53 protein-coding genes, 2 tRNA genes and 2 pseudogenes (1 of these 57 running past the window's edge) are annotated in these 56,702 nt (G+C 64.9%); 24 read left to right on the top strand and 33 right to left on the bottom strand.

The window, feature by feature from the left end; genetic code table 11:
- From JC616_RS03170 to JC616_RS03095, 16 genes are all read right to left on the bottom strand, one after another.
- On the bottom strand, positions 1-397 hold the 5' portion of the coding sequence (locus JC616_RS03170) for a DegT/DnrJ/EryC1/StrS family aminotransferase (protein ID WP_227106665.1). Its footprint begins 767 nt before the window's first position; 397 of the gene's 1,164 nt are visible here — the first part of the coding sequence; the start codon lies at positions 395-397; the stop codon falls past the left edge of the window.
- 76 nt (positions 398-473) lie between these two features.
- Positions 474-1,283, bottom strand: a complete 810-nt coding sequence (locus JC616_RS03165) for a lysozyme inhibitor LprI family protein (protein ID WP_227106663.1) — start codon at positions 1,281-1,283, stop codon at positions 474-476.
- Positions 1,284-1,353: 70 nt separating this feature from the next.
- Positions 1,354-2,583 (bottom strand): glycosyltransferase family 4 protein, encoded by a 1,230-nt coding sequence (locus JC616_RS03160; RefSeq protein WP_227106662.1) that lies wholly within the window; start codon positions 2,581-2,583, stop codon positions 1,354-1,356.
- A gap of 3 nt (positions 2,584-2,586) precedes the next feature.
- The gene (locus JC616_RS03155) at positions 2,587-3,681 is read right to left on the bottom strand and encodes a glycosyltransferase family 4 protein (RefSeq protein ID WP_107797997.1); all 1,095 of its coding nucleotides are present in this window, start codon (positions 3,679-3,681) and stop codon (positions 2,587-2,589) included.
- Between the two features lie 148 nt (positions 3,682-3,829).
- Positions 3,830-4,912 carry a glycosyltransferase family 4 protein gene (locus tag JC616_RS03150; protein WP_227106660.1) on the bottom strand — a complete coding sequence of 361 codons (1,083 nt, stop codon included), beginning with the start codon at positions 4,910-4,912 and terminating at the stop codon, positions 3,830-3,832.
- Complete coding sequence (locus JC616_RS03145) at positions 4,905-5,486, bottom strand: acyltransferase (RefSeq protein ID WP_107797995.1); 582 nt, start codon at positions 5,484-5,486, stop codon at positions 4,905-4,907. The genes JC616_RS03150 and JC616_RS03145 overlap by 8 nt, the downstream gene beginning before the upstream one ends.
- Entirely contained in the window at positions 5,483-6,751 is a 1,269-nt protein-coding gene (locus tag JC616_RS03140; protein WP_227106658.1) for a lipopolysaccharide biosynthesis protein, read from the bottom strand. Before JC616_RS03140 ends, JC616_RS03145 begins: the two co-directional genes overlap by 4 nt.
- A gap of 4 nt (positions 6,752-6,755) precedes the next feature.
- Complete coding sequence (locus tag JC616_RS03135) at positions 6,756-7,853, bottom strand: DegT/DnrJ/EryC1/StrS family aminotransferase (RefSeq protein WP_227106656.1); 1,098 nt, start codon at positions 7,851-7,853, stop codon at positions 6,756-6,758.
- A gap of 102 nt (positions 7,854-7,955) precedes the next feature.
- A complete protein-coding gene (locus JC616_RS03130; RefSeq protein WP_227106655.1) occupies positions 7,956-8,534 on the bottom strand; it encodes an acyltransferase in 579 nt (192 codons plus the stop codon).
- Positions 8,531-8,797, bottom strand: coding sequence for a hypothetical protein (locus JC616_RS03125; RefSeq protein ID WP_227106654.1), 267 nt, complete (start codon positions 8,795-8,797; stop codon positions 8,531-8,533). The genes JC616_RS03130 and JC616_RS03125 overlap by 4 nt, the downstream gene beginning before the upstream one ends.
- Before the next feature lie 9 nt (positions 8,798-8,806).
- Positions 8,807-9,871: a Gfo/Idh/MocA family protein gene (locus JC616_RS03120; RefSeq protein ID WP_305883561.1), complete on the bottom strand. Its 1,065-nt coding sequence runs from the start codon at positions 9,869-9,871 to the stop codon at positions 8,807-8,809.
- Positions 9,872-10,005: 134 nt separating this feature from the next.
- On the bottom strand, positions 10,006-11,310 hold the full coding sequence (locus tag JC616_RS03115; protein WP_227108522.1) for a nucleotide sugar dehydrogenase: 1,305 nt from the start codon (positions 11,308-11,310) through the stop codon (positions 10,006-10,008).
- 313 nt (positions 11,311-11,623) lie between these two features.
- Complete coding sequence (locus JC616_RS03110) at positions 11,624-12,367, bottom strand: polyamine aminopropyltransferase (RefSeq protein WP_233246777.1); 744 nt, start codon at positions 12,365-12,367, stop codon at positions 11,624-11,626.
- Positions 12,368-12,413: 46 nt separating this feature from the next.
- The gene (gene ttcA / locus JC616_RS03105; RefSeq protein ID WP_227106653.1) at positions 12,414-13,391 is read right to left on the bottom strand and encodes a tRNA 2-thiocytidine(32) synthetase TtcA; all 978 of its coding nucleotides are present in this window, start codon (positions 13,389-13,391) and stop codon (positions 12,414-12,416) included.
- Between the two features lie 102 nt (positions 13,392-13,493).
- Positions 13,494-14,255 carry a pteridine reductase gene (locus JC616_RS03100; protein WP_227106652.1) on the bottom strand — a complete coding sequence of 254 codons (762 nt, stop codon included), beginning with the start codon at positions 14,253-14,255 and terminating at the stop codon, positions 13,494-13,496.
- A 78-nt stretch (positions 14,256-14,333) separates the two neighbouring features.
- Positions 14,334-14,882, bottom strand: a complete 549-nt coding sequence (locus JC616_RS03095; RefSeq protein WP_227106651.1) for a hypothetical protein — start codon at positions 14,880-14,882, stop codon at positions 14,334-14,336.
- Positions 14,883-14,943: 61 nt separating this feature from the next.
- Between JC616_RS03095 and JC616_RS03090 the strand changes: the two genes are divergently transcribed.
- The 3 genes from JC616_RS03090 (at position 14,944) to JC616_RS03080 (ending at position 16,369) form a co-directional block, all read left to right on the top strand.
- Positions 14,944-16,095 (top strand): class I SAM-dependent methyltransferase, encoded by a 1,152-nt coding sequence (locus JC616_RS03090; RefSeq protein WP_227106650.1) that lies wholly within the window; start codon positions 14,944-14,946, stop codon positions 16,093-16,095.
- Between the two features lie 85 nt (positions 16,096-16,180).
- Positions 16,181-16,257, top strand: a tRNA-Met gene (locus JC616_RS03085).
- Positions 16,258-16,292: 35 nt separating this feature from the next.
- Positions 16,293-16,369: transfer RNA gene (locus JC616_RS03080), tRNA-Met, on the top strand.
- Positions 16,370-16,605: 236 nt separating this feature from the next.
- Here JC616_RS03080 and JC616_RS03075 read toward each other — a convergent pair.
- Positions 16,606-17,103, bottom strand: a complete 498-nt coding sequence (locus JC616_RS03075; protein WP_227106649.1) for a hypothetical protein — start codon at positions 17,101-17,103, stop codon at positions 16,606-16,608.
- A gap of 442 nt (positions 17,104-17,545) precedes the next feature.
- On the opposite strand from JC616_RS03075, the gene JC616_RS03070 reads away from it, so the two are divergent.
- Positions 17,546-18,367 carry a substrate-binding periplasmic protein gene (locus JC616_RS03070; protein ID WP_227106647.1) on the top strand — a complete coding sequence of 274 codons (822 nt, stop codon included), beginning with the start codon at positions 17,546-17,548 and terminating at the stop codon, positions 18,365-18,367.
- 16 nt (positions 18,368-18,383) lie between these two features.
- On the opposite strand, the gene recC is transcribed toward JC616_RS03070, so the two are convergent.
- Positions 18,384-21,593 carry an exodeoxyribonuclease V subunit gamma gene (recC, locus tag JC616_RS03065; protein WP_227106646.1) on the bottom strand — a complete coding sequence of 1,070 codons (3,210 nt, stop codon included), beginning with the start codon at positions 21,591-21,593 and terminating at the stop codon, positions 18,384-18,386.
- Positions 21,594-21,805: 212 nt separating this feature from the next.
- On the opposite strand from recC, the gene JC616_RS03060 reads away from it, so the two are divergent.
- The 10 genes from JC616_RS03060 to JC616_RS03015 all read left to right on the top strand — a co-directional run bounded on the left by JC616_RS03060 (position 21,806) and on the right by JC616_RS03015 (position 29,794).
- Positions 21,806-22,237 (top strand): type IV pilin protein, encoded by a 432-nt coding sequence (locus JC616_RS03060; protein ID WP_227106644.1) that lies wholly within the window; start codon positions 21,806-21,808, stop codon positions 22,235-22,237.
- Positions 22,231-22,734 carry a prepilin-type N-terminal cleavage/methylation domain-containing protein gene (locus JC616_RS03055; RefSeq protein WP_227106642.1) on the top strand — a complete coding sequence of 168 codons (504 nt, stop codon included), beginning with the start codon at positions 22,231-22,233 and terminating at the stop codon, positions 22,732-22,734. The genes JC616_RS03060 and JC616_RS03055 overlap by 7 nt, the downstream gene beginning before the upstream one ends.
- Positions 22,724-23,113 carry a hypothetical protein gene (locus JC616_RS03050; RefSeq protein ID WP_227106640.1) on the top strand — a complete coding sequence of 130 codons (390 nt, stop codon included), beginning with the start codon at positions 22,724-22,726 and terminating at the stop codon, positions 23,111-23,113. Before JC616_RS03055 ends, JC616_RS03050 begins: the two co-directional genes overlap by 11 nt.
- Entirely contained in the window at positions 23,106-23,801 is a 696-nt protein-coding gene (locus JC616_RS03045) for a hypothetical protein (protein WP_227106638.1), read from the top strand. The genes JC616_RS03050 and JC616_RS03045 overlap by 8 nt, the downstream gene beginning before the upstream one ends.
- Complete coding sequence (locus tag JC616_RS03040) at positions 23,798-25,801, top strand: hypothetical protein (RefSeq protein WP_227106636.1); 2,004 nt, start codon at positions 23,798-23,800, stop codon at positions 25,799-25,801. Before JC616_RS03045 ends, JC616_RS03040 begins: the two co-directional genes overlap by 4 nt.
- A gap of 81 nt (positions 25,802-25,882) precedes the next feature.
- Positions 25,883-26,269, top strand: coding sequence for a SirB2 family protein (locus JC616_RS03035; protein WP_107797977.1), 387 nt, complete (start codon positions 25,883-25,885; stop codon positions 26,267-26,269).
- 85 nt (positions 26,270-26,354) lie between these two features.
- Positions 26,355-27,371, top strand: coding sequence for a ubiquinone anaerobic biosynthesis protein UbiU (gene ubiU, locus JC616_RS03030; protein ID WP_227106634.1), 1,017 nt, complete (start codon positions 26,355-26,357; stop codon positions 27,369-27,371).
- Between the two features lie 25 nt (positions 27,372-27,396).
- Positions 27,397-28,326 (top strand): U32 family peptidase, encoded by a 930-nt coding sequence (locus JC616_RS03025; protein ID WP_227106633.1) that lies wholly within the window; start codon positions 27,397-27,399, stop codon positions 28,324-28,326.
- Positions 28,313-28,747: a ubiquinone anaerobic biosynthesis accessory factor UbiT gene (gene ubiT, locus JC616_RS03020; RefSeq protein ID WP_227106632.1), complete on the top strand. Its 435-nt coding sequence runs from the start codon at positions 28,313-28,315 to the stop codon at positions 28,745-28,747. The genes JC616_RS03025 and ubiT overlap by 14 nt, the downstream gene beginning before the upstream one ends.
- Positions 28,748-29,020: 273 nt before the next feature.
- Positions 29,021-29,794, top strand: coding sequence for a GGDEF domain-containing protein (locus JC616_RS03015; RefSeq protein WP_227106631.1), 774 nt, complete (start codon positions 29,021-29,023; stop codon positions 29,792-29,794).
- 1 nt (position 29,795) lies between these two features.
- Here the strand turns inward: JC616_RS03015 and JC616_RS03010 are convergent, their stop codons facing one another.
- Both JC616_RS03010 and JC616_RS03005 read right to left on the bottom strand, forming a co-directional pair.
- Positions 29,796-31,088 carry an NAD(P)/FAD-dependent oxidoreductase gene (locus tag JC616_RS03010; protein WP_227106630.1) on the bottom strand — a complete coding sequence of 431 codons (1,293 nt, stop codon included), beginning with the start codon at positions 31,086-31,088 and terminating at the stop codon, positions 29,796-29,798.
- A 174-nt stretch (positions 31,089-31,262) separates the two neighbouring features.
- Positions 31,263-32,228 (bottom strand): LysR family transcriptional regulator, encoded by a 966-nt coding sequence (locus JC616_RS03005; protein WP_048413744.1) that lies wholly within the window; start codon positions 32,226-32,228, stop codon positions 31,263-31,265.
- Positions 32,229-32,844: 616 nt separating this feature from the next.
- Here JC616_RS03005 and JC616_RS03000 point away from each other — a divergent pair.
- The 4 genes and pseudogenes from JC616_RS03000 to JC616_RS02990 all read left to right on the top strand — a co-directional run bounded on the left by JC616_RS03000 (position 32,845) and on the right by JC616_RS02990 (position 36,521).
- Positions 32,845-34,557 carry a ribonucleoside triphosphate reductase gene (locus JC616_RS03000; RefSeq protein WP_107797971.1) on the top strand — a complete coding sequence of 571 codons (1,713 nt, stop codon included), beginning with the start codon at positions 32,845-32,847 and terminating at the stop codon, positions 34,555-34,557.
- Between the two features lie 92 nt (positions 34,558-34,649).
- Positions 34,650-34,757, top strand: a pseudogene (gene nrdD, locus JC616_RS24495) (anaerobic ribonucleoside-triphosphate reductase); the annotation flags it as partial.
- Positions 34,738-35,445, top strand: coding sequence for an anaerobic ribonucleoside-triphosphate reductase activating protein (locus JC616_RS02995; RefSeq protein WP_227106629.1), 708 nt, complete (start codon positions 34,738-34,740; stop codon positions 35,443-35,445). The pseudogene nrdD and the gene JC616_RS02995, both read left to right, overlap by 20 nt.
- 278 nt (positions 35,446-35,723) lie before the next feature.
- On the top strand, positions 35,724-36,521 hold the full coding sequence (locus tag JC616_RS02990) for a LuxR family transcriptional regulator (RefSeq protein WP_107797968.1): 798 nt from the start codon (positions 35,724-35,726) through the stop codon (positions 36,519-36,521).
- 16 nt (positions 36,522-36,537) lie between these two features.
- Here JC616_RS02990 and JC616_RS02985 read toward each other — a convergent pair whose 3' ends face one another.
- Positions 36,538-37,203, bottom strand: coding sequence for an acyl-homoserine-lactone synthase (locus JC616_RS02985; RefSeq protein WP_227106627.1), 666 nt, complete (start codon positions 37,201-37,203; stop codon positions 36,538-36,540).
- Between the two features lie 411 nt (positions 37,204-37,614).
- Here JC616_RS02985 and JC616_RS02980 point away from each other — a divergent pair, with 411 nt between their 5' ends.
- A complete protein-coding gene (locus JC616_RS02980) occupies positions 37,615-38,796 on the top strand; it encodes an NAD(P)H-dependent flavin oxidoreductase (RefSeq protein WP_107797966.1) in 1,182 nt (393 codons plus the stop codon).
- 93 nt (positions 38,797-38,889) lie between these two features.
- Here the strand turns inward: JC616_RS02980 and JC616_RS02975 are convergent, their stop codons facing one another.
- The 4 genes and pseudogenes from JC616_RS02975 to JC616_RS02965 form a co-directional block, all read right to left on the bottom strand.
- On the bottom strand, positions 38,890-39,684 hold the full coding sequence (locus JC616_RS02975) for a MetQ/NlpA family ABC transporter substrate-binding protein (protein WP_227106625.1): 795 nt from the start codon (positions 39,682-39,684) through the stop codon (positions 38,890-38,892).
- Between the two features lie 218 nt (positions 39,685-39,902).
- Entirely contained in the window at positions 39,903-40,580 is a 678-nt protein-coding gene (locus JC616_RS02970; RefSeq protein WP_107797964.1) for a methionine ABC transporter permease, read from the bottom strand.
- Complete coding sequence (locus JC616_RS24620) at positions 40,580-40,813, bottom strand: NIL domain-containing protein (RefSeq protein ID WP_449727710.1); 234 nt, start codon at positions 40,811-40,813, stop codon at positions 40,580-40,582. The genes JC616_RS02970 and JC616_RS24620 overlap by 1 nt, the downstream gene beginning before the upstream one ends.
- Before the next feature lie 45 nt (positions 40,814-40,858).
- A pseudogene (locus tag JC616_RS02965) lies at positions 40,859-41,590 on the bottom strand (methionine ABC transporter ATP-binding protein); the annotation flags it as partial.
- A gap of 218 nt (positions 41,591-41,808) precedes the next feature.
- Here JC616_RS02965 and JC616_RS02960 point away from each other — a divergent pair.
- Positions 41,809-43,164: an aldehyde dehydrogenase family protein gene (locus JC616_RS02960; RefSeq protein ID WP_227106623.1), complete on the top strand. Its 1,356-nt coding sequence runs from the start codon at positions 41,809-41,811 to the stop codon at positions 43,162-43,164.
- 23 nt (positions 43,165-43,187) lie between these two features.
- Here JC616_RS02960 and JC616_RS02955 read toward each other — a convergent pair whose 3' ends face one another.
- Positions 43,188-45,494 carry an N-6 DNA methylase gene (locus tag JC616_RS02955; protein ID WP_227106621.1) on the bottom strand — a complete coding sequence of 769 codons (2,307 nt, stop codon included), beginning with the start codon at positions 45,492-45,494 and terminating at the stop codon, positions 43,188-43,190.
- A gap of 180 nt (positions 45,495-45,674) precedes the next feature.
- Between JC616_RS02955 and JC616_RS02950 the strand changes: the two genes are divergently transcribed.
- Positions 45,675-47,318 carry a methyl-accepting chemotaxis protein gene (locus JC616_RS02950; protein WP_227106619.1) on the top strand — a complete coding sequence of 548 codons (1,644 nt, stop codon included), beginning with the start codon at positions 45,675-45,677 and terminating at the stop codon, positions 47,316-47,318.
- Positions 47,319-47,862: 544 nt separating this feature from the next.
- The gene (locus JC616_RS02945; protein WP_227106617.1) at positions 47,863-49,500 is read left to right on the top strand and encodes an APC family permease; all 1,638 of its coding nucleotides are present in this window, start codon (positions 47,863-47,865) and stop codon (positions 49,498-49,500) included.
- A 61-nt stretch (positions 49,501-49,561) separates the two neighbouring features.
- Here JC616_RS02945 and cynR read toward each other — a convergent pair whose 3' ends face one another.
- The gene (cynR, locus tag JC616_RS02940) at positions 49,562-50,464 is read right to left on the bottom strand and encodes a transcriptional regulator CynR (protein ID WP_227106615.1); all 903 of its coding nucleotides are present in this window, start codon (positions 50,462-50,464) and stop codon (positions 49,562-49,564) included.
- Positions 50,465-50,573: 109 nt separating this feature from the next.
- On the opposite strand from cynR, the gene JC616_RS02935 reads away from it, so the two are divergent.
- Positions 50,574-51,209, top strand: coding sequence for a carbonic anhydrase (locus JC616_RS02935; protein WP_107801599.1), 636 nt, complete (start codon positions 50,574-50,576; stop codon positions 51,207-51,209).
- A 39-nt stretch (positions 51,210-51,248) separates the two neighbouring features.
- Positions 51,249-51,719: a cyanase gene (gene cynS / locus JC616_RS02930; protein ID WP_107797958.1), complete on the top strand. Its 471-nt coding sequence runs from the start codon at positions 51,249-51,251 to the stop codon at positions 51,717-51,719.
- 140 nt (positions 51,720-51,859) lie between these two features.
- On the opposite strand, the gene JC616_RS02925 is transcribed toward cynS, so the two are convergent.
- The 6 genes from JC616_RS02925 to JC616_RS02900 form a co-directional block, all read right to left on the bottom strand.
- Positions 51,860-52,249, bottom strand: a complete 390-nt coding sequence (locus JC616_RS02925) for a hypothetical protein (RefSeq protein WP_227106613.1) — start codon at positions 52,247-52,249, stop codon at positions 51,860-51,862.
- A gap of 24 nt (positions 52,250-52,273) precedes the next feature.
- Positions 52,274-52,654 (bottom strand): hypothetical protein, encoded by a 381-nt coding sequence (locus JC616_RS02920; RefSeq protein ID WP_227106611.1) that lies wholly within the window; start codon positions 52,652-52,654, stop codon positions 52,274-52,276.
- Between the two features lie 323 nt (positions 52,655-52,977).
- Positions 52,978-53,706: a substrate-binding periplasmic protein gene (locus JC616_RS02915; RefSeq protein WP_227106609.1), complete on the bottom strand. Its 729-nt coding sequence runs from the start codon at positions 53,704-53,706 to the stop codon at positions 52,978-52,980.
- Positions 53,707-53,974: 268 nt separating this feature from the next.
- A complete protein-coding gene (tpx, locus tag JC616_RS02910; RefSeq protein ID WP_043594076.1) occupies positions 53,975-54,472 on the bottom strand; it encodes a thiol peroxidase in 498 nt (165 codons plus the stop codon).
- A 98-nt stretch (positions 54,473-54,570) separates the two neighbouring features.
- On the bottom strand, positions 54,571-55,398 hold the full coding sequence (locus tag JC616_RS02905) for an ABC transporter permease (RefSeq protein WP_227106607.1): 828 nt from the start codon (positions 55,396-55,398) through the stop codon (positions 54,571-54,573).
- A 40-nt stretch (positions 55,399-55,438) separates the two neighbouring features.
- Entirely contained in the window at positions 55,439-56,698 is a 1,260-nt protein-coding gene (locus tag JC616_RS02900) for an ABC transporter permease (protein ID WP_107797953.1), read from the bottom strand.
- Positions 56,699-56,702 lie beyond the last annotated feature (4 nt).

Genomic DNA, 56,702 nt, shown 5'->3' with positions numbered 1-56,702 from the left:
AATGCACCGGCATGATCGCCTTGGTCTTGGCGGTGATCGCCGCGCGGATCGCGTCCGGGCTGATGTTGAAGGTGGCCGCGTCCATATCCACGCATACCGGGTCTGCGCCCAGGTAGCGCACCACTTCGGCGGTGGCGGTGAAGGTGTAGCTGGGCACGATGACTTCGTCGCCGGGGCCGATGCCTATCGCTTCCAGCGCCAGGTGCAAGCCGGCGGTGGCGGAGTTGACCGCGATCGCCTCAACGCCGTCGCCGATGAACTGCGCGAAGTCGGCCTCGAACTGCTTGGTCTTGGGACCGGTGGTGACCCAGCCGGAGCGCAGCGCGTCGACCACTTCGTTGATTTCGTCCTCGCCGATGTCCGGCAGGGCGAAGGGCAGGAATTTTGTTTCGCTCATATCATTCTTTCCGCTATCGTAAGCACGGCGGGCCTCGCCTGCCGTCATATGAAATCTTTTAGCCCCGCCCGGCGCCTTAGCGTCGGCAATCTCCAGAATCGCCGTCATACGGCAACACTCGCGGAGCCCCCAAGCGCACGACTTTCAACAAACGCGCCGTGTCGTTCACGTCGCTAGGCGTCAAGTCGGCGATATAACGATCCACCTGCACCGTCGCTTTGCCCCTCAGTTCGCAGGTCTGTTTCAGCTTCAGCAAGGGTAAGACATTAAACATGCGTTTGGCCTGGGCGGTATTCTCAAAACAGAACCAACGACTTCTATCATCGCCTCGCTCTCGCGGAATCCGCTTCGCGGACGATTTCGTCGGCGTGAAACAGAATTGATCGCCCACCATGTCCATATCGCTTGCGCCACGGGCGTAAGCGTATTCCCCCTCCAGCTGCACCGAGCCGGAATAGAAATATTGGCTACCTTCTACTTTCTGTTTCACCAGACCACCGGCGCAAGCCGGAGTCACGCATGCGGCGACCAGCAAGCCTAGATCCTTTTCCACCTTGCCAAAGTACTGCAGCCGCTTCTTGTAGGCGTCGCGTACGCACAAGGCATCCTCGCACTTGTTGCGCACCTGCTTCAGCCAGTACGCTTGCTCTTTGCCGTAAGGATCAAGCCGTTTGCCGGTATCGCCGTCTATGCCTTGAGTCTCGCCCTGAATCACGGTGAAGCGCTTGGCCAGTTCCGAATCCAGCGACGACAGCTCTGCGTCGGCACAGATCATTTTCTCCACCTCCAGCTTGGCGTAAGCGCAGTTGAAGCCGGCGGACTGGGCAGGCAGCGTAACCAAGCCTATGCAGACGGTCACCCCTGCCATCCAGACTTTCTTCATCATATTGTTCTCTTTCTTCTTATCGCCACATCTAGCGGAACGCCCGAACACAGGCCTCCTGGCTACAGTTCGGTTACCGCGTCACCGTCGCTAGGAAGCGCCGCGCCAGCACCGCGTAATCATGGTGCTCCTGCACATAGGCCTGACCCGCCGCGCCCATGCGCGCGCGTTCCTCGGCCGGCGTCGCCGCCATCCGCCGCGCCGCGTCGGCAATCGCGGCCGGGTCCTCGGCGCCCACGCTGATGCCGGCGCCGGCGTCTTTCACCATATCGTTGCCGGCCTCCACCGAATGGATCACAGGCTTGGCGGCCATCAGGTAGTCGAACAGTTTATTGGGGTTGATGCCAAAGCGATAGATAGGCAGCTTGCGCCAGCCTATGTAGAGCGCGTCGCACTCGGCCAGGAAGCCCGGCACCGCGCGTTTGGCGATGGATGGCAGGAAGATGACGTTATCCAGCCCTAGCTCGGCCGCGCGCGCCGCCAAGGCCTCCTTGTCCGGACCGTCGCCGACCAGAACGAAAGTCACCGGCGCGTCCCGCATCAGCGCCGCCGCCTCCAGCAGGTAATCCAGCGCATTGGCCAGGCCGTGCCCGCCGGCGTAACCGATCAGGAAGCGCCCCTGCGCTTTCAGCTCCGCCAGCCGCATCCGGTGCTCGGCCGGCAGGGCCTCGGCCTCGCCGCGCCATTCGGCGACGTCGATGCCGTTGGGGATCACCGCGTACTTGGCCGGATCCATGCCGTGCGCCACCATATAGTCCTTGGCGCAGGGCAACATGGACACCACGGTGTCGGCCTTGCGGTAGCCGAAATCCTCGGCCCATTGCAGCAGGCGGATGAAGGGATGTTTGGGCGACATGCCGCCCACCTCCACCGGCGTCAGCGGCCACAGATCATGCACCTCGTACACCAGCCGCGCGCCGGTCTTGGCGGCGATCCAGGCCGCCGGCACGGTGTCCAGCGGATAGGTGGACGAGGCGATCACCACGTCCGGCTTCCACTGCTTCAGATAGCGGCCGGACAAGCCCATCACCCGGGCCAGAAAGCTGAAGATATTGAGCACGCGGCCGATGCCGTTGCCCTCGTAAGGGCGGGTCTTGCACCAGGTGTAGCGGATGCTGTCTATGTCTTCGTCCCGGTATTTGCCGTCCACTTGCGGATGGGTCTGGCGCAGATGGGAGACATCGGCGGCCAGCATATTGACTTCATGGCCGGCCTGCGCCCATTCCCGCGCCAGATAGTAGGGACGGAATTCCATGCCGTGCCGGGGACTGCCGGCATAGTGGTTGATGTAAAGAATTTTCATGGTTTACAAGGTTGCGTACAGCTTGACCAGCTTGTCGGCCTCGGCCGCCCAGCTGTATTTGTTCAATACCGCCTGCTTGCCGGACTCGCCCAGCGCCCGCATGCGCGGCTCGTCGGCCATCAGTTCGTTGACGGCGGCGGCAATGGCGGCCGGGTCCTGCGGGTCCACCAGCAGGCCGCAGCCGGCGTCGTCCACGATCTCGCGCCACACCGGAAAGTCCGACGCGATCACTGGCATGCCGGCGGCCATGTATTCGAACAGCTTGATCGGCAAGGCGTCGACGTAGTTCGGCGTAGGGAACAAGGTCACCAGGCCGATCTTGCTCTTGGCCAGCACCTCGGCCACGCCCTTGCGGTCCAGCACGCCCAGGTCGTTGACCCTCGCCCAACCCGGCCGCGCCGACACGCGGGCCTTCAGATCGCTCTCGCTCCACGGCCCGGCCAGGTTCAGCCGCGTCGCGGTGTCCGGCAAGGACTCGACAATGGGTTCGATGCCGCGGATGCGCGAGATGCCGCCGATATAGCACAGCTCGTTGCGGCGCTGCTCCCACGGCGTGTCGCGCACCAGTTCTTCCAGGATGGGGAAGTTGCACACGTCCAAGGCGCGCGCGCCCAGCTTCTCGAAGCGCTTGCGGATGTGCGGCGTCGAGGTCACCACCGCGTCGAAGCGGCGCGCCGCCCAATCTTCCAGCGTCTCGAAGCCGCTGGACACCAGGGGGCGCACCGCGCCGGGTATCCAGTGCTTGGCCAGGATCTGGCGCGGCACGTCTTCATGCACGTCGTACACCACCTTAATGCCGGCCTGTTTCAGGCGCAGCGCGGCGGGAATCAGTTCCGGGTCGTGGAAGTGGACCACGTCAGGGCGCAGCTTCAGCGCCGCCTGATACACGCGCTTGACCGTGCCGGTCATCCGCGCCAGACGGCCGCCGGTTTTGGGGCCGACGTCGTGGAAACGCACGCCGCGGTTGATCTCCTCGCCCTGGCCGTCGGCCACGATCAGCGTCACCTCATGCCCGGCGGCGGCCAGGCTCGCGCACTCCTTGACGAAGATGCGGATGTCGTGACGCGGATGGGCGGAAGTGAGATGGGCAATTTTCATGGGTAAACCTTGTTTACGCCACGCAAACACACAGAAGGGACTTCGGCTTTACATCGCATCCTGCCTGCGGCAAGGCCAGCATGGCCTGGAGATGGCGATGCCGTTTGGTCCCTGTCTTTCCGTGTGCTTCCGCGGCTAAATTCATTCCTTAAATCAGCTCCCGGTACAACTGGGCGAAGCCGGCCATATTCGGCTGATGCAAACCCTTGTCCGCCACCAGCCGGCGATTGAGCACGGCGATTTCGTCCAGCCGCGCATCCTCGCCGGCCAGTTCCATCGCGCGCAGCAGTCCCTCGCCCAAACGCCCGACGTCCTCGGCGATCACGCCGTTGAGGCCGTCGATCACCCATTCGCCGTTGGCCGGCAGATTGGACAATAAGGGCAGGCAGCCATGGCCCATCGCTTCCAGCAGGCTGACGCTGGTGGCGTCCGAACGCGGCACGCTGACGAAGACCCGGGATTCGGCGTACATCCGCCCCAGGGTCGCGCTGTCAACGAAGCCGGCGAAGTCCACGCGGCTCAGGCCCAGCTCGGCGGCCAGGCGCTTCAGGGCCTCGGTCTCGCTGCCGCTGGCGGCCACGGTCAAGCGCCAATCGCCGAAACGCTCGCACAGCTCCACGCTCTGCCAGGCGCGCAGAATGGCGTCGATGCGATAGAGCGGCTTGTGCAGCCGGCAGGACAGCACCCTCTTGCCCTTGTCCGCGCTGGCCGCCGGCTCCGGCATGGCGTCCATGCCGTAATTGAGCAGACGGATGCGGCAGCCCTCGCCGGCCAGCTCGCGGATTTTCGCCGCCATGTGCAGCGAATCCGAGGTGATCGCGTCGGCGGCGGCCAGATTGGCGCGCACCATCGCCCGCATCAGCCGGCTGCGCTCCGGCAGCAAAAGCACGTCGGAGCCCCAGGCGGTCAGCGCCATGGGCAAGTCCAGGCTGACCGCGGCGCGGCTGCCGTGCCAGGCCACGCTATTGGCCTGATGGATGTGCAGCAGCTGCGGCCGCGTTTCGCGCAGCCAGGCGCGCAGACGCGACACCGTGCCCAGCGCCGCCAGACGGAAATCCACGCGCAGGCTGCCGGCCAGCAAGGGGGCCACGTCGGCCGGAACCTCGCCGTTGCAGGCCAAGTAGAGCTGGTCCACATGCGGCGCGATGCCGCGCAGGAAACGCCAGGTGTGCACCGAGGCGGAAGCCAGCACCGCGACGCTGGCAATCTTGTCCCTCACCGGCTCAGTCATGCGCCCAGGCCTCGTACAAGGCCAGTAGCTCGGGATGTTCGTCCAGCCACTTGGCGTCCATCTCCCGGGTATCGCCCACTACCCGCGCCGGATTACCGGACAGGATGGCGAAATCGGGATACACGCCGGCCGGCACATAGCTGTAAGCCGACACCATGCTGCCCTTGCCCAGTTCCACGCCCGGCATCAGCACCGAGTGCGGGCCGACGAAGCTGTACGGGCCCAGCTTGGTGGGTTTTTTCAGATAGCCGACGTGATTGTTGCTCTCCAGATAGCGGTCGCCGTACAGGCGAATGGCCACATGGCTGGAGTGGGTCAACAGCGACACGTAGTTGGTGATCTGACACCCTTCGCCGATGTAAAGCCCGCCGGAGGCGTCGATCAGATTGAAATGGCCGATGTAGACGTTGTCGTCCACCATCAGCTTGCCGACATGTTCGATTCGGGTCATGTTGGACACCCGGGTGCGTTTGAGGAACACCCCGTCGCCGCGGGTGAATCCATACACCATTCTGGGCTGCACCCACGCCGACAGGCGGAAACGGATGCGGCTGAATAGAGCGTGCCAATTCATCGGGCTGCCTTGTAAAGCCATGCAAAATAAGCCAGGAAATAAGCGGCCATCACCACCGACACCAGTTGGAAGGTGGGCACCGCGTCGTTCCACAGCGAAAAACCCGCCCACATCGTGCCCAGGAACAACAGGGCCTGCAGCAAGGACCACAGGAAGGCCTGACGCTGGCGGTTGATCACCGGCGGCACCATGCCCAACGGCGAGGCGACGAAGTGGAACAGGATGTAGAGCGACATCGCCTCCGCGTAGCGGCCGGCGGTGGCCCAGTTCTGGCCGAACACCAGCGAGAACAGGGGTTCTCCGGCCAGTTGTATCACCAGGAAGGGCAGCAAGGCCATGCCGCTCAAAGTCAGCATCATCTTGCGCAAAATCGGGCGCAGCGGCTGCCCTTGATTGCGGGCGTCGGCCAGCTCGCGGTAGGCCACTTGCGCCACCGCCTGGCCGATCAGGGCCGCCGGCAGCTTCAGCACCCGCATCATCAGGCCGTAAAAGCCCACCGAGGCGGTGCCGGCCAGCATGGTCAGCGCCACCAGCGTCGCCGAATCCAGCAAGGCGGTGCTCAAGGCGTGCGGCGCGTTGATCTTGGGAAACTCGATATAGGCGCGCGCCACCTCGCGCATGCCGGCGCGGCTGAGTTCGTGACGCCAGGCGAAGCGGGCCTTGAGGTCCTGCCAGGTTTGCGCCAGCAAAGAGCCGAACTGGCCGGCCAGCTGGCCCAGGATCAGGCCGGCGGCGCCCGCCCCGGCCCAGCCCAAGCCGACCTGGGTGGCCGCCATGCTCAGCGACTGCAGCATGCGGCCGTTGGCGTTGGCCTGGTAGCGGCGGAGGCGGTTGTTCCAGTTGGTCCAGGCTTGCATCAAGCCCGCCAGCGCGACGGACAGCGGCAGCAGCAGCAGCCAGGGCTCCAGCTCCGGCGCGCCCAGATGGCGGGCGATATGGGCATGGCCGTCGAAGGCCACCGCCACGCCCACCAACAAGGACAAGGCCAGCGCGCAGGCGATGGACAGGCCCATCAGATTGCTGGCCCGCCTCTCCTCGGCCGGCAACACGATGGCCATCTCGTAACGGGCAGTGGCCAGCACCGCCAGCGTGGACAGCCAGGAGACATAGACCGCCTGCACCCCCACCTCGTGCGGGTTGTACAGGCGGGTGATCAAGGGCGACACCAGCAGCGGAATCACCTGCGCCACCGCCGCCCCGGTAATCAGGGTGACGATGTGGCGGATGAAGCCGCTCTTGGGCAGGCGGGACAACAACAGGCCCATGCGCTCAGGCCAGAGCCTGCTTGACCGCGGCGACAATGGCGTCTTGCGTCGCCTCGTCCAGGAAGGGGTGCATGGGCAGGCTCATCACGCGGCGGCCGGCGGCCTCGGACAGCGGGAAACTGCCCTCGGGCAGGTTCAGATGGGCGAAGGCCGGCTGCAGATGCAGCGGAATCGGGTAATGCACCGCGGTGGGCACGCCCAGTTCTTTCAGCTTGGCCTGCACCGCCTCGCGATCGTCCACCTCGATGGTGTACTGCGCGTAGACATGGCTGTTGCCCTCGGCGATCACCGGCACCCGCGCCACCTCGCGCAGCAGCGCGCTGTAGCGCGCGCCGATGCGTTCGCGCGCCGCCACTTCGTCGGCGAAGCTCGGCAGCTTGGCCAGCAACACCGCCGCCTGTATCGTATCCAGCCGGCCGTTGAGGCCGATGATGGGATGGTGATAGCGGCGATCCTGGCCGTGCACGCGGATCTCGCGCATTTTCTTGGCCAGCGCGTCGTCGTTGGTGAAGCAGGCGCCGCCGTCGCCGTAGCAACCCAGGGGCTTGCTCGGGAAGAAGCTGGTGCAGCCTATGGTGGACAGATTGCCGGACTTCTTGCCGCGCTGGCCGGCGCCGAAGCTCTGCGCGCCGTCCTCGATCACCGCGATGCCGTGCTTGGCGGCGATGGCGTTGATGGCGTCGAAATCGGCGCACTGGCCGTACAGGCTCACCGGCATGATGGCGCGGGTGCGCGGCGTGATCGCCGCTTCCAGCAGCGCCGGGTCCAGGTTGTAGCTGATCGGGTCGATGTCGACGAACACCGGCTTGGCCCCCAGCAGCGCGATCATCTCGCCGGTGGCGATGAAGGTGAACGGGGTGGTGATCACCTCGTCGCCGGGGCCGATGTCCAGAGCCATCATCGCGATCAGCAGCGCCTTGGTGCCGTCGCAAACGCCGATGGCGTGCTTGGCGCCGGTGTATTCCGCCAGCCCCTGCTCCGCCTCCTTCACTTCCGGCCCCATGATGTACTGGCCATGGTCCAGCACCGCGTGGATGCGGGCGTCGATATCGGCTTTCAGATGCTGGTATTGCGCTTTCAGATCAATGAACTGGATGGACATAAGAGGATCAACCCCAAATCAATTTTTGAAAGATATCGCCCATATAGCGACACGCGGAACGACGGAGAAGCGCCCTGAAGCCAGGCCGCATCAGGGGACTTGTCAGTCGTTCTTGAGCGGCGAGCAGTGATTGCCGCCCACCTCGTAATGCTTGGCGCAGGCCGGGCAGCTATGGGTGCCGATATCGTTGGCCAGCCGTTCGCCGCAGGAACACATCCAGCCAATGCGCTTGGCCGGCGTGCCCACCATCAGCGCGTAGGCCGGCACGTCGCGGGTCACCACGGCGCCGGCGCCGATAAACGCGTACTCGCCTATGGTGTGGCCGCACACCACGGTGGCGTTGGCCCCGATGGACGCGCCTTTTTTCACCAGGGTGCGGCGGTATTCATGCTTGCGCGCAACGTGGCTGCGCGGATTGTTGACATTGGTGAACACCATGGACGGGCCGCAGAACACGTCGTCCTCCAGCGTCACCGCGTCGTAGATGGACACATTGTTCTGCACCTTGACGTTGTCGCCTATCAGCACGTCGTTGCCGACGAACACGTTCTGGCCGAAGGAACAGCCGGCGCCGATCTGCGCGCCGCCGCAAATATGAACCCAGTGCCAGACGCGGGTGTTCTCGCCGATCTGCGCGCCGTCGTCGACGATGGCGCTGGGGTGGATGTGAACCTGGCTCATTTTTGCCGCTCCCATTTGTCCAAAATCTTATCCAGGCGGATTAGTTGTTGCTCGGAGCGCGCCATGGACTGCTCCTGGCGCTCCAATAATTTCTCGCTGCGCGACCATTGATCTTCCACGCCGCCGGATTGAACCGCGCGGGCGTCGGACTGGCGTCCTGCCTGCTGATGGCTGTTGAAGGCCGAGAACATCAGCATCAAACCGCCGCCGACCAGCCAGAACCCCAAGCCCCACAGCGCACCGTCCAGAATCTTCCGCATCATGCCTAGGCCTCAGTAATCCAAAGGCAGGCTGACGCGGCGGCCGTCGCGGGCGGACAGATACATCGCGATCAGCAACTCCAGCGACTTCAGTCCTTCGCGGCCGTCGGTCTCCGGCTCGGCTTCGCCGCGCATGGTCTTGATCACATTGTCGTAGTACAGCGGATGACCGAAGCCGTAAACGCTGGTGGTGGCGTAGCTGGCCTGCTTGATGTCCTCGTCCATCGCGTGCGGCTCGGAAAACTCCCAGTGCTGGATTTCGTTGACGGCCATGCCGCCGACGCGCACCGAGCCCTTCTCGCCCAGGATGGTGATGCTGCCTTCCAGGTTCTTCGGGTAAGTCAGCATGGTCACGTTCATGCTGCCCAGCGCGCCGCTGCGCCATTTGACGCTGACGGTGCCGGTGTCCTCCACCTCGATATTGCGCGCCAACGTCGCGGTGTAGGCCTGCACGCTTTCCACCGGGCCGATCAGCCAGTCCAGCAGATCCACGTAATGGCTGGCTTGGTTCATGAAGGCGCCGCCGTCGAACTCCCAGGTGCCGCGCCAGCCGGCCGCGTCGTAATACTCCTGCGGACGGGTCCAGAACACATTGACGTTGACCATGTAGACGCGGCCGAAGCGCTTCTCTTGCATTGCCCGCTTCAAGAGCTGCAAGGTGGCGTTGCGGCGGTTTTGCTTGACCACGAACAGATGCTTGTTGGCGCGGTCGGCGGCTTTGACCATTTCCAGGCCGTCTTCCCAGCGGGTGGCCATCGGCTTTTCCGTCATCACGTGGAAACCGGCTTCCGAGCAGGCGATGCTCTGGCTGGGATGCAGGCCGGACGGCGTGGTCAGGATCACGATGTCGGCGTCGGTCTTGGCCAGCATGTCGGCCAGATTGGCGTGGCCGCGCGCGCCGGTGCGTTCCTCCGCCGCCTTCAAGGCGGCCGGGTCGATGTCGCAGACATCCACCAGCTCGGCGCGGTCGGCGTGCTTTTCCAGCGCGCCGAAGTGGTTCTGGGCGATGCGGCCGCAGCCCACCAGCGCAAAGCGGATCTTGCGGTCGGTAATCGGAGGAAGATGCAGAGTGTGCATGAGTTTAAACCCTAAATTCAGTGAGCCACGGAACAACACGGAAGCCCCCAAATACCCAAGATACGAGAGAGCCCTCAAGTCATCTTGACCTGCGGGCTCCGGCTTTGTCCGTGTCTTTCCGTGGCTAAAAACAATCAGGCCTTGACGATATTGTCCGCCGGCTCCAGATACTTGCCGCGGCTGTCCACCACCAGCTGCGCGTGCGCCTTGATCTGCGCGTAGTCGAACTTGTCGTGGTCGGTGGCCAGCAGCACGCAGTCGTAGCCGGCGATGGCTTCATTGCTCAGCGCCACGCTGGACAGCTCGAAACGGTGCTCGCGCATCTTGGGGAACACCGGCACGTGCGGATCGCTGTAAGCCACTTCCGCGCCCAGATCGCGCAGCTTTTCCATCAGGAACACCGACGGGCTTTCGCGCATATCGTCGACGTTCTTCTTGTAGGCGATGCCCAGCACCAGCACGCGGCTGCCGTTGATCGCCTTCTTGCGCAGGTTCAGCGCGGCGGCCACTTTGGACACCACGTAGTCCGGCATATTGCTGTTCACTTCGCCGGCCAGCTCGATGAAGCGGGTGTTGACCCCGTATTCGCGCGCCTTCCAGGTCAGGTAGAACGGGTCGATCGGGATGCAATGGCCGCCCAGGCCCGGGCCCGGATAATAGGGCACGAAGCCGAAAGGCTTGGTGGCGGCGGCGCGGATCACTTCGTGGATGTCGATGCCCATCTTGTCGGCGACGATCTTCATCTCATTGACCAGGCCGATGTTCACCGCGCGGTGGATGTTCTCCAGCAGCTTGGTCATTTCCGCGGCGCGGGTGGAGGACACCGGCACCACCTTGTCGATCACCGCGCTGTACAACGCCACGCCGATTTCCTGGCAGGCCGGGGTCACGCCGCCGCACACCTTGGGAATGGTGCGGGTGGTGAAGTTGGGGTTGCCCGGATCTTCGCGCTCCGGCGAGAACACCAGGAAGGCGTTGTCGCCCACCTTCAGGCCGCGCGACTCCATGCGCGGCAGCAGTTCTTCATCGGTGGTGCCCGGATAGGTAGTGGACTCCAGCGACACCAGATGGCCTTCGCGCAGATAGGGCACCAGGCTGTCCATGGTGTTGAGCACGAAGGACAGGTCCGGCTCGCGGTATTTGTTCAGCGGCGTCGGCACGCACAGAATCAGGGTATCGGCTTCCGGCACGCGGCTGAAGTCGGTGGTGGCCTCGAAGCCGCGCTCCAGCGCGGTGGCGATGCTGTCGGCGGAGATATGTTCGATATAGCTCTGGCCGGCCATCAGGGCGTCCACCTTGCCCTGGTCGATGTCGAAGCCCAGCACTTTGTAGCCGACTTCAGCGAAACGCAGCATCAGCGGCAGGCCGACATAGCCCAGGCCCACGATGCCGATGACGGCGGATTTGTCTGCAATCCGATTGAGCAGTTGCTGCTTGATCACGGTGTAAGTCCCAACAGTATGTAAATACGATAGCGGCGGACCGGACATTCAGGACGAGCGGCGCGGAAGCGAAATCGCCCGCGCCGCGCCTGTCCTAAACTGTCCGGTCCACCGCCATAAAGTTCATTCAACGGCAAGCCAGCTTGCCGTTTTCCGTTTCTGTCCGTACTGATCTGCCTCAGAGCTCTCTGCATCCGAACTCGTTTCGCGCAGCGCGCCATCCGTCCCAAGCCGGCGTGGCCGTAATGCCGGCATTATACGCCTCTTCCCGCGCGTCATTGGGTAAGCAAATGTACGCAGACGCCCCGCTTCAGACCAGTAAATGCCCCGCCGTGTGCTGATTGGTCATTTTCAAACGGCTGACGAAATCGACGAACTCCAGACCGAAGCGCCCCTCCAGTTCGTCGGCCCGTTTTTTCAAGGCCTCCCACTGCGTCAGCGTCGGGCTCTGGCGGAAAGCCATCACCGCCACATTGCCGTGGCTGGCCGCCGGCAGTTCCAGCACCCGGCCCTCGAACACGTTCAACAGGCGCTCGATGAAGGACTGATAACGCTTGTCCCCGCTCCACCAATTGGTGACGAACACGCCCTTGGGGCTGAGCGCGCGCTTGCAGTCCTCGAAGAAGTCCTCGGTGGTCAGCGCGTCGACGATCTGCAGGCCGTCGAAGCCGTCCACCAGGATGGCGTCGGTGGAGCCGCGGAAGATCTTCACGTAATCGGCGCCGTCGGCCTCGACGATCTCGAAGAAATCGCCCTCCTCCGGCAGCTGGAAAAAGGCGCGCGCCACCGCGATCACCTGCGGATTGATGTCCACCGCCACACTGACCGCGTCCGGCAGGTATTCATCGATGAAGCGGGCGAAGGAGCCGCCGCCCAGGCCGATCTGCAAGATGTGCTGCGGCGCGTCGTTCCACAGCAGAAAACCCATCATCGCCCGGCTGTAACTGAGCACCAGGTCGGCCGGATCGTCCAGATCCATGGAACTCTGTATCGTTTCCGAACCCAGGTGCAAAGAACGGATATTGTCCGCCTCCGAGATCTCCACCTCCGGCATTTCCTCCACCGCGGGGCGCACGCGGCGGCGGAACGGATGCAAGGCCCTACGCGCCACAGCCCGAGTCCTCTCCCGCCGGTTTGCGCGAATCCAGAATGCTGATGGTGCGTTTCTTCGGCGCCGCATCGGCCTCGTCGTCCTGCGGCGGCGGCGGGTCGCGGAATTCTTCCTTGTCGAAAGCGGTGTCGCCGTCCTCGAACGGCGCGTCGCCGGTCTTCAGGCCGGCGAAGTCGAACAGGCCGGTGTCGGCCAGATGGGACGGCACCACGTTCTGCAGCGCGCGGAACATGCTCTCCAAACGGCCGGGGAAGCGGCGGTCCCAGTCATTGACCATGTCCTTGACCACCTGGCGCTGCAAATTGGGTTGCGAGCCGCACAGATTGCAAGGAATGATGGGGAATTCGCGCAGCGCGGCGTAGCGCTCGATATCCTTTTCGCGGCAGTAAGCCAGCGGGCGTATCACCATGTGGCGGCCGTCGTCGGACACCAGCTTGGGCGGCATGGACTTCAGCTTGCCGCCGTAGAACATATTCAGGAACAGGGTGTGCAGAATGTCGTCGCGGTGGTGGCCCAGCGCGATCTTGGTCGCGCCCAGTTCGTCGGCCACGCGGTAGAGAATGCCGCGGCGCAGCCGCGAACACAGGCTGCAAGTGGTCTTGCCTTCCGGCACCAGGCGCTTGACGATGGAATAGGTGTCTTCTTCGACGATGCGGTATTCGACGCCGATGGAATCCAGGTATTCCGGCAGCACGTGCTCGGGGAAGCCCGGCTGTTTCTGGTCCAGATTGACCGCCACGATGGAGAAATCGATAGGCGCGGACTTCTGCAAGCCGCGCAGAATGTCCAGCAAGGTGTAGCTGTCCTTGCCGCCGGACAGGCAGACCATCACGCGGTCGCCCTCTTCTATCATATTGAAGTCATTGATGGCGTCACCCACATGGTGGCGCAGGCGCTTGGCCAGTTTATTGCCTTCAAACACGGCCTTTTTGGCCTTGTCGTCGAGGACGCTGCTTGCTTCGGACATGGAGTACGGCTAAGAAATTGAAAAACAGGCGATTTTACTTTTTTTCCGCGGCGAAATCCACGACGGCGAACAAGGCGCGCGCGCGGCCCGCCCGCGCAGCGGCTACAACACCACGCTGCGGCCGCCGTCCACCGCCAGAATCTGACCGGTGACGTAGCCGGCGTCCAGCAGCAGAAAGGCCACCGCCCGGGCGATGTCTTCCGGCACTCCGGTGCGGCGCAAGGGAATGCTGGCCTCGATCGCCGCGCGCTCCGCCGCGTCGAAGGACGCGTCGTCCTCCGGCCACAGATTCACTCCGGGCGAGACCCCGTTGACCCGCACCGCCGGCGCCAGCTCTATCGCCAGGCTGCGGATCAGCTGCGCGTGGCCGGCCTTGGCCAGGTTGTACACCACATGGCGGGCCATCGGCCGCTCCACGTGGATGTCGGCGATGCCGACAATGGCGCCGCGACGCTTGGCCAGCTCAGGCGCCAGCGCCTGGGACAGGAATAGCGGCGCCTTCAGATTGCTGCCCATCAGATCGTGCCAGGCCGCCTCGTCGATCCGGCCCACCTCGGTGGGGAAGAAGCTGGACGCGTTGTTGACCAGGCCGTCCAGCCGGCCGAACGCCGCCACCGCCCGCGCCGCCAGCGCCGGCAACGCCGCCGTGTCCAGCAAATCGCCCTGCAGCAAGCGCGCGGAATCCGGCCGCGCCGCGTTCAGTTCCGCCGCCAAGGCCTCCGCCTCGCCGCGCGAACCGCGATAGTGCAACACCACCCGCAGGCCCCGCGCGTGCAAATGCCGGGCGATGCCCGCGCCCACGCGCCGCGCCGCGCCGCTGATCAGCGCCACCCGCTGCTCTCCTGTCGTCCCCTGATCCGCCATTTCCGCTCCTCTGAATCTTCGCCCGCCGCCGCAGGCTCCCACACGCGCCTTACGCCGCGATGACGCCGGCCGCGCGCTCTATTTCTTGCCCATGCACGGCTGGGCCGCCGCCAAGGCCGCCTGGCTGGACGGCGGCAAGACGAAACGCGCCACCAGCTTGCCGTGCTTGCGGCTGGCGCCGTCTATCGTCACCAGCAGTTCCTTGTGCGCGGCGGACTGCCAGGCGAAGAACTCGCCCCGCGACGGCCACTCGAACACGAAGCGGCCGCTCTCCTCGTACCAGCCGGCGAAATGACTGTCCACGCCGCGGCGCAAACCGGCCAGGTTCAGCTTGAGCTTGCGCCGCTCGCCCAGGCCGCCCGGCCCCTCGTACGGACGCACGTCCCAGCCGCCCAATTGATCCGACACGTGCAAGGACAGCCGCAAGGGCGGGCTGTCCGCGCGGCAAGCCACGTCCAAACGCGCCGGAAAGCGGCTGCGTCCCACCGTCGCCTCGCCGTCCAGGCTGGCCACTTGCAAAGGATTGTCCGGATACGGCTTCGACACCGCCCACTGCGGCGCCGCCAGCGCCGGCCCCAGCAACAGGCCGCCCGCGCAGCCGGCCATCCAACGGTAAAATCCGCTCACCCTCTTCTCCTGTCCCTCAGTTTCCACCACAATCGCGGCACATTGTAGCAGGATGACCGCCATGACCACCTTACCCGCCGCCAGCGCCGACGCGCTGGCCACCAGCCAAAGCCTTGTCCACGCCATTCAGGCGGAAATCCGCCAGCAGGGCGGCTGGATGCCGTTCTCCCGCTACATGGAGCTGGCGCTGTACGCGCCCGGCCTGGGCTATTACGCCGCCGGCAGCCGCAAACTGGGCGCGGCCGGCGACTTCACCACCGCGCCGGAAATGAGCGCCTTGTTCGGCCGCGCGCTGGCGCGCCAGTTGGCGGAACTGCTGCCGCAAACCGCCAATGTGGTCTATGAGTTCGGCGCCGGCACCGGTAAGCTGGCCATCGACATTCTCAGCGAACTGCAAGCGCTGGACGCGCTGCCGGAACGCTATTGCATCGTCGATCTGTCGCCAGACCTGATCGAACGCCAGCAAAGCAATATCCGCCAGGCGCTGCCGCAACTGGCCGAGCGCGTGCAGTGGCTGAGCCAGCTGCCGGAGCGGCTGGACGGCGTGATCATCGGCAACGAAGTGCTGGACGCCATGCCCTGCGAGCTGATCCACTGGACCCCCGAAGTCCAACGGCGCGGCGTGGCGCTGGACGGCGAGCGCTTCGTCTGGGAAGACCGCGCCATTCAGGACCCGCGGCTGCTGCAACTGGCCCAAGCCATCCAGCCGCGGCACGACGACTATGTTTCCGAAATCAGCCCGGCCAATATCGGCTTCCTCCACACCCTGGCGCAAAAACTGGATCGCGGCGCCGTGCTGCTGCTGGACTACGGCTTCCCCGCCGCCGAGTACTATCACCCGCAGCGCCATATGGGCACGCTGATAGGCCATTACCGCCACCACACCGTGGACGATCCCTTCTTCCTGCCCGGCCTGATGGACTTGACCTGCCACGTCGATTTCAGCGCGGTGGCCCAGGCCGGCATAGACTCCGGCCTGGACCTGATCGGCTACACCACCCAGGCTCAATTCCTGATCAACGCCGGCATCACCCAGTTGCTGGAGCAGCTGGACCCGGCCGACGCCGCCGGCTATCTGCCGCAGGCCGCCGCGGTGCAGAAGCTGCTGTCGCCGTCGGAAATGGGCGAGTTGTTCAAGGCCATAGGCTTCGGCAAGGGGGTAAGCATAGACTGGAGCGGTTTCCTGCGCGGCGACCGCTGCTACACCCTGTAAGCCGGCGGCCGCGAGAATCTTGTTGACAGCCGGCTTTCGGCTGCGTATATTTCGCGTCTCGGTGCACTCGTGCATCGAAAAACGTGGCGAATTAGCTCAGTCGGTTAGAGCGACGGAATCATAATCCGCAGGTCCGGGGTTCGAGTCCCTGATTCGCCACCACAGTTTGCGAAGAGTTGTTTTCGACAAGTCTTCACGGCGAATTAGCTCAGTCGGTTAGAGCGACGGAATCATAATCCGCAGGTCCGGGGTTCGAGTCCCTGATTCGCCACCAAAATGAAAAGGGTCAGCGCAAGCTGACCCTTTTTCACTTCTTACAACAACATCTGCATGCCCAAGCTAGACACTCTGGTTGCCCAATGCCTGCATCCGGCAACAGATTCAATCCCTGCCTCTCCCCTTGTTACCAGCAATATCACAGCCCCCTGCCAAACAATGGCAAAATATAATTAGCCAATTGTTAATCACTCAATCAAAAAATGCCATCAGCATCAGAAGATGCAAATACATTCATCTAATTTCTGAAATTGGTTCACACCAAGATTCAGAATCAAAAAATGGCTTAAGGGGCACCCGAGCAATCACACCTTTGGCAGAATGCCAGCCGACTTTAGAATCATATGAATCAATTTTGGTATAAACCACATCACCCTTATAACTGACATTAACTCGCATTTCTTTTGAGTCAAATGGAACGGTATAAATACCACCGCCATATTTAAACTCAGGGAAGCCAGGAGTTTGTACATAAACACTAAATGTTATAAATTTACCTGCAGGCACATAAACAGTTTCATCAAATCCAGGAAGAAAAAAAGCTAGACGCTGTATGCCATTACATTCGTATGAATCCGAGAACAAGGACACACTTGTGAATGCTCCACTTTGGGCGGAAAATTGTATCTTACCTGGCTTAGAGACATCCTCATATTTCGAGTAGTATGTAATTGGAGCCGCACATCCACCCAATATAAATGAGCAGGTCGCAGCTGCCATAAATTTTTGCATTATGTATAATTTCATTATCTTTTATTTTGGAATTTTGCGTTCATTAAATAACATTCTAAAAATAAAACATTATATCTATCAAGCAGCATTAGATTACCCAGGCTATAATTTCCCCTAAAAATCACCTAGCAAACCCAATATAGTGGGCCCCTTTAAAGCCCCAAAAAGCATACAGAAAAAACGTATTTTACCCTAATGCACACATTACCCGTTATAGCAATCATGAACTGTTCCTGCCCTTACCAAAAAATCATAATCCGCAGGTCCGGGGTTCGAGTCCCTGATTCGCCACCAAAATGAAAAGGGTCAGCGCAAGCTGACCCTTTTCGCATTCCCGCCGCCTTCGGCCCCTTCCCGTTTATCCACAGATCCGCACGGCTACGCGAAGTTATCCCCAGCCTCCGCCCGGCTATAGTAAAGCATCCCCCGCCGGAGCCTCGCCATGCGCCGACTTTTCCGCCTCGCCGTCCACGGCCTGGCCTCTGCCGCGGCGCTATGCGCCGGACCGGTCCTGGCCGCGCCTCAGCCGGCCGTCAGCGCCTGCGTCCGGGAATTAAGCGTCGGCTGGGACAGTTGGCCTCCTTACCACTATCTATCCGCGCGCCAGCAACTGGACGGCTACGCCGTCGCCGTGCTCAACGAAGCCGCGCGCCGGACCGGCTGCCGGCTCCACTACCAGCAAATGCCCTGGCCGCGGACCTTGCTGAGCCTGAAAAACGGTCTGGTGGACGTGGCGATGGAGGCGCTGAAAACGCCGGAACGCGAACCCTTCGCCCACTTCGTCTGGGCCTACAGCCCCACCACCGTGCGCTTGTGGAGCTTGCGCGGCCGCGCGGCGCAATGGCCGACGCACCGGCTGGAAGATTTGGGCAAGCACGGCAAGCTCATCCTGGGCGTCACCCGCGGCGACAGCTACGGGGCCAGCCTGGACGCCTGGCTGAAACTCCCGCCGCCAAGCGTCGCCGTGGACATCGGGCCGACGCTGGACATCAATATCCAAAAGCTGCGAGCCAGGAGGCTGGACCTGGTGCTGGCCAACAGCGCGACCCTGCGCGCGGCGCTGCAGGCCCAACCGACGGGAGCGGAGATCGTGCCGCTCGCGCCGGTCTGGAATATCGGCGGCGCGTATTTCATCTTCAGCAAAAGCAGCGTGCCGCAGCCGGTGGCGGACGCTTTCCGGCAGGCCCTGACCGGCATGCGGCGCGACGGCTCGATTCAGACCTTGTATCAGCGCTACTTCGAAGCGCCGTATCCGGAGGAATGAGCCGGCGCCGGCCGCCTCACTCCGCGCCGCCGCCCTGCAGCCGCTCCGCCAGCGGCGACAGCAGGGTTTCCGCCAGTTGCGCGAACAGAGGATCGTCCAGGGGCTGTTGATTGCGGAAGGCCAGCGCGATCGCCGCCTCGTCCTTTTGCGCCATGCCGCCTTCGCGGACAAAGCCGGGGTCCCATTTTTCCAGCGCTTTCCGCATCGCCTTGTCGCGCCGCTCCGGCTCCGCCGCCAAAGCTTCGGCATACGCCCAGCTGGTGCGGCCGAACCAGGGCAAGGCTTGGTCCTGGCCCTGACGCCAGCGCGCCAGCCACGGCTCCAGCAAGGCCAAGGCCTCCGGCTCGTCCTCCAGCAGCAGGCTGCCAGTATCGTCGTAGCAGGCGGTGCGGCAGACCACGCCCGGCGGCCGCGCCGCGCACAGAATCAGATGGCTCAGCCACAGGGCCACGCGCTGGGCGGCGTTGATCTTGCCGACGACGAAATCCAGCTGACCTTCGGGGCGCAGCCCGGTGAGCTCGCCCACCAGGGTGAGGCCGGCCGCATGCAGATGGACCGGCTGCGGCGGCAGAACGTCCCGGCTCAGCGCGGCCGGCAGCCGCGCCGCCAGCTTGACGCTGGAACGCGCCTCCTCCACCAGCCAGGCCCGGCCCAGCGCAGCCGGCGGCAGCAGACCGGCGGCGGCGACGCGCTCGCGCACCGGCGCTTGCGGACGGCGATGCAACATGGCGTCCACCAACTGCCTGCGCACCGCCTGGCTGGCGTCGCCGTCCACGGCGAAAGGCTCGCGCACCGGCAGCTCCTCGTCGCCGCCGAACAGGCGGATGGCGAGCCGGTCCGCCAGCCAGGCGCGCACCGGATTGCGCCAGAAACGGATGAAGTCGTGCAGATTGACCACGCCGCTGAGCGCCGCCGGCGGCAAGGCTTCGGCGAACGGCCGCGGCGCGGCCTCCGGCTGCGACAGGGCGGCGGCGAAAGTGGGCTCGAAGCTGGCCAGCCGCGGGTCCGCGCCGTCGTAGGCGGCGGGCGAGAACGGCTGCAGCGGGTGGCGCACCGTCAGCGCCCGGCCAAGATCCTGGCCGCACATGGCGGAGAAGCAATCCAGCAATTCGGCGATCAGCGGCGAGGGCGGCAGGGTTTCGCCGCTGCGGGCGGACTGGCCCACATAGGACAGATAGAGCTTTTCCCGCGCGGAGAGAATGGCCTCCAGGAAGAGGTAGCGGTCGTCGAAACGGCGCGAGCGGTCGCCGCGGCGCGGATGGCGCGCCACCAGGTCGAAGCTGACCGGGCGTTCGTCGCGCGGATAAGCGCCGTCGTTCATGCCGATCAGGCACAACACGCGGAAGGGAATGGAGCGCATCGGCACCATCGCGCAGAAGGTGACGCCGCCGGACAGAAAGCCCAACGGCGAGGCCAGGGTCAGTTTGCGTTTGAGCCAATCCCGCACCGCCGGCAGGCCCACCTCTTGCTCGAAGCCGGCCAGCTCGGCGTCCTCCGCCAGTTCCGCCAACGCGGCGCGCAATACCTCCAGCGCTTTCTCGTCGTCGGCGTCCGCGTCGAACAGCCGCTCGCAAGCCTGTTGCAAGCGCTCCGCCCACCGAGCCGGAGCGGCCGGACGCGCCCACTCCTCCGCCACGCGCTCCAGTTCGCGATAGCAGGCGGAAAAGCGCCCCAACGCTTCCGCCAACTGGCCCTGAGCGCTGCTGTGCGGCAGCAGGCCGGCGTACAGGCCGCTGTCGTCGCCGGCCAAGGCCGGCGGCAGCACCGCGCCCAGCAACAGCCGGTCCAGGCCCCAACGCCAGGTGAACAGCGGGTCCGCCGGCAAACCCAGCGCCGCCTTGTGCGCGGCGTCCCGTCCCCAGCGGATGCCGGCCTCGCGCACCCATTGCTGCACAAAGGGCACGTCGGCGTCGTCCAGGCCGAAGCGGCGCAACAAGGCCGGCGCGTCCAGCAAGGCCAGCACCTGATCGGCGGCGAAGCGGGAGTCGGCCAGGTCCAGCAAGGCCGCGTAGCTGGCCAGCAGCGGTTCTTCGCGCGCGATGCGGCGGTCGGCGATGCTATAGGGAATGTCCGGCGCCGCGTCCTCCTGCGGACGAGCGCCGAACACCGCGTCGATATAAGGCGCGTAGCTGTTGATGTCCGGGGTCAGCACGGCCACGTCGGCGGGATTGAGCCCGGGGTCCTCGCGGAACATCGTCAGCAAACGGTCTTTCAATACTTCCAGTTCGCGCATCGGCCCGTGGGCGGCGTGGATCTGCACCGAATCGTCGTCCGCCGCCAGCGGACGCGGCGCGTCCTTGGGATCGTTCAATTGCAGGATGTCGCGCTGCAAGCGCGCCAGCAGCGCGTCGCTGCGGGGAATGTCGAATAGGGGCCGCGCGTCCAGCTCGCTGTCTTCGGCGATCAGTTCGAAGAAATCGCGGCCCTGCTTGCCCAGCGAGGCCAACAAGGGATGGCCCTCGGTGGCGAACAAATCCCCCTTCTGCTGCAGCTTGAGCTTGCGGCGGGCGTCGACGATGTCGCCCCAGTAAGCTTCGCAGGGATTGAGGGTGAACAGGCAGACGTCGGTAAGCTGGGACAGGCGCTTGACCAGGGCCAGATACATCGGCGCCAGGCTGGCGATGCCGAACAGCGTCACCCGCTCCGGCAGATGCTCGGCCCTGAGTTCGGCGAAGAACTCGTCCAACATGCGCACGCGGTGGCGGCTGGAATCGCTGTCGGCCAGCCGCCGCCACAAGGCGGCCTGCCAGGCCTCGTCGTCGCCCAGGCCCAGCAACTGGCCGGTCTCCCAGGCGCGGATCCAATCCGGCCGGAACACCAGATATTGGTCGAAGATGTCGGCCACCTTGCCGGCCAGCTCGAAACAGGCGGCCTCGCCGCCCTCCAGATAGCGCGACAAAGCGAGAAAAGGCTCGCCCTCCAGCGTGGGCAGCAGCTCCATCAGCCGCCAGCTCAGCACTTCCGGCGCGAACGAGGACTTGCGCGGCAGATCCGGCATCACCCGCTGCATCAGCCGCCAGGCGAAGGCAGCCGGCAGCACGAAGTCCAGATTGGCGGCCACACCGTTGCTGCGGGCCAGGTCCAGCGTGATCCAGCGCCCCATGCCGCGGCTCTGCACGATCACGGTTTCCGGCGCGAACGAGTCGGACAGCGGCAGGCTCTGGCTCATGCCGCAAAACAGCTGACCCAATTGCTCCAAGCGGTTGGACTGGTAAAGAAGCAGCATGCGGGGATAGGCGGTAGGTGAGATCAGCCCAAGTGTAGCATCCGCGGCCCGGATCGGCCGCATGCGCCGCGCGCGGCAGATTATGCCGCTAGGCGGCGCTCAGACAGCGGCTTGCTTCTCGCCAAGATATTTACAAAGCATATTGATGCCAATCAATACCAATGTGAGTCCAATAACGCTAAAATATGACGTTTATTTAGCAAGGCGATGTCGTGAGCGCATCCGTCCGGCCGCAAGGCCATTCCGGCTTCACCCTGATCGAGATGATGGTAGTGGCCGCCATCGTCGGCATCCTGCTCTTGGTGGCGGTGCCGTCTTATCAGCGCCATGTGCAGGCGGCCAAGGCCAATACCGCCAAGAGCGATCTGATGGCCCTGAGCCTGGCGCTGGAAAACCACAAACTGCTGCACCTGGCCTATCCCGCCGCCAGCGCGGACAACGCCAGCGCCATCCGCGCCGCTTTGGGCAATAACAGCTGGCAGCCGGCACAGCCTGAATTCAACTATCGCTACCAGCCGCAAGGCGGCAGCTTCCTGCTCACCGCCAGCGGCGTCAGCCCGCAGCTGTCCGGCTGCGTGCTGAAGCTCGACGGCGCGGATCAAAGCGCCAACACCAGCAGCGCCGACTGCCGGACCCAATGGTGACCCCGCCCCGCCGCCAGCGCGGCCTGACCCTGATGGAGCTGTTCGCGACGCTGGCACTGATCGGCCTGTTGGCGCTGCTCAGCGTGCCGCTGGCGCAAGGCTGGAGCGACGCCCACAAACTGGCGCTGGGCCGCAGCCAACTGGCGCGGGCCTACGCCCAAACCCAGGCCGCGGCGCTGAGCAATCCGCTGGCGGCCGCGCCGGACCAGCCCGCCGCGGTGCTGATGTCCAGCGCAGAAGGCCAGCTGTGCGTCTTCGCCGGCGCGCCGGCCAGCGGCACCCAGGGCGAGCGTTGCCACGGCGCGGCGCTGTGGCGCGCCGCCGCGCCGCGCCCGGTGAGCCTGGGAAAAAGCTGCCTGGCGACCCCGGCCGCGCAATGCCTGGCCCTGAACAACCAGGGCCAGCCGCTGGCGGCGCAGGCGGCCGGCGTCGCCTGCGGCACGCGGCCGGCCTACTGCATCCGCGGCGCGCAGCAGGAGCTCAGCGGTGATTTGTAAAACGCAAAGCGGCGTCAGCCTGCTGGAAAGCCTGATCGCCATGTTGCTGCTGATGCTGACCGGCCTGGGCATTGTTTTCGTCAACGCGCGCAGCCTGGGCAGCCAACAGCAGCTGCAACAGCACGCGCTGGCCCTGAGCAAGGCGCGGGAACAACTGCAACAGGGCGGCCTGCCCTGCGACAGCGCCAACGACTGGCCGCTGGCCAGCGGCGTCAGCGCCACCGCGCGGCTGAGCTGCAGTTCCGCGCCCGCGGTGACCCTGCGCGGACAGCCGCAGAACGGCGGCGCGGACATCAGCGCCAAGGCCGCGCTGAGCGGCCGGACCTTGCAGCTGCGGGACGCGGCCTCCTCCACCCTCAGTCTGAGCAATCATGAATAAGCGCGCCGCCGGCTTCAGTCTGCTGGAGCTCTTGATCGGCATGCTGCTGGCGCTGATCACCACGCTGGCGATGCTGACCCTGTACCGCCAGACCGCGCGCAGCGTGTTCGATCCGGACCAGGGCAGCGCCAAGCTGGCGCAGCGGGACGGCCAATTGATGGCGGCGCTGCTCAGCGTGCAGCAGCAGGCGCAGGAAGCCGGTTTCGGCGCCGCCGGCGGCCGCGAACAAAACCTGCAACTGCTGTCGATAAGCGATTTGAGCGTCGACGCCGACGGCGCCGTCTCCGCGCTTAGCGCCGCGCCGGCGGCTTCCGGCGCCGCCAACGCGGCGGTCTGGCGTTACCGTCCGCAATTGGACGCCGGCGCTTACGCCTGCCGCGGCGTGGCCAGCGTGGACGGCGCCGGCCAGAGCAGCGTGTTGTACCAGTTGCAGGCGGACGACTGCGCGGCCATCGCCGACGCGCTGACCCAGCCCTCGCAATGGCGGGCGCGGGCGCTGACCGGCCCGCTGCCGCCACGGCACAAGCTCGGCATGGCCTTGCGGCTGGAACAAGCCTGCTGGCCCTACGCCGCCGCCGCGGCGGCGAGCCAGACCTTTCCGCAGCTGCTGCTCAACTACGACAACACGCTGCAAGGCGAGAGCCGCAGCTTCGCCAGCTGTCTGACCAATCTGGCGGTCCCCGCATGACGGCCCGTTCCCTCCCGCCGCGCCGGCAGCGCGGCGTCGCCGCGGTGCTGATGGTGCTGCTCACCGGCATGGCCCTGACCGCGCTGGCGCTAGGCGGCATGCATCATCTGCGCGGCCAGCAGGAACTGACCCGCTCGCTGCGCGGCAATAGCGAGGCGCAATGGCGCGCCTGGACCGGCGCGGAACTGGCGCGGCAATACCTGTCGGCGCTGACACCGGCGCAAATCAAGGCGCTGGAGCTGGACGGCGCGGCGCTGAATCTGGAGCGCGCCAGCTTGCCGCCGGAAAGCCAGGCGCTGGCCGACGCCCTCCAGATCAAGCTGCTGCCGGCGCCGCGCGCCGCCGGCGCCGTGATCGAGGACGACAAGGTCGCCGCCTGGATCACCGCCCGCAGCGGCGACGCCACGGTGACGCTGGAGGTGGTCTACCAATTGAACGGCGCGCCGACGCCGCCGGCCGCCAACGCCGCGGCGCAAATCCGCGGCGGCCTGTCCACCAGCGGCAATATTGTGGTCACCGGCGCCAAGGACGCGCTCTTGCAAGTGGAAGGCGCGGTGGACACCAGCGGCAGCCTGAGCGGCGTCAGCGCGATCCAGGCCACCGGTGACATCCTGTTCCAGGGCAATCCGGCCCGCGGCGACGGCCAGGCTCCGCTCAGCCTGTGGAGCAACGGCGACATCCGCGTCAACAGCGGCCAGTTCCTGACGCTGAAAGCGCGCGGCAACATCGTCATGGGCAGCGGCAGCGACGTGGAGACCGCCGCCGCCAACGGCTCGGTCGGCAGCAGCGGCGAACGAGTGGGCCGGCTGTCCGCCATCGGCGACGTGACCCTGGCCGGCAACGTCGCCGTTTCCGCGCAATTGCTGAGCCAGGGCGATGTGCGCACCAGCAGCAGCAACCGGCTGAACGCCTTGCGCGCCCAGGGCCTGCTGGACAGCCGCGGCAACGCCAATATCGACGACGGCCTCATCGGCGGCGCCTTCACCCACAACGGCGCGCAGATCTTCGACGCCGCCGGCCAAGCGCGCCAGCCGCCGCCGAACACCGTGCGGGTGCGCCATCAGGCCGGACTGAAAGTGCCGCTGGAGCCGGTGCCGGAGTTCCGCCTGGGCGCGACCCGCGTCAACGCCAACGATTACCGCGACGCCGCCAACCTCATCGTCTACTGGGATGCGGCGGACCGTTCCGCCGACGCGCTGCAGCGCATCCGCGTCCGGCTGCAACATGTGGCCGGCGTGCCGGACGGCGCGGTCTACCGGCTGGGCCGGCAGCGGGCCGACGACTGGCAGCGCAACGATCTGTGCCCGGCCTTGCAGGCCGACGGCAGGCGCTGCGCCCCGGTGGCCGGCCAGCCGGCCTTGCGGCTGTGCGAGAGCGACGCGGAGAGCTGCTTGTCCGGCAGCACCGCGCAGCAATGGCTGCTGCGCCTCAAGCCGCCGCAAGGCATGCTGCCCGGCGTGGCGCTGTTCGAAGGCAATCTGTCGCTGTACGGCCGGCTGGACAACGCCATTCTCGCCACCGGCCACATCGAAACCAGCAGCAATGTGGAACTGTGGAGCCTGCGCCAGGCCGGCGCGGCGCGCGTGTGCCGCAGCCCGGACTTCCCGGACGTCTATCCGCTGAACCACTGCGCCGCGGACCGGAACTCGCTGCGCGAATCCCCGCTGCTCGGCATCGCCCTGCTGGCCGGCGGCTACGACGCCACCCAGGCCTTCGGCGGCGGCAAGATCCGGCTGGGCGCCAGCAACCGCATCCACGGCGCGGTGCTGGCCGGCGACACCCTGGACACCGCCGGCAGCACCCATATCTTCGGCCCGGTCAGCGCGGGGCTGCAAAGCCGCCCGCCCGGCGCGCCGCCGCCCTCCCGGCCGCTGAACAGCCTGGGCGCGGAAACCGTGATCGACATCAGTGGTCAGAACGGATTGCCGGGCGAAGGCGGCGGCGGCACGCCGAACCCGCAAACGGGCGCGGCCCGGGTATTATGGGCGCGCTATCGTTAAGCGCCGTCTAAGAGCCTGTTTACGATCCGCCATGCCTTGCCAGAGCGTAAACCCGTTCTCACTCCTCAACTTTGGACGCCTATGTACCCTTATCTGATCGTCAAACACGCCCATATGGGCTTCGCCTATCTATCGATCCTGCTGTTCGCCGTGCGCGGCGGCCTGATGCTGGGCGGCAAGCAACACATCCTGGCGCTGAAACCGGTGCGCATCCTGCCCCACGTCGTCGACACCCTGCTGCTGGGCTGTGCCATCGCCCTGGTGGTCATGGGCGGCTGGCCCATTCTGCAAAGCCCCTGGCTGCTGGCCAAGATCGTCGGCCTGGTGCTGTACGTGGCGCTGGGCACCATCGCGCTGCGCCGCGGCAAAACCCCGCAAACCCGCTTGATCGCCTTCCTCTGCGCGCTGGCGACGGTGTTCTACATTGTGCTGGTGGCCAAGACCAAGCTGGTCTTCCCTTTCTTCTAGGCCCTCCGCCTGCGCTTGACCCAGAACAAGGCCCCGCGACGCGGGGCTTGTTATCGTCGGCGGGTTTTGAACCGGACCGACCAAGATGGCTCTGCACACATTCCTGCCCGAGCTGGTCTGCCCCGCCGGCAGCCTGCCGGCGCTCAAGGCCGCGGTGGACAACGGCGCCGACACCGTTTACCTGGGCCTTAAAAACCAGACCAACGCCCGCAACTTCGCCGGGCTGAATTTCGACGACGCCAGCGCGCGCGAAGGCATCGCCTACGCGCACCGCCACGGCCGCAAAGTGCTGATGGCGATCAACACCTTCGCCCAGGGCGGCGACTCCAGCCGCTGGCGCGCGGCGGTGGACCAGGGCGCGGCGCTGGGCGCCGATGCGCTGATCCTGGCCGACCTGGGCCTGATGGCCTACGCCGCCGAGCGCCATCCGCAGCTGCGCCTGCACATGTCGGTGCAAAGCTCGGCCACCAATTACGAAGCCATCAACCTGGCGCGCGACATGTTCGGCATCCGCCGCGCGGTGCTGCCGCGGGTGCTGACCCTGGACCAGGTGCACCATGTGATCGAGCACACCGACGTCGAGATCGAAGTCTTCGGCTTCGGCAGCCTGTGCGTGATGGTGGAAGGCCGCTGCCAGCTGTCCAGCTATGCCACCGGCGAATCGCCCAACACCCACGGCGTGTGCTCGCCGGCCAAATTCGTGCGCTGGGAACCGGGCGAGCGGAGCATGAACGCCCGCCTCAACCACATCCTGATCGACAGCTACCGCGACGACGAACCCGCCGGCTACCCGACGCTGTGCAAGGGCCGCTTCCAAGTGCGCGACGAAACCTATTACGCGCTGGAAGAACCCACCAGCCTTAATGTGCTGGACATGCTGCCGCAAATCATCGCCAGCGGCGTGGCCGCGATCAAGGTGGAAGGCCGCCAGCGCAGCCCGGCCTACGTGGCCCAGGTGACGCGCGCGCTGCGCGAAGCGCTGGACGCCGCCGCCCGCGACGGCGCGCGCTTCCAGCCGCGTCCGGCCTGGCACCAGGCGCTGAACAAAGTGTCGGAAGGGCAGCAGCAGACGCTGGGCGCCTACAACCGGCCGTGGAAATGAGCGCCGCCCCGATGGAAAACCGCCAATGACAAGCCTTAATCTGCAATTGACGCTGGGCCCGGTGCTGTTCTTCTGGCCGCGCGACACCCTGCTGGACTTCTACGCCGCCGCCGCCGACTGGCCGCTGGACCGGATCTACCTGGGCGAGGTGGTGTGCTCCCGCCGCCAGCAAATGCGGCCGCAAGACTGGATTTCGCTGGCGCGCGATCTGGCCGCCGCCGGCAAGCGCGTCACGCTCAGCTGCCAGGCGCTGCTGGAGAGCGAATCCGATCTGCGCCGCGCGCGCCAGTTGGCCGCCAACGGCGACATCACGCTGGAAGCCAACGACCTGGGCGCGATCAAGCTGGCCCGGGAACACGGCCTGCCCTTCGTCGCCGGCCCTCATCTGAACATCTACAACGCCGACACCCTGAAGCTGATCCGCGACTGGGGCGCCGAACGCTGGGTGCCCCCGGTGGAAATGGACCGCGCCACGCTGGCCGAGCTCTTGGCGCGCTACGCCGAGATCGGCGCGCCCATCGCCACCGAGCTGTTCGCCTGGGGCAAGCTGCCCCTGGCCCTGTCCGCGCGCTGCTTCACCGCTCGTCATTACAATCTGAGCAAAGACGATTGCCAGTTCCGCTGCCTGGAACACCCGGACGGCCTCGCCATGCGCACCCAGGACCAGCAGGACTTCCTCACCCTCAACGGCATCCAGACCCTGTCCGCCGGCTGCCACAGCCTGCTGCCGCATTTGCGCGAGCTGGCCGCCATCGGCGTCGACGCCGTGCGCGTCAGTCCGCAGTCCCGCGCCACCGGCGATATCGTCGCCCTGTTCCGCCAAGCGCTGGACGGCGTCGACCCGGCGGCGCTACAAGCCGCCAGCGGCCGGCACGCCGACGCCGAACTGGTGGACGGCTATTGGCGCGGCCAGGCCGGCAACCAAGCCATAGGAGCCCCCCATGCGCATTCCTGATCTCGCCCTACCCGCCGCCGCCGCCGCGCTGCTGTCCCGGCTGCCCGCCGCGCCGCCGGCCTGGCTGCTGGTCGCCAGCCTCAATCAATTGGCGCGGCGCGGCGTGCTGCCGGCCGACATGGCGCTGCTGGCCGGCCGCCGCTTCGCCATCCGCGTGCTGGACGCCGGCCTGACCCTGCGCTTCCGCGCCGACGAACAAGGCTTCCACCGCGACCGGGACGACGGCGCCGCCGATTTGCAGCTCTCCGCCACGCTGGCCGACTTCGCCCGGATGATGCTGCGCGAGGAAGACCCGGACACGCTGTTTTTCCACCGCAAGCTGCTGATTGAAGGCGACACCGAGCTGGGGCTCATCGTCAAGAACCTGCTGGACAGCGTGGACTGGAGCGCCACGCCGCTGGCGCGCTTCATGGCCGTGTAATCCCCTGTTCAAGCTTTCGCGGCCGGGGACGAGGCAAGGCCGAAACCGCCGAGCAAGCAGGAGGCGCGGATGGCGCGCAAGCCTTTCCAAGGCGTTTTCAAGGCCCTTTTCCATCCATCCCGCCGGCGCGCGGCGGACTTTGAAGCGCTTCTTGGAGCGCCTCGTCGGCGCTCGCCCCTTGTGGCTGAGCCAAGTTTGGGCTAATCCGAAAAGAATCAACGCAATCAAGCCGCCTCCCGGCGGCCTGCACTCATCGGAAACGGCCCAAGCCCCATGAAGCCACGCCTGTTCAGCCTGCGGCAGATCTTGTTCGACTTGGCCATCCTGCTCATGGCCAATTTGCTGCTGCTCTGGCTGGCCCAGCGCTACCAACTGCTGTCCGCGCTGGGGACGGGGCCCGGCGACGGCAATACGCAAACCATGGCGCTGGCGTTGCTGCTATGCGTGAACCTGGCCGTGTCGCTGGCGCTGTTCGCCTACCGCCGGGCCCGCGAATCCCACGCCATGCTGCAAGAGCTCAACACCATCGCCGGCCAGGACGCGGTCACCGGTCTGGCCAACCGCCGCCAGGCCAACACCATACTGGAGCGCGAAACCGAGCGCTCTTACCGTACCCGGCGGCCGTTTTCGGTGCTGCTGCTGGACATCGACCACTTCAAGGACGTCAACGACAACTACGGCCATCTGGCCGGCGATCAGGTGCTGGCCGCTTTTGGCCAGTTGCTGCAAAAACGCGCGCGCCAGCTGGACACGGTGGCGCGCTGGGGCGGCGACGAATTCCTGGTGATTTGCCCTGAGACCGAGCAAAGCGGCGCGCTGGCGCTGGCCGACGATATCCGCCAGCGGCTGGCTCAGACCGAGCTGCCGGCGGTGAAACGCCTGAGCGCCAGCATAGGCGTGGCCACCCAGACCGTGGACGATATGCCGGAAACCTTGCTGCACCGCGCCGACATGTATCTGTACGCGGCCAAGAACGCGGGCCGCAACCGGGCGGTGGGCGAAGCCGGCAGCGCCAGCCGCGAACGCCGCCTCGCCCCCGACGAATAACTCACAGCCCCAGACGGTCCCGGAGCCCGTACCACCACGCCCCCATGCTCAGCATCGGCACGCGGAGCGCGCGTCCGCCGGGGAAGGGATAGTGCGGCAGACCGGCGAATTGATCGAAGCGCCGGCTGTCGCCGTGGATGGCTTCCGCCAGCAAGCGACCGGCCAAATGGGTATACGTGACGCCGTGGCCGCTGCAACCCTGAGAGTAATAGACATTGTCGCCGATGCGCCCGGCCTGCGGCAGCCGCGACAGGGTCAGCGAGAAATTGCCGGTCCAGCCGAACTCGATCTTGTAATCCGCCAACTGCGGAAAGGTTTTCAGCATCTTGGGGCGAATCAGCCGCTCCACCTCGCCCGGATCGCGCGCGCCGTACACGGTGCCGCCGCCGTACAACAGCCGGTGGTCGGCGGTCAGCCGGTAATAATCCAGCAGGAAGTTGCAATCCTCGACGCAGTGATCGCCCGGCAGCAAGCTCTTGGCCAGCGCCTCCGGCAAACGCTCGGTGGTCACCACCTGAGTGCCGCAGGGCAGGCTCTTCTCCGCCAGCGCCGGCAGCAACTCGCCCAGATAAGCGTTGCCGGCCACCACCAGGAAGCGGCAACTGACCTCGCCGCCGGCGGTCTCCACCCGCACCCGGCCGCCCGGATGAATCTTCAAGACCGCCGACTGCTCGAAGATCCGCCCGCCCAGCGACTCCAGCGCCGCCGCCTCGCCCAAGACCAGGTTCAGCGGATGGATATGCCCCCCCCAATTGTCCAACAAGGCGCCGGCGTACTGGTCCGACGCCACGATGCCGCGCATGCCCTCTCGGTCCACCAGTTGCAGGCCGGTATGGCCGTAGCGCTCCCACAGCCGCTTCTTGGCCGCCAGCTCGTCCAGCTGCTTCTGAGTGAAGGCGGCGAACACATTGCCGGTTTTCAGATCGCACTGAATGCCGTATTGCGCAATGCGCTCGCGGATGATGCGGCCGCCTTCGAAAGCCATCGCGCCCAGCGCCTCGGCCGCCGCCCTGCCGTGCCGCCGCTCGATCACGTCCATGTCGCGGCTATAGCTGTTGACGATCTGCCCGCCGTTGCGGCCCGACGCGCCCCAGCCCACCCGCGCCGCCTCCAACACCGCCACCTGATAACCGCGCTCCGCCAGATGCAGCGCCGCGGACACCCCGGTATAGCCGGCGCCGATCACGCAGACGTCCACCTGCTCCGCCCCTTGCAAAGATGGACGCTCCGGCGACGGATGGGCGGATGCGGCGTAATAAGAGCTCGTGTGTTCCAGTCTGGCCGGCGCGTTCATGGCTGTCTCCTTGGCGAAGCGAACGCGGAGCGTCCGTTCATGATTGGTATAAAAATACAATACACGCGCTCATTATATTTAACAACACCTGGGAGAAAGGATGGGTCGCGGCGACAAAAAAGACATGAAAAAAGCCAGCGCAAGCGCTGGCTTCGGGTTCAGACGGAGACGGGATCAGATCGCGTTTTTCTGGGCCGCCTTGCGCTTGGCGCTCAAGTCCAGGCCCGGCAGGTCCGCCATGATGTCCGGATGGTCGGCCAACTTCTCCACCACGAAATCAACGAAGACCCGGGTACGCGGCGCGATGTGGTCGCGATGCGGGAAACAGATGTAGATAGAGCGCTCCAGCGACACCATATCGGTCAGCACCGGCTCCAGTTCGCCGGAGCGGATCAGATGCACCACCTCATGGCCCGGCAACTGAGCCACGCCCATGCCCAGCCGCGCCAGCTCGGCCACCGCCTCCATCTCGTTCAGCGTATACGTGCCGTTGACCTCCAGCGGAATCCGCTCGCCCTTGCGGTCGAACTCCCACTTGAACAGACGGCCGGACGTGGGGAACTGGAAGTTGATGCAATCGTGGTTGCTCAACTCCTCCGGCGCGCTCGGGCGGCCGTGCAAATCCCAGTAGCCGGGCGAAGCCACCACATAGAGCGGCATCTGCGCCAGATTGCGCGCCACCATGCGGCTGTCCGGCATCATGCCGGAACGCACGCCCACATCGTAGCCGTCCTCGATCAGATCGCTGAAATGATCGTCCAGGCCGAAGAAGACCCGCACCTTGGGATAGCGCTCGCAGAACTCGCCCATGATGGGCAGGATGAAACGCCGGCCAAAGGAGTTGGGCATGCTGACCCGCAGATGGCCGGCCGGCTCGTCGCGGCTGGCTTTCAACTGATTGATCGCCGAATCCAGATTGTTCACCGGCCCGCGGCACTGGGCGTAGAAACGGCGCCCGTCCTCGGTCAGCGTCAATTGGCGCGTGGTGCGGTTGAACAGGCGAACCTCCAGTTCCTGCTCCAGCCGGGCGATGCTCTGGCTGATAGCGGCCGGCGATACGCCCAGCTTGCGCGCGGCGTCGGAGAAACTGCCGTTTTCCGCCGTGGTCATGAAGACCATCAATGCTTTTAAGGTGTCCATAATCAGGGATGTTCCAGGCTCGGCATCGCCTACCCTTCACGCCCGGACGGACGCCCTGGATTTGACAATGCTGATAACATTATTAAGTAGTATCTCTTTAAAAAGGGTACACCATACCCTTTGATGATTAAAGAAGAACTTGCAAATTGTTGTGAATGCATCTTCATGGACAAATCCACGCCAGGAACAGAACCGACCGCAGCTTCCCCACTGCACCGCTCGCGGAGCGCACTTTGTCATATAGTTTTACAGCTTAGTTGAAAATACATTGCCCTATTTTCTATGCAATCCAAGTATGCACCTGATTCAGTCTGAATGCCATGAGTTTGTTGCAACAGACTCAATGAAACAGCATCAAGTTGGCAACAATATGCCGCAGCCCCGCCCGCGTCGCCCTTGAGCGCCACAGCCGGCCCCAATCCAGCATAAGTCATGCGCTGTCGCAAACAACATGACATTGCGCTCCCAATGGCCAGGTTTTCGCCCCGGAATCCAGCCTTCGCCGTCGTCAAAAGCGCCTCGCTTGATCCGCGTCAAGTTATCGCCACCTCAGCCACACAGCGCACAAAACACAATTTATAGTGGCGCTCATTCGATAACTTCACTAGATATAGAAATGAGCACAGCCTCCGCGCCCACCGCCATGGTGGATGCCATCTCCGCGATCGACGAATATCTGGACCGGGCCGACTGGCGGGTCAACGCCAACGCCAATCAGGGCTACAGCCTGGGCGGCCTGATTCTCAACATCGCCGGCAAACTCACCGCCAATTACTGGCTGGAGCGGGTGCTGGCGCCGGAAGCCGCCCTCGCCCACCGCCAAGGCGATCTTCACATCCACGATCTGGACATGCTGTCCGGCTACTGCGCCGGCTGGTCGCTGCGCACCCTGTTGCAAAATGGCTTCAACGGCATTCCCGGCAAGGTGGAATCCGCACCGCCGCGTCACTTGTCCTCCGCCTGCGGCCAGATCGTCAACTTCCTCGGCACCTTGCAAAACGAGTGGGCCGGCGCCCAGGCCTTCAGCTCCTTCGACACCTATCTGGCCCCCTTCGTCAAAAAAGACGGGCTGAGCTACGCGGACGTGCGCCAGTGCGTCCAGGAACTGATCTACAACCTCAACGTGCCCAGCCGCTGGGGCACCCAGACCCCGTTCACCAATCTGACCTTCGACTGGACCTGCCCGGACGACATCGCCGAGCAGATTCCAGTGATAGGCGGCGAGGAAATGAGCTTCCGCTACGGCGATTGCGCGCGCGAAATGGCGATGATCAACCGCGCCTACATCGAAGTGATGCTGGCCGGCGACGCCAAGGGCCGCTCCTTCACCTTCCCGATTCCCACCTACAACATCACCCGCGACTTCGACTGGCACGGCGAAAACACCGATCTCTTGTTCGAGATGACCGCCAAATACGGTCTGCCCTATTTCCAGAACTTCGTGAACTCCGACCTGGAGCCGCAGATGGTGCGCAGTATGTGCTGCCGGCTGCAATTGGACTTGCGGGAACTGCTCAAGCGCGGCAACGGCCTGTTCGGCAGCGCCGAACAAACCGGCTCCGTCGGCGTGATCACCGTCAATTGCGCGCGTCTGGGCCACCGCTTCGCCGGCGACTACGCCGCGCTGCTGGCCGAAACCGACCGCTTGCTGGAATTGTCCCGCGACGCGCTGGAGAAAAAACGCGGCGAAGTGCAAGCGCGGATAGACGACGGCCTCTACCCCTACACCCGTCACTTCCTGGGCTCGCTGCGCAATCATTTCAGCACCATAGGCGTCAACGGCATCAATGAAATGATCCGCAACTTCAGCGGCGACCGCATCGACATCACCAGCGAGGAAGGCCACCAACTGGCCTGCGACTACCTGGATCACATCCGCCAGCGCATGGTGGAGTTCCAGGAAAGCACCGGCCACCTGTACAACCTGGAAGCCACCCCGGCGGAAGGCACTACCTACCGCTTCGCCAAGGAAGACCGCAAACGCTACCCCGGCATCCTGCAGGCCGGCAGCGACGCCCATCCTTATTACACCAACTCCAGCCAATTGCCGGTGGGCTTCACCGACGACCCCTTCGAGGCCCTGCAGCGCCAGGAACAGCTGCAGCGCAAATACACCGGCGGCACCGTGCTGCACCTTTATATGACCGAGGCGGTCAGCAGCGCCGACGCCTGCCGCGAACTGGTGCGCCGCTCGCTATCCCGCTTCCGCCTGCCCTATATCACGGTCACCCCGACCTTCTCGATCTGCCCCAAGCACGGCTATCTGTCCGGTCACCATGAATTCTGCCCGCGCTGCGACGCGGAACTGCTGGCGCGCCAGCCTTCATAAGCCCTTAAGAAAGGAAAGCTCATGACTCCCCCACCCACCTCCCCGGCCAAGACGCCGCCCCGCTCAACGACGAACAGCGCACCCGCTGCGAAGTCTGGACCCGCGTAATGGGTTATCACCGCCCGGTGCAGTCTTTCAATATCGGCAAACGCGGAGAATTCGACGAACGGGTCTGCTTCAGTGAACACGCCGCCCGCTGACCCCGCAGCAGCCCGCATCGGCGGGCTGACGCCGTTCTCCAGCTGCGACTGGCCGGGCAAACTGTGCGCCGTGGTCTTTCTCGCCGGCTGCCCCTGGCGCTGCGGCTATTGCCACAATCCCCACCTGCTGCGGCGCCAAAACGGCGAAACCCGCTGGCCGGACACCCTGCGCTGGCTGCAAAGCCGGATCGGCCTGCTCGACGGCGTGGTGTTCTCCGGCGGCGAACCGCTGCAGGAGCCGGCGCTGCCGGCGCTGCTGGAACAGACCCGGGCGCTGGGCTTCGCCACCGGCCTGCATACCGGCGGCGCGTATCCGCAGCGCTTGCGGCGGGTACTGCCGTTGCTGGATTGGGTCGGCCTGGACATCAAGACCGATTTCGGCGCCTATCCGGCGCTGACCGGCTTGCCCCGCAGCGGCGAGCAGACCGAGGCCTCGCTGCACTGTTTGTTGCAAAACAACAGCAATTTTGAATGTCGCAGCAGCATACATCCGCACTGGCACAATGAGATCCAACTGGCCGCGCTGGCGCGGCGGCTGGCGGCGCTGGGCGTCGCCGACTATCACTGGCAGCAACTGCGTCCGCCGCCCTCCTTCGCCCTGCCTCCAGCCCCGGCCGGCTGGCCCGCGCCGCAACTGATAGAAGAGATCGCGCCTTTGTTCCAGCGCTTCAGTTATCGGGAACACTGACAGAAGGTCCAGTTTTCCAAGCTTGTCCCGGCGTCTTCCTTATGACGCCCCAACTTCCCGCCTAGTTTGTCCCCCGCCAAATAGCACCAAATAAGTCATTGATCAATATAATTATTTCTACTTACGGATTTTTGGACAGGCAATTTGTTATAATGTCGGCGACGAATGCAACAGTCGCTGTTCTTGGCACCAGAACAAGGAGTTAGCGCTTCCCATGCCTTTTGCATGTGGGCTACTATCCAGCAGCGTAAAACCACAAGATCAAGAAAGATTTGCTCATGGTCATCTCAAATTCCGCGATAGCACGGCCGCTGCCCAGCGGCTTGTCCGCGAGTCAGCAATGGACGTTGCTGGAATGGATTCACCTTGCCGGACAAATCGAAACCGAAGCCGAGCTCAGGGGGTTTCTGGACATGTTGCTCAGCCAGGCGCCTTCCGAGCACATGGTGCTGGCGCTGGGTCGCATCAACCAGCACCAGCAGATTCAGCGGCTGGAGCGGGTCTTGAATGTCAGCTATCCCACGGAATGGCTGAAGCATTACATGGAGGAAAACTACGCCCAGCACGATCCCATCTTGAAGATCCATCTGGGCAGCGGACCGGTGCAGTGGCAAGAGCGCTTCAGCCGTGCCAAGGGCAAGGAAGAACGCAAGTTCATCGCCGAGGCCGCCACCGTAGGATTGGAAAGCGGCGTCACCTTCAGCGCCGCCTCCAAACGCAATAATCTGGGTTGCATTTTCTCCGTCAGCGGCAAAGACGCCAGCTCCGACCCCAATCTGGTCGCCATGCTGGAATGTCTGACGCCCCACTTGCACCAGGCTGCGGTGCGCATCGCCAATCTGGCCCCGGCCACACCCAGTTCCATGCCGCTATCGCAGCGTGAATACGATATTTTCCACTGGATGAGCCGCGGCAAGACCAATTGGGAAATCGCCACCATCCTGGACATCAGCGAACGAACGGTGAAGTTCCACGTCGCCAACGTCATCCGCAAGCTGAACGCCAACAATCGCACTCACGCCATCGTGCTGGGCATGCACTTGTTGCCGCCTCCCGGACTCCAGGTCAGCGATTAGCTGCGGGCCGGCCAGCTTAAGCCCACGCGGGAGCATGCGCACGGTCGTATTCCAACCAGGAACGGACGCACTCTCTTGGCGCAGCGACTTCCCGTCGCAGCGACTTGATGAACTCCGGATCAGCCTGCTCCCAGTCAAAGCAGCCCGCAACCGACATCACTCCGCCGTCCAGCGGTCTTGGCACGCCCACCGGCTGTATCGGAAACCCCATCCGGGACAGATGCCGATAAAAAGACGGCTCCACCACGAAATAAAGCCAGCGCACCTCGTTGGCGCGCGACCACTCCCATAAGCTCAGATACAACAAGCGCGCAATCGCTCTCGTCTCACGGCCGGAAATCGTCTTGCCCACCGCGAAGCGAGTGATTTCCCCACAACCCGCGCCTTTGCGGATGCGCTCCCCAGGCGCCAGCAAACGGGCAAACTCCCGCTCGATCATGAAGGGCTGATCGCCTGGCGTGAAACGCGCCGACCCCACCACTTGCTGCTGCGCAATCACCGCCAGATTGTCGGAGAACGCGTCGTAATCATCCAGGTCCAGGCCGTCCGGCCGCGGCGGCACCCAACCCAGTTGCACGCGAAACACCTGGTGGCGGAACTTCAGCAAATCAATTTCATAAGACGTCGCGCTGACCTTCTCCATCAGCAAACCATCCAACTCCAGTGGAAAGAAATGAGCCATTTTATTTTCTCCAATCATCAAGTTACCGGCACGGGCACTGTAAGAGCAGGACTGAACCGGGAAATCTGACCAAATGGACAGGAGCTGATTTTTAGGAATGTGCTAAGGCCAACGATGGCAAAAAGTCTTTACCCTGGATTTGCCGGGACTTTCGCCGCACTATTTCTTTTCACAAAAAATACCAAAGACATATTTGAACGCATCACAATGGCTTAGCTAAAAATATCCTCACTAAAATCAAAAGTTTGCGTGCCATGTCCGGCAGAGGCAAGCGCTCAAGTCATTGAAGCGTCAATAGTTTTTCCGAGTTAAAAAGCGAGCCATCCTTAGTTTTTTGCTCTAGAGCAAAGACTCTTAAGGCCGCCATGCCTAAGATCGCCTTTTATTCATCCGCCCCGGCATCGTTGCTAAATGACCACAAATTTCCCGCTCTACGCTCCCTTGCAGATAGGACAACGCGTCCTGCTTCCCATCGTGCAGGGCGGCATGGGCATAGGCGTCTCAGCCAAAAGTCTGGCCGGCCATGTCGCGCGCGAAGGCGCGCTGGGCACGGTCGCCAGCGTCGACCTGCGTCATCTGCACGCCGATCTGGTCGAGCAGTCGCAATACGCGCGCGGCCAGGCCGAGCTGGACCGCCTCAACCTGATCGCGCTGGATCGCGAAGTGAAGGGCGCGCTGTGCTACGCCCAGGGCCGCGGCATGGTGGCGGTCAATGTGATGAAGGCCGTGGCCTCCTATCCGGACTATGTCCGCCAGGCTTGCGAATCCGGCGCCGACGCGGTGGTGATGGGCGCCGGCCTGCCGCTGGATCTGCCGGACATGACCGCCGGCTTTCCCAAGGTGGCCCTGATTCCCATCCTGTCCGAGGCGCGCGGCATCGGCATCGTGCTCAAGCGCTGGATGAAAAAGGGACGGCTGCCGGACGCCATCGTGATCGAGCATCCCAAGCACGCCGGCGGCCACCTGGGCGCGGCCAGCCTCGCCGAACTGGACGCCGAGCGCTTCAGCTTCCAGAAAGTGCTGGACGACACCCGCCAGCTGTTCAAAAGCCTGCAACTGGAGAGCGAGCGGATTCCGCTGATCGTCGCCGGCGGCGTCAACAGCTTCGAAAAGATGAAGGCCTGCATCCAGGACTTCGGCGCGTCCGCGGTGCAGATAGGCACCGCCTTCGCCGTCACCCGCGAGGGCGACGCGCACGACAACTTCAAGCGCACGCTGGCCGAGGCCAAGCCGGAAGACATCGCGGAATTCATGAGCGTGGCCGGCCTGCCGGCGCGCGGCGTGCTGACGCCCTTCCTGAAAAGCTATCTGAAACGCGAGGCCAAGCTGCAGGCCAACGCCAAGGCCGATCCGGCGCGCTGCACCCAAAGCCTCAACTGCCTGAGCGCCTGCGGCCTGCGCGACGGCGTGGCCAAGATGGGCCAGTTCTGCATCGACCTCAAACTGGCGGCCGCTTTCCGCGGCGAAGTGGGCAAGGGCCTGTTCTTCCGCGGCGCCGATCCGCTGCCCTTCGGCAGTTCGATGCGCAGCGTCAGCGAAACCATCCGCTACTTCCTGACCGGGGAGAAGCCGGCCGATCTCGCCGCGTCATGAGCCGGCGCTGAAGACGCCGACAAGACAAAGCCCCGCTCTGCGGGGCTTTGTCGTTCAAACCCAGGCATGCCGGGCGCCTTCTAAACAAGAGGCTCAGAAAGCGGGGATCACCGCGCCCTGATACTTGCTCTCGATGAACTTGCGCGCTTCCGGGCTGGCCAGCGCGGCGGCCAGCTTCTTCACGCCGACGCTGTCCTTGTTGTCGGCGCGCGCCACCAGCAGGTTGGCGTACGGCGAGGTGGTCTCGATGAACAGCGCGTCGCGCTTGGGATTGAGCTTGGCTTCCAAGGCGTAGTTGGCGTTGATCAGCGCCAGATCCACCTGCGGCAGCACGCGCGGCAGCGTGGCGGCTTCCAGTTCCTTGATCTTCACCTGCTTGGCGTTGGCCACGATGTCCTTCACCGTCGGATACAGATTGTTGCGGTCTTTCAGCTTGATCACGCCGCCCTGGTCCAGCAGCAGCAAGGCGCGGCCGGCGTTGGTCGGATCGTTGGGAATGGCCACGGTCGCGCCCTTGGGCAGGTCCGCCACTTTCTTGAACTTGCTGGAATAAGCGCCGAACGGCTCGATGTGCACCGGCTTGCTGGCCACGACCAGCTTGGTGCCGCGGTCCTTGTTGAACTTGTCCAGATAGGGGATGTGCTGGAAGAAGTTGGCGTCCAGACGCTTCTCGGACACTTGCAGATTGGGCTGCACGTAGTCGTTGAACACCTTCACCTCCAGCTTGACCCCCTGCTTGGCCAGGGTGGGCTTCAAGGCTTCCAGGATTTCCGCGTGCGGCACCGGAGACGCGGCCACAGTGACGGTCACCGGATCGGCGGCCAGCGCCTGCGCGCCCCACAGCGCGGCGACAGCGGTAAAGGCGAAGCGAGCGATATTCTTTTTCATGATGCGATTTCCTCTATTCAACACAATGTTGGGTTCAAATTTCTTGGGTTTCCGATGCGGCCGCAGCGCCGGGCGCTCAGAGCCAACTCACGATCTCGCGAGCTCAGGCGAGACAAGGCGTTGCGGCTGAGAAAGCGGAATGTACACACGGTACATGAGCATTTCGAAGACGATTTCAACGCCGTATCGCCGACGCGCAGCAGATCGTGAACAGGTTCTCAGCCGCGTTGACAGCGCAGCACCAGCCGGTCGCCAAAACTCTGGATCAACTGCACCAGCAACAGCAGCAACACCACGGTCACCACCATCACCTCGGTCTGGAAGCGCTGGTAGCCGTAGCGCACCGCCAAGTCTCCCAGGCCGCCGCCGCCGATGACGCCGGACATCGCGGTGTAGGACACCAGCGCCACCGTGGTCACCGTCGCCGCGCCCACCAGGCCGGGCAAGGCCTCGGGCAGCAAGACATGGCGCACGATCTGCCACAGGCTGGCGCCCATGGATTGGCTGGCTTCTATCACTCCGCGGTCCACTTCGCGCAGCACGTTTTCCACCAGCCGCGCGAAGAAGGGCGAAGCGCCGGCCACCAGCGGCGGAATCGCGCCGGCCACGCCGATCGAGGTGCCCACCAGCTTCAAGGTCAGCGGGATCATCACGATCAGCAGAATCACAAAGGGCAAGGAGCGGAACACATTGACCAGGAAGGACAGCGTCGCGTACAGGCGCGGCCGCGACAGCAATTGCCCCGGCGAGCTAACGTACAGCACCACGCCCAGCGGCAGGCCGAACAGCACGGTGAACAGCAGCGAGGCGCCCAGCATGGTCAAGGTGTCCAGCGCGGCCTGGCCTATCTCCAGCCAGTCCATGCTCAATAATTGGGCCCAGTCGAAACCTTCCATCACAGCACCTCGCAACGCACGCCCAGACGGGCGAATAACTCGGGCAGGCTCTCCAGCGGGGCCTCCGATTCGATCACGCCGGCCACCAATTGGCCGAACGGCGTGCCCTTGATCTCGGACAGCGTGCCGCTGACCAGATTGAAGCGAGCGCCCGCCTGCTTGCCCACCACGTCCAGCACCGGCTGCAAGGTGGGATCGCCAACGAAGGTCAGCTTGATCAGCGGCGCGCCCACGCGCTGCTGCCAAGTCTGGCGCGCCTCTTCTTGATACAGCCCGGTTTCCGCCAGCAGGCCGCGGGTCACCTCGTGCTGCGGATGCAGGAACACGTCCAGCACCGGCCCCTGCTCCACCACGCGGCCGTGCTCCAGCACCGCCACCTGATCGCACAGCTGGCGGATCACGCGCATTTCATGAGTGATCAGCACAATGGTCAGCCCCAGCTGACGGTTGATGTCCGCCAGCAAGGTCAGAATGGAATCCGTGGTTTCCGGATCCAGCGCCGAGGTCGCCTCGTCGCACAGCAATAATTCCGGGTGATTGGCCAGCGCGCGGGCGATGCCGACGCGCTGCTTCTGGCCGCCGGACAGCTGCGCCGGGTATTTGTCGCGGTGGCCGGCCAGGCCCACCAAGGCCAGCAGTTCTTCAACGCGGGCGTCCATCTCGGCCGCGGACGCGCCGCCGGCCAGCTCCAGCGGAAAGCGCACATTGGCGGCCACGGTGCGCGACTTCAGCAAATTGAAATGCTGAAACACCATGCCGATGCGCTGACGGCGCAATTGCAATTGCCGGCCGTCCAGCGCGGTCAGATCGGTGTCGCCCAGGCGCACCGCGCCGCGGTCCGGACGTTCCAGCAGGTTCAGGCAGCGCACCAGGGTGCTCTTGCCCGCGCCGGAGCGGCCGATGATGCCGAACACCTCGCCCTTGGCCACGCGCAGGCTGACATTGTCCAGCGCCGGCACGTCGCGGCCGTCCACCCGGTAATGCTTGTATAAGTTCTCTATTTCAATCATGCCTTGCCTCTGAATCCCGCCGTCCGTCAACGCCACTGCCTGGCGATTGCGAATCAGTCTATAAGCAAGTCACATAAAACCTAAAGAACTATAAATTTAATCATTTATTCAAATTAGAAATATAAGGAGAAATCACCGCGGAATTGACCCCGCTCACCCCCGTCCCCGGGGATTTTTGCTACATTGTGTCTTTGCTTGCCAACCGAATACAGCACGTCATGACCGCCTTTACCAGCTGCAACCCCGCCACAGGAGAAGTCGTCTACACCCGCGCCGCCTGGCCGGAATCCCAACTGCCCGCCGCCCTGACGCAGCTGCGCCAGGCCCAGCGCCATTGGCGCGAGCTGAGCGTGGCCGAGCGCGCCGCGCAACTGCTGCGTCTGGCCGACCAACTGCAGGCCCATCGCGAAGAACTGGCCGGCCTGGTCACGCTGGAAGTGGGCAAGCGCACCGCGGAATGTCTGGCGGAAATCGACAAATCCGCCCAGCTGATCCGCTACTACGCCCAACTGGCGCCGGAACTGCTGGCCTCGCTGGAGATTCCCACCCAGGCCAGCCGCAGCGGCGTGGCCTTCGAACCGCTGGGCACGGTGCTGGCGGTGATGCCGTGGAATTATCCGATCTGGCAGGTGCTGCGCTTCGCGGTGCCGGCGCTGATGGCCGGCAACGCCTGCCTGGTCAAGCCGGCGCCTTCGGTGCCGCAATCCACCCAAGGCCTGCTGGAGCTGGCGCGCGCCGCCGGCCTGGCGGTGCTGGACGTGGCCTGGATCGACCATGATCAAGTGGAAGAAGCCGTCCGCCAGTGCGACGCGGTGGCCTTCACCGGCTCCACCCAGACCGGGCGCGCCATCGCGGCGCTGGCCGGCCGCCATCTGAAAAAGACCGTGCTGGAATTGGGCGGCAGCAATCCCTTCATCGTACTGGCCGACGCCGATGTCGCCGCCGCGGCCCAGGACGCCGCCAACTCCCGTTTCCGCGACGCCGGCCAGAGCTGCAACGCCGCCAAGCGCATGATCGTGGCGCCGGAAATCGCCGACGCCTTCATCGAGGCCTTCTGCGCCGAAGCCGCCAAGCTGCGCGCCGGCGATCCGCGCCACCCGGCCACCACCTTGTCGCCGCTGACCCGCGCCGATCTGCGCGAAGCGCTGCACGCCCAGGTGCTGGACGCCGTCGCCCACGGCGCGGAACTGCGGCTGGGCGGGCAGATGCCGGCCAGCCCCGGCTTCTTCTATCCGGCCACGGTGCTGGACCGGGTCAATCCGGACTGTCGCGTCTACCACGAGGAAGTGTTCGGCCCGGTGGCCAGCATTTTGCGCGCGCGCGACGAGGCCGACGCGCTGCGGCTGGCCAACGACACCCCCTTCGGCCTGGGCGCCAGCATTTACAGCGCGGACAAGGAACGCGCCTGGACGCTGGCGCGGCAGATCGAAGCCGGCAGCGTCTTCATCAACCGCCATACCAGCTCGGACCTGCGCCTGCCTTTCGGCGGCGTCAAATCCTCGGGCTATGGCCGCGAGCTGTCCGAGTTCGGCCTGTACGAGTTCGTCAACGTCAAGACCTACTGGCAGAAATAAGCCCGCCGGCGGCCGACCGGCCCTCAGTCTTCCGCCGGAAAGCGCGCCACCAAGGCGTCGCGACGCGCCTGCCATTGCAGCAGGCGCTGTTGCAGGGCGAGCAAGGCTTCGTCCTGGCGCGCCCATTCCTCCACCAGCTTGCGTTGCTCGCTCATCGGCGGCACGGGCAGCGGCATTTCCGCCAGCGCCTCGAAGCCGAACTCGACGCCTTCCACCGCCGCGCCCAGCCGCTCCAGGCAAAAGCGCCAGCCTTCCGACTGCCGGTAACACTCCAGGAAAGCCGGCGAGATCCTCGCCTCGTCCAGCGCGAAGGCCTGCTGATCCGCCGCGGCCAGCGCCGGGGCCTCTCCGACGTGCCGCGCCAGCGCGCCCTGATACAAGCGCGCCGGATCGTAGGCGAAAGCATTGGGCGGCAAGGCCGTGCCCAGGCCCGCGCCGGCCCGGCGCCAGCTGCCGCCAACGGTGGCCTCCAATAATTCGCCCTCGGCGGCGGCCGCCAGCGGCGCGGCCAGTTCGCCCAGCTTGCACACCTCCCAGTTGCCGGGAATCACCCCCAGCGCGCTGGGTTTGAACGATTGATGCGGGCTCCACTTGCCCATGCGCCGGGTGCCGTAGCCGCGATTGAGCAAGGCCTGGATGCGGCAGGGGCGCAGCTTGCGCTCCGCCGCGTATTGGCTGGACAGCAATTCCAGCTTTTCGTCCGTCAAGGCCAGGCAGCCCTCCAGCTCGCCCTCCTCCGCCCGCCAGCCCTCTTCTTCGCTGAAGAAGGCCGCCAGCCGCGCGTCCAGCGCCTGCTCCTGCTCCGTCAAGGCGGCCAGCTCGGTGGCCAGCGCCTCCGCATCCACCACCTCGGCCGCCTCGTCCTGGGCGAAGTAGCGCTGCACGTTCAGATTGCCCCGGTGGCCTTGCTTGACCTCGCGCAGCCCCACCAGGCGCAGATAGTCCGGCTCTTCCGTTTCCTCGTCCACCGCGGCGCGGTAAGCGCGCAGGATATGTTCGATGTCCTCCTGCCGCAGCGTGTTTTGCACCCGGCCGCGGCCGTACTCCTTGCTGGCGTCGACGATGATCACCTTGTTGCGCAGGCCCGCCGGCTTGTTCTTGTTCAACACCACCACGCAGGTGGGCATGCCCGAGCCGTAGAACAGCGCCGGCGGCAAGGCGATCACCGCCTCGATGCGGTCGCCGGACTGGCCCTGGCTGCCAAACAGCAGGCCGTTGCGGATGCGGCCCTCGTCGCCGTCGCGGAACAACACGTCGTGCGGCATCACCAGCGCGGCGCGGCCGTCCTCCTTCAACGTGGCCAGCACATGCTGGACGAAGGCGTAATCGCCGAAGCTGCGCGGCGGAATGCCATAGCCGAAGCGCTGGTGCTCATCCACCAGCTTCTTGTAATTGGGTTCGGCTGGGCGCTTGCGGCGGCGCTTCTTGCCGTCGGCCGGCGGCGGCTCCGCCGCCTCGGCCTCCAGCGGCGTCCACCAGTTTTTCACCGTGAACGGCAGTTGCGCCACGATGCGGTCGAAGCGCGGCAGCAGGCCCTCCGGGCTCAGATGCCTGGGCTCCACCAAGGTGTCCCCCAGTTCCAGACTCATGTCCACGCCGTGGAAATAAGCGCACAGCTTGGCCATCGCCCAGGTGGCCGGCAGCTTTTCCTGGCCGAACAGCGCCGCGCCGCCGTCCGGCTGCCCGCCCAGCATGCGCCAGGCGTCCAGCAAGGTGCCGGCCGCGCCGCAGCTGGGATCGTACAGGCTGTGGCCCGGCAGCGGCTCCGCCAGCCGCAGCAGCAACTGGCTGACCGGTCCCGGCGTGGAAAAGGCCCCGCCGCGCTTGCCGGACTCCGCCGCGTAGCGGCGCACCAGCCCTTCGCAGACCTCGCCCAGCCGGGACGGCGCCTCCAGATCGGCGTCGCCCAGCTTCAGCGCGCCGATATGATTCATCAAGGGATGCAGCACCTCGTCGCTCAAGCGCTTGTGGCCCTGGTATTGCGCCACGCTGAGCACCCCGGCCAGCGCCGGTTGATGCTCCTCGACGGCGGCCACCGCCTTGTCCAGCGCCTCGCCTATGCCCTTTTTGCGCTCCTGCAGGCCGGGCCAGCGCGCCGTCTGCGGATAGATCCCGTATTGCTCCTGCACCACGCCGTCGGCGCGCTTGCGGCTCATGCCCTCGGCCGCCACCAAGGCCTGTACCCGCTCCACGAACACATCGTGCAGGCGCTTGAGCACAAACAGGCCGAACACGTGGTTCTTGTAGTCGTACAGGTCCACTTGCTCGCGCAGCAGTTCCGTGGACGCCCACAGCGCCTGTTCCAACTGGTCCGGGGATAGCAAAGTCATAAGCCGACAACCAAATTAAATGACAAACCCGGCCATTTTAGCCGCATCGCCGCCCAGCGTCGGCAAAGAATGGTCGCACCGAGACGCTTCATGACAAGACAATTCATCTCCATGTCATCCGCCCGTCATCCCGCGCGCCTAGACTGCGGCACTTCCCGCATCGCAACGTACGACACCATCATGACATTGGCCAAACGTCTGTGGCTGACCATCCTCGTCACTCTCGCCAGCCTGGCGCTGGCCCTCATCCTCACCGGACAACAGTTGAGCGGCCTGACCCGCGCGGTGGACCGCCACAGCGCGCGTCAACAATTAAGCGCCGGCCTGTACCAACTCAAGGCCGGCGTGCTGCAGCTGTCGCGGCTGGACCCGCTGCTGCCGGACAGCCCGGCGCGGCTGCGGGAAACCAGCCTGACCGTCGCGCGGCTGACCGGCGAGATCGCCGCCGGCCTGCCCGCCAATGAAGCCGCCGCCTTCCGTCAGGCCGTAGGCCGGCTGTGGCAGGATTACGAGCGCAATCTGAGCAGCGCGCTGGCCATCGCCGAGACCGCGCCGCAGGACGCGCTGTCTATACCGGAACAGGCTTGGCAGCAAAGCCTGCAGCCGCTGGCGGCCCTGCTGGACCGCCAGCAGGCGCAGGAGCAAAACCGGCTGGCCCAGGAAACCGCGCAACTGCAGGACACGCTGCAGGGCCTGGCCTGGCTGACCCTGGGGCCGCTGGCGCTGGCCAGCCTGGTGGTGACGGCGATGCAGCTGACGCTGGCGCGGCGGCTGAAACGGCAGTTGCAAGCGATGGCCGCCTCCGCCGACGCGCTGGGGGAAGGCAATCTGGCGATGCGGCTGCCGGCCCAGGGCCGCGACGAGCTGGCCGCCACCGCCGGCCGCCTGAATCAGTTCCTGAACAAGCTGAGCGATTTGCTGCGCCGGGTGGAGGCCGACGCCCGCCGCAGCGGCGCCGATTGCCAACGGTTGCAATTGCTGACCTTGCAAGCGGCCGACGCCAGCCGCCAGCAAAGCGCCAAGGCCAAGCTGAGCAACGAGGCCGCCCACGCGGTGGCCGACAGCGCCCAGATCGTGGCCGGCCATCTGCAACAGGCGGACGCCCATACCCGGCAGGCGGCGGACGACACCGGACGCGCGCGCGAACTGGGCCGGCTCAACGCCGAGACGATGCGGACGCTGGCCGACAATATGGGCTGCGCGCAGACGGAAATGCGCCAGCTCCAGCACAGCCTGGACGACATCGCCGGCGTCAGCGGCCTGATCCGCGACGTGGCCGAACAGACCAATCTGCTGGCGCTCAACGCCGCGATCGAAGCCGCGCGCGCCGGCGAAAGCGGCCGCGGCTTCGCCGTGGTGGCCGACGAGGTGCGCAAATTGTCGGAGCGCACCCGCGCCGCCACCGGCAGCATCTTCGACGCGCTGGGCCGGGTGGAAGGCGCCACCGGCTCGCTGCACGCCGCGCTGGAGCAGGCCGGCGGCGCCTGCGCCGACAAGCTGGATTCGCAGCAGGCTCTGGATCAGGCGCTGCTGCAAGTGGACGCCGGGCTGGAGCGCTTGAACCGCTTGATGGCCGACATCCGCGAACACAGCGCCGCCCAGGCCCGCGCCGGCGGCGACATCCGCCAGCACGGCCACGAGGTCGCGCATCTGGCCGCCTCCATCGATCAACAGATGCAGCAAGCCGCGCCGGTGATGCAGCACCTGGCCGCCGCGGCCCAGGACTTGAACCAGACCCTGAGCTGGTTCCGCATCGACGCGCCGGACCCCGCCCCTTCCCCCGCTGCGGCGCCGGATTGGCCGCTGCGGCAGCAGCCGGCCTAGCCGCCGCGCCGGCGGCAATTAGGCAGGAAATTGCCGCCGGATCAAACATAGAGCATTTATTCAAGGCAAACGCTTGCCATTGGCCTAAGCGCGCAATAGATCGCCCTTTGACTCGCCATTTTCAATCTTTTGTCATGTTTGAAATAAGCTAGCGAGTACATTTCGTTACATACTGTAATGAAAAGCAAAGGTAGATTAGCCCCCTCTTATAAAAGAGCACATCAGACCGGGCCCACCCGGCACCCGGGACAAGCTCGCCGACGCCCTCCGCGCCGGCGTCTCCAGCGCACCGACACCGCCCCGCTCCCGTCCGCACAAGGACGGCGGAGCCGCCGCGCCGTGGCCGGAACTTGTCCCCATCGCTTGCCCGCCGCGTCCGGAGCTGACTCCGCCGGACCGTCGGGTTTTCAGAAGCTGTTTACGATCTCGCGAGCCAGGGCGGGACAGGGCGAAAGCGGCTTCAGCATTCTGAAGCGGTACTCGCCGTGTGACGCCTCACGACGCGCAGCGGATCGTCAGCAGGTTCTTTTGACAGGAGATACCTTTGACACAGCAACACTCCCGCCATATCGGCCCCATCGCCCTGATGCTGACCGGTCTGGGCTCCATCATCGGTTCCGGCTGGCTGTTCGGCGCCGCCCACGCCGCCCAGATCGCCGGCCCGGCCGCCATCGTCGCCTGGATAGTCGGCATGGTGATCATTCTCTCCATCGCGCTGAGCTACGCGGAACTGGGCGCCATGTTCCCGGAAAGCGGCGGCATGGTGCGTTACGCCCGTTACTCCCACGGCTCCCTGCTCGGCTTCATCGCCGGCTGGGCCAACTGGATCGCCATTGTCTCGGTGATCCCGATCGAGGCCGAGGCCTCGGTGCAATACATGAGCTCCTGGCCGTATCCCTGGGCCCAGCAGCTGTTCTCCAACGGCGAACTGACCCCGCCCGGCCTGATGCTGTCCGCGCTGCTGGTCATCGTCTACTTCATGCTCAACTACTGGGGCGTGCGCCTGTTCGCCAAGGCCAATAGCGCCATCACCATCTTCAAGGTGATCGTGCCGGCGCTGACCGTGGGCGCGCTGATCTACAGCGGCTTCCATCCCGGCAATCTGGGCGGGAACACCCCGGGCGGCTTCGCGCCCTTTGGCTGGGCCAGCGTGATGACGGCGGTGGCCACCAGCGGCATCGTGTTCAGCTTCAACGGCTTCCAAAGCCCGATCAACCTGGCCGGCGAGGCCCGCAACCCGGGCAAGAGCGTGCCCTTCGGCGTGGTGGGCTCCATCCTGCTGGCGGCGGTGATCTATGTGGCGCTGCAAGTGGCCTTCATCGGCGCGCTGTCGCCGGCGGACCTGGCCCACGGCTGGCAGGGTCTGAACTTCAGCTCCCCCTTCGCCCAACTGGCGATGGCGCTGGGCCTGAACTGGCTGATGCTGCTGCTGTACTTCGACGCCTTCGTCAGCCCCAGCGGCACCGGCGCCACCTATATGGCCACCACCTCGCGCATGATTTACGGCATGCAGCGCAACGGCACCATGCCGGAGATCTTCGGCCGCATCCACCCGCTGTACCAGATCCCGCGTCCGGCGATGTGGTTCAACCTGGCGATCTCCTTCGTGTTCCTGTTCTTCTTCCGCGGCTGGGGCACGCTGGCGGCGGTGATCTCGGTGGCCACGGTGATTTCCTACCTGACCGGCCCCATCAGCGTGGCCTCGCTGCGCCGCTGCGCGTCGGACCTGCCGCGCCCGCTGCGCCTGGCCGGCCTCGGCGTGATCGCGCCCTTCGCCTTCGTCTGCGCGTCCCTGGTGCTGTACTGGGCGCGCTGGCCGCTGACCGGCGAGATCATCTTCCTGATCGTGGCCGCCTTGCCGGTGTACTTCTGGTATCAGGCCCGCGCCGGCTGGCCGGAATTCGGCCGCGAGCTGAAAGGCGCGCTGTGGATGGTGCTCTACCTGCCGACGATGGCCCTCATGTCCTATATCGGCAGCCGGGACTTCGGCGGCATCGGCCTCTTGCCCTACGGCCCCGACATGGCGGTGGTGGCGGTGATCTCGCTGGGCTTCTACTACTGGGGCGTCAACAGCGGCTGGCGCACCCGCTATCTGGACGCCGAGCACGACGCCGGCGCGGTGGCCGATATGGCGGCCGCCGAGAGCGCGCCGCGCGGCAAGCTGGCCGGCCAGCAAGCCTAAATCCTACCGGGGGCCGCTCCGTCGGCCCCGCAGCGGGCGGCCTTGCGCCGCCTGCGTCGTCTTATTCCCTATCGTCCTCCGCTCCCAACTCCTCCCCCAAGACATCCAGCAAAGGCATCAGCGCGCGCGCCGCGGCGCTGCGATACGCGTCTTTGCGCGTCAGCGCCGCCGCCGTGCGCGCCGGCAAGGGCGTGCTCAAGCCCACCGCGCTCAGCGCCGGATGCTGCCGCGTGATCGCTCGCGGCAAAATGGTGGCGCAATCGCCGTGGCGGACGATTTCCATCACCGCACTGATGCTGTTGGCCTGGACCGCGATCCGCGGCTTCAGACCCAGCGCCAGGAAGTAACGATCGATATGGCCGCGGGTGGCGAAGTCCGCGCTCAACAGCGCCAAGGGCGCCTGCGCCAGCGCTTCCGCGCCTATCGCCCCCGCCCGACGCCACGGATGGCCGTCGCCCACCACCACGGCCAGGGTTTCCCGAAACAAGGGCCGCGCGTCTATCTCCGCCGAGCGCGCCTGATCGAAAGCGATCCCGACATCGATCTCGTCCTCCAGCAAGGCCAGCTCGATCGCGTCCAGCGTCGCCTCGCGCACGCATAGCTCTATGCCCGGATAGAGCCGGCGCAGCCGCGCCGCCAGCGGCCCCAGCAGATAACTGGCGAAGGTCGGCGTCATCGCCAGCCGCAAGCTGCCGCGCGACAGATCGCCCACGTCCCGGGTGGCCCGCTGCGCCGCCTCCAGCTCGCGCAGCGCGCGGCGCGCGTATTCCAGATAGGCGGCCCCGGCGTCGGTGGGCCGCACCGTCCGCCCGCTGCGGTCCAGCAACTGCGCGCCCACCGTCTCTTCCAATTGCTTGATCTGCTGCGACAGCGTGGGCTGCGACACATGCAGCGCCTCCGCCGCCCGGGTGAAATTGCCGTGTTCGGCCACCGCTTGCAGATAACGGATATGTCGAAGAATCATGCGTCCAAACTATAGGAAATAATTATGGAAATCATTCTATATCGGTCTTGGACCCTATGATGAAAAAGCTTCATCCTTGGCGCATCCCTTCCCCGCCAAGGAGCAAGCCATGCAAGCCCTCATCGACGGTTTTCTGAAATTCCAACAGGAAGCCTACCCCCAGCGTTCGGCGCTGTTTCGCCAACTGGCCGACAGCCAGGCCCCCGGCGCGCTGTTCATCACCTGCTCGGACAGCCGCGTGGTGCCGGAGCTGCTGACTCAGCAAGAGCCCGGCGAGCTGTTCGTGATCCGCAACGCCGGCAACATCGTCCCCAGCTACGGGCCGGAACCGGGCGGCGTCACCGCCTCCGTGGAGTACGCGGTGGCGGCGCTGGGCGTCGCCGACATCGTGGTCTGCGGCCATTCCGACTGCGGCGCGATGACGGCGATCGCCAACGGCCGCTGCCTGGACCATCTGCCAGCGGTGGCCGGCTGGCTGCGCCACGCCGACTCCGCCAAAGTGGTGAACGCGGCGCGCCATCACGACGACGCCCGCCAGCGGCTGGACGACATGGTCAAGGAAAACGTCGTCGCGCAGCTGGCCAACCTCAAGACCCATCCCTCGGTGGCGCTGGCGATGCGCCAGGGCCGGCTGACCCTGCACGGCTGGGTCTACGACATTGAAACCGGCGCCGTCCTGGCCCTGGACCACGCCAGCCAGCGCTTCGTTTCCCTAGCGGATTTTCCGCTGACCCGCGCCGCCTGAAACCGGTGCCTCCCGCAAACCTGAAGAAAGGACCACACCATGCAACACGCCAATATCCACCAAGACCCCCGCCTGGAATTGACCGCCCGCGCCCTGGCCGCCAAGGCCTTGAAAGACCTGAGCTGGGAGCAGTTGGCCGCCGGCACCGGCCTCAGTCTGGCCTATGTCACCGCCGCCGTGCTGGGCCAGCACGCGCTGTCCAAGCTCGCGGCGGAGCTGGTCTGCGAACGGCTGGGCCTGAACGCCGCGGACGCTCTGCAGCTGCAAACCATTCCGCTGCGCGGCAGCATTCCCGGCGGCATTCCCACCGACCCCACCATTTACCGCTTCTATGAAATGATCCAGATCTACGGCACCACGTTGAAGGCCTTGGTGCACGAGAAGTTTGGCGACGGCATCATCAGCGCCATCAACTTCAAGCTGGACATCCGCAAAGTGGAAGACCCGGACGGCGGCGAGCGCGCGGTGATCACCCTGGACGGCAAGTTCCTGCCCAATAAGCCCTATTAAGCACCCGTTCACGCCCGCAAGGGCGTGAACACGTTCTAATGGCGTCCCCCAACCCAACGCGGCCCCAACCGTAGGGTGGGTGGAGCGCAGCGATACCCACGCGGAAACGGGTGCGACGCCACAGGCCGCCGGATAGCCGGCTACGGCGTTTCCCAGGCGGCGCGTTGGCGTTGGACGGCGTCAGGGTCCGGTATCGGCGCGCCCACCAGCGCCAGACGGGCGGTAGTTACGTTGCGGAAGCCCGCCAAGAGATAACATCGCTGCGCGCAGAGATCGCGGCTGCTCCATTTCCCGGACGCCCACATCGCCAATAAGGCGGCGCGGGCCGGTTCGTGCTCGCCCTGCCACCGGCTCCAATAATAAAAGTCCGCCAGCGCCCGCTTGATCTGCCGCTGAACCGCCGCGGTGTTGTCCGGATGGAGCGGGTTGCTGTCCTTCAGCGCAATCACCCCCAAGCGCATCTCGTAATCGACGATTAAACGCGCCGCGCCTTTGAGCGCCTCATTGTGTTGGATCAGCAGCTTCATCATGGCCATGCCCTCCCTGTCCAAGCGTCACAACACGCCGTTGACGTGTTCCAGACCGCGTTGCAAACGCTGCTGTATCGGCTCCAGCAAGGCCAGCGCCTCCTCGCTGCTGAACAACAAAGGCTCGTCGCGACGTTCCAGCAAGGTCAGCAGCGCCAACAGCCCGGTATGGGCGGCGCGCATATCCATCACCCCGCTCAACAGGGCGGAGTCCAGCTCGATATAGCAATCGTTCAATTGGCGGCCCAGCTCACCCAGCAGCAGCACATTGCCGGCGGCGGCGGGCAAGCGCTGAGCGCAGGAACGCAGTTGCTCCATCACCGGCGCGGCGGCGGGCTCGGGGCGTTCTCCTGCGCCATGGGAACAGGCGGGAGGGGGCATCGCGGGGGGAAAGGTGGAAAAGGTCATCACGGTCTCCATGTCAGCTTTGGAAACCTGCTCAGACGAGGCTGAGGCAGGCACGTGACAAGGTTGCAGGACCGGCTAACTCTACCAAAACCGGCAGCCCGAAGGCTCCCTGCCACGGCCCGCCCCGAATGGGTACGGCGTGGCAGCAGACGTAACGGCGCCAAAGCGGACCGTTGTGTCTGCGGGAGAGTTAAATGATGGGCCTGCAAACCCTGCGCCGTGTGATTGGGCACGACGCGGGACCAAGCCTAAACAGGCTGGTGAAGACCGTCAAGGGAGGACGCCGGCAGGAAACAGCGCGCGCGGGATAGCCGCAGGCAGGATCAGGGAGGGAGGTGTATGGATTGATCAATCCGCTGCATCAGCTCGGGACTGGCCTGCTTGCTGCACATAATGTAGCGCTTAAGCCCCTCGGGAATGTCCTTGAATGTCAATATCGTCAACTTTGTTGAATCGATTTCTTTTTTCTGCAGCAGAAATTTGTAATCCTCGACATCGATCAGCATATAGTCGGCACGCTGAGAGACGATCATTTGAGCCAGTTCGCCCGGTGTCACCGTCGAATCCATCACGGCGGCGGCGGCATGATCAATCATCGCATCCAATTCTGTGCCGTAAGACACGCCGGAAACTTTGCCAAGCTTGAATTCATGGCTGGCGAACAGCGCTTTTAACGTGCCCAATTTCTGGATGTTTTTCGCGGATTTGACGTTCGCCAATATCAGGTGCGGCTTGTCTTGGTGAATGGCCGAGGAAAACAAGGCAAAGGCCTCGCGCTCAGGGGTTTTATACCAGCCTGGAGAGCAAATCAATTTCTTATTGGCTTGAATATTACTGAGAATGCGTTTGGCAGGCACTTCTTCAAACTCCGCCGGCACGGCCGCGCGGTGTAAAATTTCAATGGTCCGCTCCAATAAAAAACCGGCCGGTTTTCCATTTTGGCTATAGCTGTAGGGCGGTTTGTCCCGATACTGCAGGGATAGAAGCTGCTCCGCCAAGCAGCTTGGCGCGCCCCCCAGCAATAAGAGGGTAAAAAGCAGCCGCTTAGCCACGAGTCCTCCAGAGGCATTCCGTAATGCAAGCGAGCATGACGCCTTGTGTCGTTTGAGCATGGGGGGCATAAGAACGTGGGCCGTTAAGCGGGATGGGCAGCGCCTTTGTCACAGGGCTTAAGGTCGAATCTTGTGAAGATAAAGATTTAAAACCGCTGTGATGGATCCACTATAGGATTATTTTGACCTGATGGCGGATTGGCGCCGGAGCCGGGGCGCAAAAAACCCGCCGATTCACACCGGCGGGTTTGGTCTGCGGCAACGTCGCTTACAGCGCGGCCAGCGCGGCGTCGTAGTTCGGCTCTTCGCCGATCTCGGCCACCAGCTCGCTATGCAGCACCTTGTTGTCCTTGTCCAGCACCACCACCGCGCGGGCGGTCAGGCCGGCCAGCGGGCCGGAGGCCAGCTTGACGCCGTAGTCGGCTGCGAACTGCGGGTTGCGGAAGGTGGACAGGGTCACCACATTGTCGATGCCCTCGGCGCCGCAGAAGCGCTTCTGCGCAAACGGCAGGTCAGCGGAAACGCAGAGCACCACGGTGTCGGCCAGCTTGGCCGCGCGTTCGTTGAACTTGCGCACCGACATCGCGCAGGTCGGCGTGTCCACGCTCGGGAAAATGTTCAGCACCTTGTTCTTGCCGGCGTAGTTGTCCAGTTTGACTTCGGCCAGGTCGGCGGAGGTCAGGGTCAGGGCCGGGGCTTGCTGGCCCTTGGCCGGCAGCGCGCCAGCCACTTCAACCGGATTGCCGCGCAGAGTAACGGTAGCCATGTGGGAATTCCTCATTTGGTTTCAGGGGGTGAATGCCTCCTAGTGTGCGGCAGCTTGGCTGAAATTCAACCCCTCCCAAAGTAGGGCCAAGCCGGTATTCAGACCCCGGGCCGGCTGCGCAGCCGCTCGGCACGGCCGCGCAGCCACTCCAGCGTCAGCAGCATCAGCACCGAAAACCCGATCAACAGCGTGGCCGCCGCGGCGATGGCGGGGCTGAGGTTTTCGCGTATGCCGCCGAACATCGCCCGCGGCAGCGTCGCCTGGCCCGGCCCGGCGACGAACAGCGTCACCACCACCTCGTCGAAGGAGGTGCCGAAGGCGAACAGCGCGCCGGAAATCACCCCCGGCGCGATCAGCGGCAGCGTCACCTTGAAGAACACCCGCAGCGGCGACGCGCCCAGGCTGGCGGCGGCCCGCACCAGATTGCGGTTGAAGCCCTGCAGCGTGGCGCTGACGGTGATCACCACAAAGGGCACGCCCAGCGCCGCATGCAGCAGCACCAGCGTCAGATAGCTGTTGTCCATGCCCAGGGGCGCGAAGAACAGATAGCCGGCCACGCCGACGATCACCACCGGCACCACCATGGGCGAGATCAACACCGCCATCAGCAGGCCCTTGCCGGGAAATTCGGCGCGGGTCAGGCCGACGGCGGCCAGCGTGCCCAGCGTCATCGCCAGCACGGTGGCCAGCGGCGCGACGATCAGGCTGTTCTGCAAGGCGCGCATCCACTCCGCCGAGGAGAAGAACTCCTGATACCAGCGCAGGGAAAAGCCGCTGAGCGGATAAACCAGGAAGGCGCTGGCGTTGAAAGACAGCGGGATGATCACCAGCACCGGCAGCACCAGGAACAGCAGCGTCAGGCCGCCCAGCAGGCGGTGCAGGTAAAACCACAGCCGTTCTTCCGGCAAGGTGTGATGGCTTGGCATCGGTTTGGCTCTCCAGTATCGGTTGGGTCCAGGCGGCGGTTCAGCCCAGCCGCAGCCGTTCGCTGCCCACCAGCCGGTGGTAGACCGCGTACAGCAGCAAGGTGGCCGCCAACAGCAGGCCGCCCAGCGCGGTGGCCATGCCCCAGTTGATGGTGGTGTTGGTGTAGAAGGCGACGAAATAGCTGACCATCTGGTCGTTGGGGCTGCCCAGCAAGGCCGGGGTGATGTAATAGCCTATGGACAGGATGAACACCAGCAGGCAGCCGGCGCCCACTCCGGCCACGGTCTGCGGCGCGTACACCCGCCAGAAGCCGGCGAAGGGGTGGCAGCCCAGCGAGATCGCCGCGCGCAGATAGCTGGGGGAGATGCCCTTCATCACGCTGTAGATGGGCAGAATCATGAAGGGCAGCAGGATGTGCACCATGGCGATGTAGACGCCGACGCGGTTGAACACCAGCTGCAACGGCTGCTCGATCAGGCCCAGGCTCAGCAAGGCGGCGTTGATCAGGCCGCCGGACTGCAGCAGCACGATCCAGGCGGCCACCCGCACCAGCACCGAGGTCCAGAACGGCAGCAGCACCATGATCATCAGCAGATTGCTGCGGCGCGTGGGCAGGCTGGCCAAGAGATAGGCCAGCGGATAGGCCAGCAGCAGGCACAGCGCGGTCACCACCAGGCTCATCCAGAACGTGCGGGCGAACACGCTCAGGTAAATGCCCTGATCCGGCATCGCGCGGCTGAGTTCGCCCAGGTCGTCGATGCGGTGATCCAGCGCCGCCAGCAGATAATACGGCGTGTAGGCGGACTGGTTGCGGCGTATCGCCAGCCAGTAGGCCGGGTCGCCCCAGCGTTCGTCCAGCTCGGTCAGCGCCTGCTTGAACGAGGCCGGCGCCGGCTCCAGCGGCAAGGCGCGCGAGGTCTTGCCCAGCAGGCTGCGGTAGCCGGGCACTTCCATGTTCAGCCGCTTGCCCAGATCACCCAGCGTCTGGCGCTCGCCGGCCAGCCGCACATCGTCGGCCAGCGCGCGGTAAGCCGCCTCCGGCGGCAGCGATTTGCCGTCCCAGGCCGCCAGCGCCCGCACCGTGCGCGGCAGCGAACCCGCCACTTCCGGGTTGTCCACGCTGCGCAACAGCAGCGCGCCGATGGGCACGATGAAAGTCAGCAGCAAGAACAGCAGCAGCGGCGACACCAGCGCCAGCGACTTGAGCTTGCCCAGCCGCTCCGCCCGGGCCAGCCGCGCCTTCAGAGGCCGCTCGTCCGGCGCGGACGCGCGGGAATGGGATACCGTGGAAGCCGTCATGGCC

This window comes from Chromobacterium rhizoryzae (genome assembly GCF_020544465.1).
Taxonomy (GTDB): domain Bacteria; phylum Pseudomonadota; class Gammaproteobacteria; order Burkholderiales; family Chromobacteriaceae; genus Chromobacterium.
This window is presented reverse-complemented; position numbering and strand designations above follow the sequence as displayed.

Coding starts and splice junctions, on each gene's coding strand:
- JC616_RS03165 (WP_227106663.1), bottom strand. CDS start 1,283: ATGATGAAGAAAGTCTGGATGGCAGGGGTGACCGTCTGCATAGGCTTG.
- JC616_RS03160 (WP_227106662.1), bottom strand. CDS start 2,583: ATGAAAATTCTTTACATCAACCACTATGCCGGCAGTCCCCGGCACGGC.
- JC616_RS03155 (WP_107797997.1), bottom strand. CDS start 3,681: ATGAAAATTGCCCATCTCACTTCCGCCCATCCGCGTCACGACATCCGC.
- JC616_RS03150 (WP_227106660.1), bottom strand. CDS start 4,912: ATGACTGAGCCGGTGAGGGACAAGATTGCCAGCGTCGCGGTGCTGGCT.
- JC616_RS03145 (WP_107797995.1), bottom strand. CDS start 5,486: ATGAATTGGCACGCTCTATTCAGCCGCATCCGTTTCCGCCTGTCGGCG.
- JC616_RS03140 (WP_227106658.1), bottom strand. CDS start 6,751: ATGGGCCTGTTGTTGTCCCGCCTGCCCAAGAGCGGCTTCATCCGCCAC.
- JC616_RS03135 (WP_227106656.1), bottom strand. CDS start 7,853: ATGTCCATCCAGTTCATTGATCTGAAAGCGCAATACCAGCATCTGAAA.
- JC616_RS03130 (WP_227106655.1), bottom strand. CDS start 8,534: ATGAGCCAGGTTCACATCCACCCCAGCGCCATCGTCGACGACGGCGCG.
- JC616_RS03125 (WP_227106654.1), bottom strand. CDS start 8,797: ATGATGCGGAAGATTCTGGACGGTGCGCTGTGGGGCTTGGGGTTCTGG.
- JC616_RS03120 (WP_305883561.1), bottom strand. CDS start 9,871: ATGCACACTCTGCATCTTCCTCCGATTACCGACCGCAAGATCCGCTTT.
- JC616_RS03110 (WP_233246777.1), bottom strand. CDS start 12,367: ATGCCGGAGGTGGAGATCTCGGAGGCGGACAATATCCGTTCTTTGCAC.
- ttcA (WP_227106653.1), bottom strand. CDS start 13,391: ATGTCCGAAGCAAGCAGCGTCCTCGACGACAAGGCCAAAAAGGCCGTG.
- JC616_RS03100 (WP_227106652.1), bottom strand. CDS start 14,255: ATGGCGGATCAGGGGACGACAGGAGAGCAGCGGGTGGCGCTGATCAGC.
- JC616_RS03090 (WP_227106650.1), top strand. CDS start 14,944: ATGACCACCTTACCCGCCGCCAGCGCCGACGCGCTGGCCACCAGCCAA.
- JC616_RS03075 (WP_227106649.1), bottom strand. CDS start 17,103: ATGCAAAAATTTATGGCAGCTGCGACCTGCTCATTTATATTGGGTGGA.
- JC616_RS03070 (WP_227106647.1), top strand. CDS start 17,546: ATGCGCCGACTTTTCCGCCTCGCCGTCCACGGCCTGGCCTCTGCCGCG.
- recC (WP_227106646.1), bottom strand. CDS start 21,593: ATGCTGCTTCTTTACCAGTCCAACCGCTTGGAGCAATTGGGTCAGCTG.
- JC616_RS03055 (WP_227106642.1), top strand. CDS start 22,231: ATGGTGACCCCGCCCCGCCGCCAGCGCGGCCTGACCCTGATGGAGCTG.
- JC616_RS03045 (WP_227106638.1), top strand. CDS start 23,106: ATGAATAAGCGCGCCGCCGGCTTCAGTCTGCTGGAGCTCTTGATCGGC.
- JC616_RS03040 (WP_227106636.1), top strand. CDS start 23,798: ATGACGGCCCGTTCCCTCCCGCCGCGCCGGCAGCGCGGCGTCGCCGCG.
- JC616_RS03035 (WP_107797977.1), top strand. CDS start 25,883: ATGTACCCTTATCTGATCGTCAAACACGCCCATATGGGCTTCGCCTAT.
- ubiU (WP_227106634.1), top strand. CDS start 26,355: ATGGCTCTGCACACATTCCTGCCCGAGCTGGTCTGCCCCGCCGGCAGC.
- JC616_RS03025 (WP_227106633.1), top strand. CDS start 27,397: ATGACAAGCCTTAATCTGCAATTGACGCTGGGCCCGGTGCTGTTCTTC.
- ubiT (WP_227106632.1), top strand. CDS start 28,313: ATGCGCATTCCTGATCTCGCCCTACCCGCCGCCGCCGCCGCGCTGCTG.
- JC616_RS03015 (WP_227106631.1), top strand. CDS start 29,021: ATGAAGCCACGCCTGTTCAGCCTGCGGCAGATCTTGTTCGACTTGGCC.
- JC616_RS03010 (WP_227106630.1), bottom strand. CDS start 31,088: ATGAACGCGCCGGCCAGACTGGAACACACGAGCTCTTATTACGCCGCA.
- JC616_RS03005 (WP_048413744.1), bottom strand. CDS start 32,228: ATGGACACCTTAAAAGCATTGATGGTCTTCATGACCACGGCGGAAAAC.
- JC616_RS03000 (WP_107797971.1), top strand. CDS start 32,845: ATGAGCACAGCCTCCGCGCCCACCGCCATGGTGGATGCCATCTCCGCG.
- JC616_RS02990 (WP_107797968.1), top strand. CDS start 35,724: ATGGTCATCTCAAATTCCGCGATAGCACGGCCGCTGCCCAGCGGCTTG.
- JC616_RS02985 (WP_227106627.1), bottom strand. CDS start 37,203: ATGGCTCATTTCTTTCCACTGGAGTTGGATGGTTTGCTGATGGAGAAG.
- JC616_RS02980 (WP_107797966.1), top strand. CDS start 37,615: ATGACCACAAATTTCCCGCTCTACGCTCCCTTGCAGATAGGACAACGC.
- JC616_RS02975 (WP_227106625.1), bottom strand. CDS start 39,684: ATGAAAAAGAATATCGCTCGCTTCGCCTTTACCGCTGTCGCCGCGCTG.
- JC616_RS02970 (WP_107797964.1), bottom strand. CDS start 40,580: ATGGAAGGTTTCGACTGGGCCCAATTATTGAGCATGGACTGGCTGGAG.
- JC616_RS02960 (WP_227106623.1), top strand. CDS start 41,809: ATGACCGCCTTTACCAGCTGCAACCCCGCCACAGGAGAAGTCGTCTAC.
- JC616_RS02955 (WP_227106621.1), bottom strand. CDS start 45,494: ATGACTTTGCTATCCCCGGACCAGTTGGAACAGGCGCTGTGGGCGTCC.
- JC616_RS02950 (WP_227106619.1), top strand. CDS start 45,675: ATGACATTGGCCAAACGTCTGTGGCTGACCATCCTCGTCACTCTCGCC.
- cynR (WP_227106615.1), bottom strand. CDS start 50,464: ATGATTCTTCGACATATCCGTTATCTGCAAGCGGTGGCCGAACACGGC.
- JC616_RS02935 (WP_107801599.1), top strand. CDS start 50,574: ATGCAAGCCCTCATCGACGGTTTTCTGAAATTCCAACAGGAAGCCTAC.
- cynS (WP_107797958.1), top strand. CDS start 51,249: ATGCAACACGCCAATATCCACCAAGACCCCCGCCTGGAATTGACCGCC.
- JC616_RS02925 (WP_227106613.1), bottom strand. CDS start 52,249: ATGATGAAGCTGCTGATCCAACACAATGAGGCGCTCAAAGGCGCGGCG.
- JC616_RS02920 (WP_227106611.1), bottom strand. CDS start 52,654: ATGACCTTTTCCACCTTTCCCCCCGCGATGCCCCCTCCCGCCTGTTCC.
- tpx (WP_043594076.1), bottom strand. CDS start 54,472: ATGGCTACCGTTACTCTGCGCGGCAATCCGGTTGAAGTGGCTGGCGCG.
- JC616_RS02905 (WP_227106607.1), bottom strand. CDS start 55,398: ATGCCAAGCCATCACACCTTGCCGGAAGAACGGCTGTGGTTTTACCTG.
- JC616_RS02900 (WP_107797953.1), bottom strand. CDS start 56,698: ATGACGGCTTCCACGGTATCCCATTCCCGCGCGTCCGCGCCGGACGAG.